The sequence below is a fragment of the Vulcanisaeta distributa JCM 11216 genome, from assembly GCF_001315985.1.
In the GTDB taxonomy this organism is placed as follows: Archaea; Thermoproteota; Thermoprotei; order Thermoproteales; family Thermocladiaceae; genus Vulcanisaeta; species Vulcanisaeta distributa_E.
On record NZ_BBBI01000001.1, the window covers coordinates 274,136 to 329,852 of the forward strand.

The following is a 55,717-nucleotide window of genomic DNA, read 5'->3' on the forward strand; positions in this document are numbered from 1 at the left end:
TAGGGATTTAATTATTAATAACTATTAAGGATTTTATTCGCTTTGCCGTGCTTTTTGGTTCGTTGGTTTATGGCGTGTTTGGCCCCCCCTTAGTGATGTGGATGTTGCCGTATTGTTTAGGGATGGTGTTGATATTATTGATGTGTTACCAACGTTCATTAGTGACCTTGCCCTGGCTTTGGGCTTTCCTGAGGGTAGGATTGACGTTGCCGTGCTTAATGACCCGTTACTGCCCTTTGAGGTTAGGTTTAGGGCTTTGACTCAGGGCGTGCCCGTTTACATTGGTGATCGTGGGGGGGTATTCATTAGGGAGGTTGTTAGGGCAATTAGTCTTTATGGTGATTACCAAGTGTTTTTACGGGTTAATGGATTTAATGAGTTGATTAGGAGGAGGTTGGTGAGTTGCGTGGGTCGATTAGGTGATTTATTAGCGGTTATTAAGAGGAATGTCGATGAGGTCGACACCCTGGTCTCGTACCGGAATAACGCATTTAGTAGGTACCATAACCGTGCAGTAATACTCAACGAATGTTAACGAGACCAACACGATGATCATAATGTTAATGCCAAGGCAATGAATTACGCATCGATGCTATTACCCACGGCGTAATCATAAAGCTAAGGGCAATCCTCAATAAGTCCCTGTAAAGGGCCTCAGCCAGTATTTCACGGAGGGCATCAATGGAGACCTGCGAATAGTTATGCACTAGGACGTTCCTGAAGCCAATCATCCTCCTAAAGACCTTTGAATCATCACCACTTATAACACCGGCCTGGCTCAGGTAAATGGGTACCTCTGAGTACGTAGATGGCGCCTTAAGGCCCTTCTCAACCATTATGTGCGAGCCCATGTCAATTAACGCCTGTATTGCAACCTGAAGCATGTGCAGTATAGCGTTCAGTAGCACATAATCACTGATTAACTCATTAACGCCGTACCTATCACGCTTACCGACTTTTGCGTTCATCGTTAATTCAATACCGCTTACGTAAGCAATTACGTAATTACTAACCTGGCTGTGTCGTGGGCTTTGTTAGGTATTGATATGCGTAGTGTGCTGAGGCTATGATTAATAATGCGTATGTGGGTTTCATTTCATGAAGTAGCTATTTCCGTATTTTTGCCCCCCCTTTAAACTGAATGGGCTTTTAAATCAGCAATATGTTGGGTAGGATTATTGATGAATTAACGTGGAAGTATGGGTAGGGAGATAACGTTATGCAGGGTTGTTTAAGTCTCCTCAGGTGTTTCGTACCACCTAACCCTCTCTCCAATGGCTGCTCTCATTCTCCACTTCATGCTCTTTGGCGCCCTATCCATGGCCTCCCTAATCCTATTTAGGTTGTTCACGACCTTGTCCTTGACCTTCCCCGGCAGTTCAATGGTGTTTAGGTAATTCAGCGTCCTCTCTATGTTTACTGTGGTCGTCTTGTAGAGTCCCCAGTCGTCTGATGTCAGTTCTACTATCCTGCCCAGGTCTATGGTGCTCATGTCATCCCTATCGCCAAGCTCGAACTTATGGAGCATGGCAACTATGTCCTTGAGGTCCTTCTCATTAATCTCCCAGACCTGGAACTTCGTCATTAATAGGTCACTTGGTGGTATTGTTGGGCTGAACTTCTCGAGCCTATCCTTAAGCTCTATTACGTGGCTCTCCCTAAAGATGTCGAGGAAAACATCAACCTCATGTTCATTTGGGTATCAAAGAACCTAAGTCTCTCCGCACCATGAAGCGCGTTAAACCTGACATCAGCCCTCAAGCCAAGTCCCTCAAGGGTCTTGGTTAACTTCCCCGAATCCCTCCTATGCGCTGCTATGTCTATGTCCTTAGGTTCGCGTATTAATGCCGGCACCTCAGGATATACGTCACGAACCAAATAGGCTATGGCAACGCCACCAAGTAGCCTACATGTTAACTTATTACCTTCGCATGCATCAACAATAGCCAAGCCCCCCCTCTTAATCTTCCTCTCAATGATATCCTGCGACATTACGATCATAGTAAGCCGTGGACTTATAAAACTTTTATTTTCATGGGTATGTGCCATGGTCGGCTCATTTTATGTTTGTGAAATAGCATCAAGGCTTGGTGCCATTAAATATATACTATATTTACGTGATAGAAGACTTTATTAAGTCAGAAGTACCTAGTTATGAATTGGGAGGTTGAGGTGGAGGGTGACGATCAATCGTCTAGTTACGAATCAGTTATAGGTACAGTTTATGATGAGTTAGCCCCCCCTGTTTATGAAAGAATTTTTCTAAGATTTTCCCAGTATTATAGGCATTTGTATAATGAATTATACGAAATATTTGGAAACTATTTTGATGGCATCAAGATACACAGTAAAGTCCTTGATCTAGGTAGCGGTACTGGCATTTGGACGATGCTACTTAGGAAGCGTGGATATCACGTTGTCAGTCTAGACATATCCCGTGTATCGCTAACTAAGTGCGTTAGATCCAAGAGATGCAGTGACCCGGTGCAGGGTGATGCCGTTAGGTTGCCGTTTAGGGCTGGGTTTTTCGACGCTGTTGTGGCGTATGGAAGTGTCTTCAACCATATCGTAAAGTCTGAGGAGGCCTTCAGGGAGGTTTCGAGGGTTTTAAGTAATGGTGGCTATTTACTGTTTGATGTTGATAACTTGGTATGCCCCCCCGACATGGCCTATGAGGCGTTACTCGGTGGTATATCAATTAAGGGTTTCCTTAAGGGCTTAATTAAAGGTAGGGGGGGTCACGTGGGTTATTGGTATGGTAATGGTAATGAGGCAATACCCTTTAGATTCTTCACAATTAGGGAATTGCTTGACATACTGAGTAGTTATGGATTTGAGGTCGTGAGTCTCAGGGGGGGTATTCACGTACTTTCGAATATAATTCCATCAAGGATGCATCAATGGAGTAGCGGTAGAATTACTAAGGCAGCATCACTATTGTACTCATTTGATAGGGTGCTGGGTAGGTATATGCCCTTTAAGTACGTGGCCACCACATTCCTCATTGTCAGTAGGAAATTAGGTTCTTAACCCTGGTATTGCTCGTCGAGCTTCTTAACCACTTGGTCTATCTTATCGATACCCTCATCAATCTGCTCCCTGGTTATTACTAGGGGGGGCGGCGCTATTATGAACCAGGACGGACCACTAAACACATAAACACCCATGCTAAGTAACTCGGCGGCGAGCTTATCAACCGGCGTAGCCACGCCCCCTGTACTTATCCTCATACGTGCCGAAGGGCGTCTTCCTGCTATCCTTAATGAATTCAATGGCCCAGAACAACCCGACGCCCCCTAACATCGCCAATGCTCTTGTGCCTCTCCTTCAACTCCTCAAGTCTCTTACTCAAGTACTCGCCCATGGCCCTGACATGACTAAGCAAGTCAAGTCTCCTATACTCCTCAATGACCGCGGGTATCGCCGCCAAGGAGACTGGGTGAGCCTCGAAGGTGTGTCCATGCGCGAAGAACTCATCCTCGAAGTAATCAGCGATTCTCTTACTCACGGCCGTTATTCCGATGGGTACATACGAGGCCGACGCACCCTTAGCCGTTGTTAACATGTCCGGCTTAACACCCCATAGGTTCACGGCCCACCAATCACCGACACGGCCCCCAACCAGTCATAACCTCATCAGCAATGAATAACACGTCATTATCCTCCGCAATCCTCTTAAGCGTTGGTAGGTACTCCTTGGGTGGAACGACGACGCCGTTAGTGCCGGTTATTGGCTCAACAAGTATCGCGGCCACATTCTTCTCATTCTTAATGACGTAATCCACGTAATTAACGCATGCCAAGCCGCACTCAGGGTATTTAAGGCCGAGTGGGCACCTGTAGCAGTATGGCTCAGGCACCCTGACAACACCATGCATTGTGTGTGGCTCAATGAACCAACGCCTATAATCGCCTGTCATGGATATTGAGGCAAGTGTGGAGCATGGTACGACCTATACCTAACGATGACCTTGTAGGCAGGCTTCTTATAGAGCCTGGCGATCTTAACCGCAGCCTCATTGGCCTCGGTACCCGACGTTGAGAAGAAGAACTTCGTTAAGCCTCAGGCATTATCTCGAGCAATGCCCTGGCAGCCTTGGCCTTGACCTCCGTGGCAAAGACGGGGGGGATATGTATTGTAGGGTTTCGAGTTGTTTTTTGATGGCGTTGATCACGTTTTCATTACCATAACCAAGATTGACGTTGACAAATTGGGAAGAGAAGTCCAGGTATTTCCTACCCTGGGAATCATAGAAGTAAACACCCTCAGCCCTAACAATGTTCAGTGGTTCCCAACCCCCCCTCTGTTTACGCCAAGTGCTAAATAAATGTTCGCGAACAGTTCGACTAACATAATCGTCCATACACAATAGGTAATTTTGACATTATTATAACTTTAACGGTATTAGAGGGCTTAGGCGGGTAGGAATGTTGGGTTTTTGTCTGTTGCGGGCTTTATGGTTTCGTCGTTTAAAATGGCCCTTACATGCCTTGGTAACGTGAATAATGCCCTATGTATATCACCTTCATAAAATCTGAGTTCACCAACTATCCTCTCCTTAATTCTATTATTAACCTCATCGGGCAATAATATTGCTGGGTCATACCTCTTAGATCCAATTACGAAGCCCCCCCACGTACTATCGAAGGAGTGCATGTACACCTGGTAAGCCCTGACTATTGGGAATACCGAAGCGACAGTCCTGTAAATCGTGGCGAAGGTCCTTATGGAGTACGTCGTTGACGTGGCTTGGGTCACCATTATACCATCATCACTTAGCTTATCCCTAACAATGTTGTAGAACTCAATCGTGTATAGTAGGTATGATGGACCACCCTCAAGTGGGTCTGTAAGGTCCAGTATTATCACGTCATACCTATCCCTTGATTCCTCAAGGAACTTCCTACCATCCTGAAGCACCAGCTTAAACCTTGGATCATTAAATACGCCCTGGCTCATCTCAGGTAGGTACTCCTTAACGAGCCTAATCACCTCATCATCAATATCGACCATGATCACCTCCTCAACACTCCTATGCCTAAGCACCTCCCTAGCCGTAGCACCCTCGCCGCCACCAAGAATGAGCACCCTCCTCGGGTTTGGATGCGTTATCATTGCTGGGTGAACGAGCGATTCGTGATAAACGAACTCGTCATACAACGAACTCTGTATCTTACCATCGAGCACCAATGCCTTACCCAAGTCCTCAAACTCGACAATTGCAATCCTCTGATACTTGGTAACACCACTATACAGAACCCTCCTAATACCCCTAACATGGTAACTAAATGGTGTGTTAAACTCAATAAACCACGTACCTCCTTACTCATCCTCTCGAGACTCATCATGTGAATTACCTAGCTCGACTTTTAAACATTATTTATGGTCAAGCACCACGCTGATTATGGAAGCATAAATAAGTAGGGGGGGAGACCATATTTTAACGGGGGGGATTTAATGAATGCTTGATTCACCACCATTCCAGTAGTTTCTTCACATCATCAATCTTAGCCAGGTCTGCGTTGTATAGCGCAGCCATCTTGCTTATGTCGTAGTTGTACGACCTGTAGAGCTCTATTACGCTTGCCTCTATTGAACCCTCCGCGTGTATCATACCAACCGAGAGCAGGGCGCCGAGGGCCGATAGGAATTCGCGAGCAACCTGGAAGAGCCTTATCCTGACCCTTGAGTCCGTGCCCCCCCTCTTACCAGCCAGGTACTTAACCATGTACTTCTCCTCGGTTGGGTTGCTTAACTCGCTTGTTGATGGTATGTCCGCCAGTAGGCCTCCGGCTACGTCTATCATGTCCTTAATGGCGTCTAGGTACTTGGCATTAGCCGTTAGCTTGCCCACGTTTGTGTATATTGGGTTTGGTATGCAAATGCCCGTGTTTGGATCCTTAATGCACTTCTCGGCTGAGGCTATGGCGCTGGATACTAGGTACTCCTTATACGTTATTATGTCAACGATATCCCTCCTAATGTGGGACGCAGTCTCAACATCGTTATACTCAGCAAAGAGCTTTGCATAGCCAAGTATTATATCAGCCAGGGCGGCCCTGTAGGATATCGCCGTGAACCTGTGATAGAGCGCGAAGGTTAGTCCGTACGGTGCAGCGAACTCATACTCGCCAGCCAGGAATACCCTGTCATTTGGTACCTTAACATTGTCGAATATGGTTAACGTCTCAACCTCCACATTGGTCTTACCCATTGGGAATTCATCACCGAGCATGTTAATCTCAACCTCCCTCAGCGGTCTCGGTATCAAGACAATACCCTTGGCATTGACCGGCGTTGCAAATGCAACTGCGTAGTCGGCGTCCTCCTTAACCATATTCCTGTATGGCAGGACAATGAGTTCGTTAGCCGCGATGGACTGCGTCGTGTGAACCTTGGCACCCCCCCTGACAATTATTCCGTCAGGTTCCCTACCAACAATGTGGACGTAAAGGTCAGGGTCCTCCTGCTGATAAGGCCTGAGCATCCTATCGCCCTTAACGTCGGTCTGGGCAACGGCAATTGTGATATCATCCTTAACCACATGTTCATAATACCTCATGACCCTATCATAGTAATTAGTGCCCCCCCTCGCCCTATCAAGTTGCTTGGATGCTATCATGAGGCCGAACAATGCGTCTGAACCAATGGTCTTCATTATATTGAACATGCCCCCCCTACCAAGCAGTGTTGTGTTGTAGATCAACCTGAACCTCTCAATTAAATCACTGGGGCTCCTGGGCACCTTATAGAACCTGCTTATGGTTCCATACTGAGTATCATCATATGTTAAGTATCTCCTTAACTCAGGATCCGCCTGCCACTTGTAGAGCTCAAGGGCGTGATTAATCGCGACCCTCAGAACCTCATGCCTAGTAACATCATCTACGGGCTTACCCCCCCTATAATAAACGACCCTACCATCACGCAAACTATTAACATAATCCTCAGGAGACCTAACCATACAAGCAATATAGTGAGTAGGGTTGTTAATTAAACTGCTTAGTATAGTAAATATATAGTTATTTATAATATAGTGTAATAAATTAGGTGAAATATATAATGCTAATCTTTAATAACAAAATGATAAAATGTAAAACATGGAACTAATCACAAAACAGGTAGGTGATACTGAGGTTCAGGTCATACCCGAGGGGGATTACATATGCGAGACTCATGATGACAGGCCCTGGTTTAGGTTCTGGCCTCCTAGGGTTACAAGAAGGATGGATTACCCGAGGGTTCCCTTATTCAATATCGTTGAAGTTTCAGCAATGAGGTATCCAGGTAAGGACGTTATCATTTACTACGGGTTTAGGATTAAGTACTCAGAGCTTTGGGACTCAATAATTAGGCTCTCGGCGTTTCTCTACAACCTTGGTATTGATAGGGGGGGTGATAGGGTTGCCATTTACATGCTAAATACACCCCCCCACTGGGTAATATCATTCTTCGGCATCCTAAGGGCCAATGCAATTGCTGTGCCAATAAACCCATTGGTCGCACCTGATGTGCTCGAGTACATATTGAAGGAAACTGGAGCTAAGGCTGTGATAACACTAACACAGTTACTACCTAGATTACTCAGTGTTAAGGATAAGGTCCCATCACTTAAGTACGTAATTGCCGGCAGATATAGGGATTACCTACCTGAAAAGCCTGAGCTCAAGCTTCCCCAATTAATGCTTACGGATCCCGAGGTTCCTCAGGGAGTTATTAATTGGAGGGATGCCATGGCATTCAACGGCAATCCACCCACCGTGAAGGTTACGTATGAGGACCTCGCCGCAATCCCTTACACATCAGGCACAACGGGTATTCCTAAGGGCGTTATGCATAGTCACGGTACCATGTGGGCGTCTACGCTAAATGCGGCGGTTTGGTATAATATTGCACCGAGTGGTATTGTATTAACGGTATTGCCCATATTCCACGTGACCGGCCTGGTGCATTCTGTGCTTGTGCCCCTCTATGCTGGTTCAACAATGGTACTAATGACTACTTGGGACAGGGAGACTGCGTCGACGCCATTGAGAAATATGGGATAACTCATTGGACGAGTATATCCACCATGGTTGTTGATTTATTGGCAATGCCAGGTATTGAGAAGAGGAACCTATCATCATTAATACTGGCCGGTGGAGGTGGCGCGCCAATGCCCGAGGCCGTCGCCAAGAGGTTTAAGGAGTTAACGGGGCTTGATTACCTGGCTGGTTATGGACTTACTGAGACCTTCTCGCAAACCCACGTTAACCCACCTCACAGGGTCAAGATTGGTAGTGACCTCGGTATTCCACAACCCTGCACAGACGCCCTTGTGATTGACCCGGACACAAAGGAGGTTCTGCCGGTGGGTAAGACGGGGGGGAACTCGTGGTTAGGGGACCGAATGTGTTTAAGGGTTATTGGAAGAAGCCTGAGGAGACTAGGGAGGCGTTTATTGAAATTAATGGTAAGCTTTACTTTAGGACTGGCGATGTTGTTTATATGGATGATGAGGGTTACTTCTTCTACGTTGATAGGATTAAGAGGATGATTAATAGGGCTGGTTATAAGGTCTGGCCGTACAGGGTTGAGAACATACTGTACATGCACCCAGCCGTTCTTGAGGTTGCCGTAGTGGCGATACCCGATGTAAGGGTTGGCGAGGAGGTCAAGGCATACGTGGTCCTTAAGCCGGAATACAGGGGGGGCAAGGTGAAGCCCGAGGACATAATACAGTGGGCTAGGGAGAGGATGTCGGCGTATGAGTATCCAAGGGTTGTGGAGTTCGTGGATTCATTGCCAAAGACAGCTACGGGTAAAATCGATTGGAGATTACTTCAGGAGCAAGAGAGGAAGAAGGTGGGTGGTAAGCAATGAGCCGTGGTATGAGCAAGGTACCAATCGTTGGTGGAGGTGAGATAAACCCAGGTGACATGGGTATAACGTTATTCCACGAACACCTTAAGGTAACCACTGAGGTTGTTCGTTGGAACTGGCCGCACTTGTACAATGAGGATGAGGAGCTTAGGAGGGCCATCGACGCCGTAAATGCGGCCAAGAGGTATGGCGTTAAGACGATCATAGACCTCACGGTAGCTGGGTTGGGTAGGGATGTTAAGTTTGATGAGAGGGTCGCGAAGGCAACCGGCATTAACATAATAATGGGCACAGGCTTCTACACATACACGGAATTACCGTTCTACTTCAGAAACAGAGGCATTGATTCGCTCGTTGATGCATTTATTCATGATATAACCATTGGTATTCAAGGAACTAATACAAGGGCTGCGTTTGTTAAGGCCGTTATTGACTCACCTGGACTAACCAGTGATGTGGAGATGGCCATTAGGGCCGCGGCGAGGGCTCACATCAAAACCGGCGTCCCGATAATCACCCACTCATTTGTTGGTAATAAGTCAAGCCTTGAATTAATCAGGATCTTTAGGGAGGAGGGTGTAGACTTTTCTAGAACAGTAATTGGGCATGTAGGTGATACGGACGATATTTCATACATAGAGCAGATACTGAGGACTGGGGGGGCATTCGTAGGTCTCGACAGGTTCGGCCTAGATACATACTTACCACTCGAGAAGAGGGTTAAGACCACGGTTGAGTTGATAAGGAGGGGTTGGGTCGACCAGTTACTCCTCTCTCATGATTACTGCCCAACCATTGACTGGTACCCACCAGAGGTTGTTAAGAGCACGGTGCCAGACTGGTCAATGACACTAATCTTCGAGAAGGTAATACCAAGGTTGAAGAACGAGGGCGTAACCCAAGAGCAAATAGACAAAATACTCATGGACAACCCAAGAAAAATATTCACTGGAACACCCTAATAACCATTAATTCCAAGAATTAAAACATGAAGGCACCCATATCGCACCTTCAGCGTCGAAAACAATGTAAATACCATAAGGACTAAGTAACAATAGCCATAGCTTAGGCAATCAATTCCTTAACTCCTCAACCCGCATGGAGCCCCTACTCAACTCATACTCAACATTAACAAGCAACTCCCATAGTCTATCCAAGGCCTCGTCCTTACTCATTAATCCAGCCCTACCATGTGCAATAATCCTCAAGGCCTCATCTATTAAATCAGTAACCGAGCACGAACCTGGTCGCCCAACTGACTTGTTCCGAAACATACGTTTTCATTTGATTTATTTGATTTTTAAATTTTTCTATATCTTAATACAGATATTGTTATTTATACACTTAGTCAGTTTTATGTGAAATTGCTAATAACATTAAATGCCATGGTCACGACACGAACAGAATCCTAGAATAATTAAGGTACAGATCGCCTTAATGCCATACCTAAACCCATTGAAGGAATAGGCTACAATTAGTTAAAATCATGAAAAACAGGGCAGGTGATAATCATACCCAATACCATAGCACTCGTTAGGAACCACATATAGATAGACCGAAAGCCTTAAAAGCATAGGGAAGGACCCATAAACCAGCGGGGGGGTAGGGTAGCCTGGTAGCCTGCGGGGGGGCTCATAACCCCGAGGTCCCCGGTTCAAATCCGCCCCCCCGCTACCATAACTTAAATCTAGATCAAAATAATTTAAATTAAAACAAAAGGCGATGTTGAATTATTTTAAAGTAAAAAGATATTAATTATTTTTGTTCATTTCTTTTTACAGCTCGTCAATGCGGATAATATGAATATTATGACACCTAATACTACGAATATCCAGCTATGCATGATAAATACGCCAGCTATTACCAATGCAATTGATAAACCAATACCAAACCAACAAACAGACATTGATAATAAAAGGGCAACTACAAATGCCAAAAGTAATATGACAGTGGAGGAGACCGACATAGTCCCACCCTATGCACTGCTTACCTTGCTTCCATACGTTTTTCTTCTCATTATTAGTATCAGCACTATAACGATGAGCGCAACGAGTATTACTGCAGTAAGTGGCGTGATGAATACGTTGATTGGTTTTGGCGGTTGAGGACTTGAGGGGGGGGTTGGCGATGTGGTGGGGGGGCTAGGTAATGACTTGAAGGTTACCTGTACTTGCAGATTATTACTTGTTATTGTTATTGTTCCTGATGATGGCATTACCGAGTATCCACTTATTGGCGTAATACTATAGTTGTATGTTCCGGCGGTTACATTAAAGGTTATGGTTGAATGGGAGGAATACTTGGTCTGTCCATCTAGGGTTACGGACACGTAGTACCTGGCGGAAGCAGATTCTATGAATGACACCACGTACTGAGCGTATGTGTTAATTATTGATAAGCTGACAGACCCGGAGTTTACCACGTATATACACCCATTCATTGGGTCATACGCAATGGAGACCGGGGTTTCAACAACATCTATATTCGCTATGACTGAAGTATTATCAATAACTGAAATGGATGCCGAGCCGACCGTTACGATATAAACATGCTCATTGGAAGGGTCATAGCCAAGGACTTGAATATGCGTCCACAGTAATATTAGCTATAACAGAGGTACCGTTAATAACGGAGACTGAGATAGTGTTTAATGAACCTAATGGGTATTATCAATTTACAATACCCAGCGTAAGTAATTATGCGCCAACGCCATCCAGTGGTAAGTTACTGTAAGTAATGGAAATGTAATCATCACCGTATACTTCGCACAGGCACCTAGCTATCAATCGCAATCCAAACAAGCCATAGGCATCTTCGCCCTCAATTCATTACTTATTGACTTAATAATTGCCGTAATAATACTACTCACTACTCATAGTGATAATAGTTATTGAGGCTTTAAAACTAAGGAGAAAATGAGCCCTTATTATCAAATAACATTTAATTTATTGAGAAAAACCATCACAGTAACCCAGGGTTTTTGTCACGGTTTTTCGTGACGATTCCTTAAATACGTATCAGAAATAAAGAGATATGGTGGTTGATTGATGAATATGGGTATGGCTGGGCTGTTGGTTGCCGTGGTTGTTCTGGCAATTGTTTCTGTTTTCTTTGCGTATCAATGGTACACGTCAGTACTAAGCTATAGGCCTGAATTTCAATCGCTTGAGACTGAGTATAGTGAATTACTTTCCAGGTACAACTCATTAATGACCAACTACACGAACCTGGAAAACAGCTACAATACCCTGCAATCACGATACACATCACTCCAAAGTCAATACAACACCGTGCAGTCCATGTACAACTCACTAATGATTAATTACACGAACCTGCAGACCGAGTACAACGAATGCGTATCAATGCAGGCTCCCTATACGACCTCAGGAACACAAACAACATTACCTCCAGGTACTTATTACGGTATCTCCATGGGAATGTATACGCCTTATACGAATTCATCGCTTGACCCAGGCACGTATGTCTTTACCACGCAAACTCCGACAATATTTTACTTACTCATTAGTCCACAACCTATAACAAGTATACAAGGTTCATCTTTACCACAGGGTACATTAGTCTTCATGGGAGAGAACTCAATCACATTAACTCTTAAGAAACCTGAGAATGTGGCCATATTAACACCAACGCAGACGCAGTTAACCATCACGTATAATGGAAAGCCGTTATATATAACCGCAATTCAGAGTGCTCCCAATAGTCAAAATAGTTGTGGTTATAATGGTTATCCGTATGGTTATCAGGGATGTGGCCCCCCCATTTATATAGTATTATGGTTGACTGATGGCACCCATTACTTCTATGTAAACGGAGCCCCATTTTGCACAGGGTTTACGGCAAACCCGGTAATGGGTGAGACTGCGATACCCATTGGCTCAGCCAATACGTGCTCGGGTGTAACAATTAATAGTTAATTGGTTCATTTGCATTTCCATGATTAAAAAGTCCTATGACTCTATTTGTATTGGTATTTTTAGTACTCCTGGTGGCGTTAATGATACTCCATGGACTATGTTATACTTCCTACTTATGCTGGTCCTCACTGAGCCATAGCCCGTTAGTTCCACATCGCCTAGGCTTATTCGCCCATTTATGCCGTAGCTCCTCGGTATCCTTATTGAGACATACTTAATGTTGTTGAGTATATCTAGGCTGAAGTAATCCCTTGGTGGGTAGTAGTATAGGTTGAATGAGTAGTTATAGTTGAAGGTGCTTCCTGGGGGGGCCATTGATTTACCTAGATTAAAAACTAGATTGCATATGTTTATTGGGCACTTATCTCTCTCCAGTTTCTCCACCGCCTTCGCATCCCCGCATCTGAATCTCAGTGGTTCGTTCCAGTCAATGTCGCCATAAACCCTAACAAAAACGTTGTTTATGTCTGTAAGGCCCGTGTTCTGCATCGTTATGGAAACGCTGTGCTTCATGGTTAGGTAATTACTCGCAAAACCATTAACATTAAGTGTTATCCTTCCTCTTCTAATAAGGCTCCTACGCGATATGGGTAATGCAAGGTCATACCCCCCCTCACCATCAACGCACCTAATGATGATCCCCCCCATGCCAATACCCCCCCTACCTAATGCCCTTGAGAGCCTCTGTTGATGCCATGATGTGAGCCTCATTAATTCGGTGAACCTGGCGCAGGGAGAATAAAGCAATAGCCTAGTCATGATCGCTAATAAAAATTGTAAATCATTATCAAGGTAGTACTTTTTAAGTTGCACAATATAGGTTATACTTATCATTTAAAAACTTACTTAAAGATACAAAAATAATTAATAATAATTTACTTTGAATATTATTCAAAATTAATATAAAAATTAATTTCTTCTTCCACTATAAATTTATACTAGGTAGTATAATATACTCTACGCCATATCACCTAAAATTTCTGCCTATATAATAATTATTTTATTAGATATATTTTGATTGAGGCATGTAAATACTCTTCTTTTATCTTTAGGGTGTGAGTATCGTTGGGGGGGTAAATCTTAAATAAATCTTTATCGTGTAATATATGATAATGTTGTTAAGCTTTATGAAGTTAATGGTTAATGGAAGTTCCATCTCGTTTTTTTCCATTATTAATGTTTTTAGGAATATCGAGGATGCAGTTAATAGTGATGTGGAGTACATGCACGTCGTGATCAGCAATAGCACGTATTATGTGAATCAAATCAACTCGTCAATAGGCGTCACCACAAATCAAGTCCCTAAATCATACATACCCAGTCTTAAAATAGTTTACGTTATCTACAGCATATTTTTGATCTTTATATTAATTCAATTACTATCAATTGTGCATTCGGCTTATGGCTTCACGAAAGGCAGGACCATAGGTCCGGCCGCTGTTGATCCGTTACCCAGGATATCGGTTATAATACCCATTAAGAATGAACCGATTGATGCAGTTGTTGAGGTTATTAAGGGGCTTCTAAATGTGGATTACCCCCCCTTAAACCTGCTTGAGGTTATCATAGTGTCTGATGATGATGAGGCTTACGTTAAGGAACTTAACAACGCCTTAGGGCTAACGCTAAAGGGAATTAACCTAGATTACAGGGTTATTAGAAGGGATAGGCCCGTTGGTTATAAGGGTGGTGCCGTTAACTACGCCGCGTCTCTAGCCACGGGAGACGTCATAACGATCCTGGACGTTGACACTAAGCTTCCTAGGGAGTACTTTAGGAGGGCCTTGGATTACTTAGCGGCTGGTTATGACGTGGTGGGAGCCCCCCCGTTCCTTGGGCTTCCTAAGGTCTCGACCAAGTTCAGTAGGGCCTTGACCATATTATTTAATGTATTGGCCATGGTTCAGGTAGTGGGTAGGGCAATGATTAGGACGAGAAGAGGCTTCTACATGCTCATAGGTAATAATTTAACTATGCTTAAGTCGACTTTCATGAAATACGGCGGTTTATGCCACTGCAAGGCTGATGATATTGACTTAGCCATTAGGGTCTTGCTAAGTAGAGGTAGGATTGGGTTAATGGATGTATACGCGGTGACCGAGGTGCCCAGCACATACTATGCATTTAGGTCGCAGACCATTAGATGGGCCACTAACGATATATGGGCCCTCAGGAAATACGCCAGAAGGGCATTATCAATGGGTTTCCTGAACTACATTGATTTAATGCTATGGTTAATTAAGTACCCAACTGCCTACATAGGCCTGGCCTTAATGGTACTATCCCTATTCATGCAGTTAATAGGTGTATTAATACCACCGCTTCCAGTATTAATATTAATGATTGCCTCAGACATTCTGGGCCTAGTCATGATAATTCAATTACTAGATATAGGCCGCAGGCTTGGTTACAATATTCTAGATACCTTCAAGGCATTAATAGTAGGTGGCTTAACAGTTTATGCACTCACATACCCACTGGTGTTTTACTTAACGAAATCAGCCATATCCGACATACCCTGGATGAGGACACCCAAGGCTTCCCGAGCTTGAGACCGGGAGAATCATTATTGAACAGTCAGTTATGTTAATAATGCTGGTGTTGGGCATAATCTTCCTATTAATGCATCGCCCATTAATATCGATCTATATGATAACCAACGCCGTATTAATACTCACAGGATATAGAATAGGCATTGTAAAGATACCCATGGCTAGGTCCGGTTGATAACGCACACACGTTAATGCACTTTTACGGCATTCTCACGGTTTTCATCACGCTAGATATTGGCATATAAAATCATAAACATGAGTTCACCAAGGCCATTTTAAATCGTGATGATTATTACGCCATCCCTTTTTTACTATGGCGTTTTTACCTTCACTGGGCTTCCCTCTTCTTGGTGATTCCCCCCCTCCAAGTCACGAGTACGCGGCCATTATTCACCAGTATTGACCTTGCAATGCCCATTAATTTCTCCATCTTCTCCTCAGGTACTAATTCAGCGTTTTTAAGGGGGGGCCAGTCTATGCCTAAACGCTCATATTTAATGCTGCAGTATTTATTGAATGCCAGTAACTCATACCTCTCGGCCGTTGGTAGGTTATCCCTTATGAACTCGGCTATGCGCCTTATGTTATCTTCGTAATCCGTATAGCCAGGTATTATTGGTGTGTGGACCCATATTGGCTTGCCTAGTTTGGCTATGTTTATTGCATTCGTCAATACCCTATCAAGCGACACACCAACATATTTGAGGTGCTTCTCTGGGTCCATTATCTTTATATCCAATATGACGAGATCCACTAATTCAATGATTGGTTTTGTATGTTCCCAGGGGAATGGTAATGCCGTTTCTATAGCCGTGTGTATGCCGAGACTCTTTAGTTTTCTCAACAGGGCTATCACGAACTTAGGCTGCATGGTTGGTTCGCCACCACTAATTGTAACACCACCACCCGATACGTCATAGAACACCTTATCCCTCATTACGACCTCCACGACCTCCTTAACCGTATAGCGCTTACCAACGACGTCTAGGGCACCCGTAGGGCAAACCTCAACGCATCTACCACATAAGTCGCACCTCGCCCTGTTTATGACTATCCTACCGCTAGGCATTGGTATGTAGGTCAATGCATTTCTCGGGCAGGCACCTATGCACTTTAATTCATAAATACATCGATTCTCGTACCAAATCAATTCCGGGTATGGCTTAATACCCTCAGGGTTTTGGCACCATGGGCAATGAAGCGGACAACCCTTTAGAAACACTACGGTCCTTATACCTGGACCATCGTGGATGGCCTCACGCTCGATATTGAATATGAGACCTGTAACTTCATCATCATTTTTAAGGAATTCATCACTTGACATAGCTCATGTCACTTCATACTCAAGCCTGGCTATTATCTCATCCTGAAGCTTCTTGGGAAGGTCAATGAAGCGCCAGGAATAACCAGTAACTTTAACCACTAGGTCCGGATACTTCTCGGGGGGGTGCTTCTGGGCATCTAGCAGTATCTCCTTACTTATTGGGTTGAACTGAACGTGCTACCCCCCCCAAGCATGAAGTACGCCAGGATTAACGATGCAAACTTTTCGAGACCCTCCTCATCCCTTATATTAGCTGGGTTAACGTTTAGTGTGAGCGATGTGCCGCTACTTACCGTGGGTATGCCTATGCGTGCAGCTGACCTTAAAACGGCCGTGAGCCCATTCATTTGCGTGCCTTCCACAGGCGCTATACCATTGGAGACAGGTTCACCAGCCTTCCTACCATCCGGCGTGGCGCCAGGTACTTACCCTCAAAGAGCTGTGACCCAGATACGGACACAAAGAGCACCCTCCATGTACCTCCCATCCAGAACTTCCTCCTCCTACCCTCCTGAACCATGACATCCGCAACCCACTGGGCTATTTCGTCAACATATGGGTCATCATTACCATACTTCGGAGCCTTCCTCCACAGCATCTGCCTAACCTCCTCAGCACCCTCAAAATTGCTCTTCAGAAGCTCCAGTAATTGCTCCATTGTTAGTAACTTATTATCAAAGACAGCCCACTTAATCGCAGCGAGTGAGTTGGCTACCGTGGCCAGTGCCTGAGCGCTTATGGTTGCGTGGTTATAACGTGCGCCTCCCCCCCAGGTCACATCCTTACCAGACTCCATACAACCCTCAATCGTTGCGCTAAACAACGGCAATGGGTAGTTCTCGGCAATCACCTTATCCTTCAACTCGGTTCTCCTCACCATGAGATCTACTGCATAGGACATCTGCTCAACAAAGGCCTTCTTTAAATCCTCGAATGACTTAAACTCCGTGGCCGGCGGCGTTGGTGCGCCCACAAGCCTCCAACCAGCGGCGCTTAGGTGTCCTCCAAATAACGTGGCCTCAAGCACCTGCGGTATCCTAACGGCCTGCCCTGAAGTATAACCATTGCTATTACCTGCGCCTGTGAGCTCAACGCATCCGACTACCGCATAGTCCCTGGCATCCTCCAGCGAGTAGCCGTCAGCCATTAAATCCTTGATTATCGTCTTATCGTTATAGAACGCTAAACCAGCCGTGGTCCTCAAAACCTCCACGGCCTTCAAGACAAAATCCTTCGGCGTTTTCTCCGGGTGTATCCTGACCGCAAGCCCATCACGCCCACAGCCCTTCAACCTCTTGAAGGCCTCAAGGAATAAGTAGCTGACGTCATTTACGGCATCCTCGCCATTCCTATCAACACCACCAATCGTAACTAGGTTCGGGCCTGCGTCAAGGAACGTCGCCAGTTACATAGGTACTCCATTATGAGCTCAAGGGCTTGATCAGGAGTGAGACGCCCAGCTTCAATGTCCTGCCTGTAGTATGGATATAGTAATTGATCAACCCTGCCAGGCCCCCCCATGATCAATTGATTACCGCCATGAGCTATTGAAATAGCGACCTGCGTAAACCATATTGCCTGTAAAGCCTCAATGAAATTACGTGGTGGATTGGCAGGGACGTGCCTCATCCTCTCCGCAATCTCAAGTAACTCCTTCCTCCTCTCCTCGTCGGTAGTCTTGCTCGCCACCTCCTCGGCAAGTTTAGCATAACGCTCAGCAAATTCAATAGCCGCCTGCGCAGAAACCTCAACAGCCCTTAGGAAGTCCTCAGCCTTCTCATATGTGTTTTTGTCAATCTTACCCTCCATGAACTCCCTCCTAAACCTCTCTAGCTGCTCTCTGGCTTGTTTTATGATACCATTAAAGCCCAACTGAAGCACCTTCCTGAGACCGATTATTGTATGTCCCTGCATTGGCACGACAGGAGCGAGTAAGTCATAAGTCGTCTGCACCGCCGCTAAAAAGGTCTCCCTCTTTTCCTTCAAAGGTTCTCCCAATAACCCGGCCTTCTCCCACTCCCTACGCATTAGAGCGCCTATTGTTCTATCCCTCCAGTAAGGCACAATCTCCTCCTTAAGCAATTTATACTCCTCCTCAGAAATCCTGGTATACCACTTCAGAGCCTCGGGCGATAAACTACCAATACCCTCAGGAAATACCTCCCTCAACTTCTCCTCACTCCTATAAAAGTAATATGGAATAAGTATTTCGTTTAAGTATATAGACATTTCAACATAAACAGGCTGGCCCAAGCCCTCCCTCTTCGATGATATGTGCCCAACAAGCACCTCCTCATCATCAATCCAAATCGGGTAATTACGGAAGGTCTCCTGAATAGCCAGGGCCGCTCGCATGGCTGGACCTATTGGCTTACCCTCAGTCTCCCTGTATACCTTCGTAACCCACTTAACCCTCTCAAGATCAACAACTATGGGACTCGATAAAATCCTCTCCTTCATTTCTGAATACGTAAAGGCACACCACCTCCCAATAACTTTGAAGTATCCATACTTATATTATAATCACAGACAACATTAAATAGCCTTCTTTTATACTTTATAAATATAGTATATATTATATTTCGTATCTATATATAAAATAATAATTAAGGCAACGATCACGAGATTTTCCATAAAGTATATTAATTTTATCTAGGATAATTGACAAATACACAATAATAGCCCTTAAGTAATGTTTTGCGTAATTTAATGTATTAGCATTAAAAATATAATTTATATATTTCATTAGAAGGGATATATTTATTTAGTTGAGGTTATTTTAATACGAAATTAATTACAATGATAATTTTAATGATGCCAGGATCAAGTGATGAGAAATTAGTTAATAAGGCTGTGAGAAAGGCATGGGCTAGGTTAATTCCCTTCTTACTTGTTGCGTTAATACTTTATAATTTTGATAAGGCTAGCTTTACATTCGCAATACCCGGTATGGAATCCGCCCAAGCCTGACTCCATTTATTGCGGGGCTGGCTGCAGGAATTTTCTTCTTTGGATATTTAACATTCTCAATACCGGGGACATACTTAACACAAAAATACGGCGTTAAAAATTACTTCCGATATGGATAGCTGGGTTTGGGATCTTCGCGACGTTAACAGGTTATGTTCAGAATGCGGTGGAGCTTTTAGTGATTAGGTACTTGGTTGGGTTCTTTGAGGGCCCATTTGCCCCAAGTATTACGTACTACATTTCTACGTGGTTCCCAAGAGAGCAAAGGGCATTGGCGATGTCCTTATACCTTCTTGGTATACCGATATCAGGCATTATTGGGTCCCCAATACAGGGCTGGCTCGTTGAGTTTTACGGTTGGAGGATCATGTTCATAGCCCTTGGCGTACCCACGATAATCCTTGGGTTATTGACGTTCTTCTACCTGACCGAGAGACCTGATAATGCAAAGTGGTTGAGCGAGAATGAGAAGAGAGCATTAATTAGTAGGTTGTTGGAGGAACGTAAGATCATCGAGGCATCTACAGGAAAGTACAGCATAGGTAAGGCTGTTAGCGACTGGAGAACTATAACCCTAACCGTATATTACTTCTTCGCAGCATTGAATTTCTCCGGTGTCTTTGTTTGGACGCCTACGATATTGGAACTAGCCAGTAAGCTTGGTCTTTACTACATTGGGTGGATCCTAGGCGGTGTATGGTTTATTGTTCTTGTTATAATGGTGCTTTGGGGGGGCAGACACTCAGATAGAACCAATGAGAGGTATAACCACGTAGGAGTTGGCGTGATACTATCCCTTATCGGCGCACTACTGGCCTACTTATTCCCCCCCGCAAATATGTTAGTGCTTACCGTAGGACTATCCCTCATAATAATGGGTACGATGATGGGTATAAGCCATTCTGGGCATTAATAACGCAACTCTTCACTGGGGGGGCGGCCTCGGCGACTGTTGTAGCGCTCGTAGATTGGGCTGGTAATGTTGGGTCCTTTGCGGGGCCAACAATATTCGGCTACCTTAATTACATGACTGGGAGTTTCGTATCGGATTATTTAATTACATTAATCTTCTACGTAATTGCCCTGGCTCTTCTATACGGCGTGAAGTACATGGCCGAGAGAGGAAAGTAGGTATTTATAACCGGCATACATTAATTGAATTGCTTTGTCTGTTGGCATTAGTTTTAAATATGACTTGTTTCTGATAACGGTTTTGGTCATTGATGGAGTATAAGTGGGTTGTGTTGACTAATACGACGCTTGGAGTGATTATGTCTTCAATTAACATGTACATTGTCCTAATATCGCTGCCCACGATTTTTAGGGGGATTGAATGTTAACCCATTCCTACCTGGGGGAGTTTGATTACCTGCTTTGGGTTCTCATGGGCTACAGCATAGTCCTCGCCAGTGTCCTAGTTACCTTCGGCAGGATCTCGGACTTATTTGGCAGGACTAGGCTCTACACACTCGGCTTTATAATATTCGCAGTAGCCTCGGTACTGCTCTCATTAATACCGAGTGATTCAGGTAATTTCGGTGCATTGTTACTGATAGGGTTTAGGGTTGTCCAGGCAATTGGTGGTGGTTTCATTATGGTTAATAGCACGGCATTACTGACCGATGCCTTCCCACCAGGCGAGAGGGGGGGTAGGGCCCTTGGCTTGAACCAGGCCTCCTTCATAATTGGCTCCTTCCTTGGAATAATACTGGGCGGCCTACTCTCAAACTATGACTGGCACCTCCTATTCCTCGTTAACGTGCCCTTCGCAATAGCCGGCGCTGTGGTCCATATTTAAGCTAAGGAGGGTTGATAGGGGAAGTGCGAGGGTGAGGATTGATTACTGGGGTAACTTGACGCTCGCCCTCGGCCTCGTGTTAGTAACCCTGGGCTTCACATACGCACTGATGCCCTATGGAAACTCGGAGATGGGTTGGACGAACCCACTGGTCATAGCCTCCTTCATAGCCGGTGCAGCATTAATAATCGCATTCATACCCATAGAGCTTAGGCAGGAGGAACCACTCTTCAAACTATCACTGTTTAGGGTTAGGCCCTTCACCTACGGTGTGATGGCCCTCTTCCTATCATCACTGGCCAGGGGGCGCCATAATGTTCCTAATAACAATATGGCTACAGGGCATATACCTACCGCTCCACGGCTTTAGTTATACGGAGACCCCGTTCTGGGCCGGCATATACATGTTGCCCATGCTCGTGGGCACCGTGGTAATGGCGCCAATCGGTGGTTCGCTCACGGATAAGTACGGCGCGAGGATCATAGCTACCGTGGGCATGGTAATAATAGCCATATCGCTCTACCTACTCACGCTACTCCCCCCCTACAACTTCAACCTAGTCGAGTTCGAGTCAATACTATTCCTTAACGGTGTTGGCAATGGCCTATTTGCCTCACCAAACACCGCATCGATCATGAACGCCCTGCCACCAAGGGATAGGGGGGGTGCGGGTAATGGTATGAGGCAGACCCTGAGTAATGTTGGTTCTACGATAAGCATGGCCATGTTCTTCACAATAGCCATGAGCGTTTTCTCCCAGTACGTGCCAATTAGGATCCACAATATTGCCCTAAGTTATGGGCTACCCACAGGCATAGCCGATGCACTGGCCAGCATACCAGCATCTAGCCTACTTTTTGCGACATTCCTCGGTATGGACCCCCCCGCATCGGTGCTGCCCAACTCAACAGTCAATAACCTACCAGCAAGTGTGGTGAGGCTCCTGGACAGCAATACATTCCTACCCAGCGTCCTTGGACCACCATTCATGATGGGCCTCAGGTTCTCGCTGTACATATCCATAGTCTTCGTGGCCATAGGCGCCGTGTTGTCATACATGAGGGGGGGTGGTAGGTACGTTTATGAGGAGAGCATAAGGGAGGGCGCATACGCATCGTAGTAATGCATCACCACTAACTTATCAAGCTCAATCCATGTCATAGACCTGACAGTTTTTGCCCTGAGCCTTAGTGCTCTACCTTATCTATGCCGTTATTTATTTGCCAGATAGAGAATATTTTACGATATAGATAAACCCGCCAGCAATGGGAAGTAAGGACTTAATCAATGAGGTGCTGGCCCTAAAGCGTGAGAGGAATGCCGTAATACTCGCCCACAACTACATGGACTACGACGTACAGGTCGTTGCTGACTTCATCGGTGACTCATACGACTTGGCGCTAAAGGCCATGGAGACGAATGCCGAGGTCATAGTCTTCGCAGGCGTCAGGTTCATGGCCGAGCAAGCCAAGGCGCTTAATTACGATAGGGTTGTCCTAGCACCAGACCCTGGCGCTGGTTGTACAATAGCCGATGCCCTTGACGTAGACACATTAAGGCGGGTTAAGGAGGAGTATCCCAGCGTCCCCCCCGTGGTTCTTTACGTTAATAGTAATGCGGATGTTAAGGCGTTGGCCGATTATATCGTTACGTCATCGACAGCCATTAAGGTCATTAGGAGATTGAGTAGTGACGTGGTTATCTTCGGCCCCGACTCTAACCTGGCTGACTACGTTGCTTACATGACTGGTAAGCGTATAATTAAGGTGCCTCCCAACGGTAAGTGCGTAGTTCATGCAAACTACACGGTCGATGTGGTGAGGGAGGTTAGGACTAAGTATCCAGGGGGCTAGGGTGATGATACATCCAGAGGCGCCCCCCCTTAATGTGTTGAGGCTGGCCGATTTCGTGGGGGGGTCCACGAACCAGATGATTGAGTATGCCAGGAATAGTGGTTATGATGAATTCGTGGTTGGTACGGAAATAGGCATGCTAAATGCCCTGAGGATTAAGGTGCCTAATAAGACGTTTTACCCATTAACGACGGGCCCAAATGCTAGGTGCCCATTCATGGCGATGATAACCCTCGATAAGGTCTATAGGTCGCTCCTGGACATAGTTCATAAAGTTGAAATACCGAAATCCACCGCCGACGCCATAAGGGAGGCCTTCGAAAGGACTCGAAAACTCCTTGAGGGGTGAGGTTGTTGATATACATAATCGGTAGCGGCATCGCTGGGTTGTCGGCCGCAATTGCCCTTAGGAGGGCTGGCTATGACGTTACCGTAATAACTAAGGAATTACATGGGGGTTCGAGCTACGTATCTAAGGGCGGCATAGCTGCTGCCACGGCAATTGATGACTCACCGCAAATGCATGCGGAGGATACGCTTAGGGTTGGTGATGGGCTTTGCGATGTGGAAGCCGTTAGATACTTTACAAGTGAGGCGCCCGTCATTATTGAGGAATTGATAAGGATGGACTTTGAATTTGACAATGACTTAAGGCTTGAGGGCGGTCATTCCAGGAGGAGGGTTCATCATAAGACCGACGAGACTGGGAGGGTATTGACCGAGTTCCTGCTTAAGGAAGCCATTAAACTCAGCGTGAATATTGTTGAAGACGAGTTGGTGGCACTGCAGGTAAGAGATGGGGGTGATTAAGGGTTTCGTGACGAGGGAGCGGGGTCTTATCAGTAATGTGGATTACCTAGTGTTGGCGATGGGTGGTTATGCGTATTTATGGCAATACACATCAAATCCATCAACGAATACTGGTGATGGGGTAGCCATAGCCCTTAGGGCTGGGGCTGTGGCTTCGGATATGGAGTTCGTTCAATTTCACCCAACCATAACCACCCTGGGCGGTGAGACTATGCTCTTAACCGAGACCTTGAGGGGGGGTGAGGGCGCCAGGATTGTTAATGAGCTTGGCGAGAGGTTTGCGTTTAAGTATCATGAACGTGGTGAGTTGGCTCCGAGGGACGTACTATCCAGGGCAATATACATGGAATTGATGAGGGGGGTCATAGGGTGTACATGGATTTAAGTGGTATTGAGGATTTTGAGGGGGGGAAATTCCCTGGCGTCAGTGATTTCCTGGGGGGGAGGCACGGATTAAGTAATAAGGATAGGGTGCCTATTTACCAGGTGCGCATTTCACAATTGGTGGGCTTAGGGTTAATGTTAGGGGGGGTGAGACGAACATCAAGGGCCTTTACGCAATTGGTGAGGTAGCCGATACAGGCCTGCATGGAGCCAATAGACTAGCCAGTAATTCACTGCTTGAGGCCCTGGTAATGGGGGGGTTTAACCTACCCAGGTACCTGGGTGAGCCTTGGGTTGGACCGAGGCTTGACGATGGCTTGCTAGTGACTTTAAAGCTTAGGGATAATGGGCCTTTAATGAGTATTGATGAGGTTAGGAGGGTTAATTGGGAGTACGTGGGCATACTTAGGAGCGGTGAGGGTTTGAGGAAGGCCGTGGACCTTTACGAACGAGTAAACATGGCCGTCAGTACTAGGGAGTCCAACGCCGCCTTGGTCTCTTACCTAACGGCATATGCCGCCCTACTCAGGACAGAGTCCAGGGGGGGAACTCACTATAGGGTTGATTACCCAGTTAAGGACATTAATTGGCAGAGGAGGATTTACTTCAGGGTGTCCCCCCCATGATTGAGGAGCTCTACATAAACAAGCTTCTTAACTACCTTGAGGAGGACGCGTATCCAGAGGATATAACCAGTAAGTTCCTTGAGGGCATTAGGGCCAGGGGGGGCATTGTTAAGTCTAGGGATGAGGGGGTAATCGCCGGGCTTAGGTTCATAACCCCCCCATTCCTCAAATACCTCGGTTTCGAGGTAATTACGCACAAGCGCGATGGTGAGGCACTACGTAAGGGTGACATTATAATGGAGATAATTGGTGACGCGGGCAGGTTATTAACGGTTGAACGATTAACCCTGAATTTCCTCTCAAGGCTTTCAGGTATTGCCACTGCCACGAGCACCATGGTTAGGTTGGCTAGGTCCGTTAACCCAACGGTTAGGGTTGCCGGTACGAGAAAGACAACGCCCGGGTTCAGGGCATTTGAGAAGTATGCGATAGAGGTTGGTGGTGGCGACCCACATAGGTTTAACCTGGCTGATGCAGTGTTGATTAAGGATAATCACGTATTAATTTACGGAGACCTTGAGAAGCTCATCAGGCTGATTAAGGAGAGGACAAGCTTTACCAAGAAGATTGAGGTTGAGGTGTCTACGTATGAGGACGCAATCAAGGCCTATAGGGCCGGTGCCGATGCCATACTGCTCGATAATATGAGACCCAGCGATATAATGCCAATAGTCAATGAGTTGAGGGGGGGAAGGTAATACTCGAGGCAAGCGGCGGAATAACACCTGACAACGTGATTGAATACGCAAGGACGGGCGTTGACGTGATATCCAGCGGTTACATAACGCATAGTGCCCGATCTCTTGATCTAACAATGGATGCGGAGAGAGCTTAAACTAGACGACCATGCCTACCCCCCCAGACTGAACATAGTGACCTTAACCGGGACGCCAACCCCTCCTGGAATCACCTAATCACCTCAGGATTGAGTGATTCACCCGCTGAGCTAAACTTCCTAATCCTTAGGTTATACCTACCTATGTCCTTTACGGTGCCCATGATTAGTCCGTAAGCCGTTGGTGCAAAGGTAAAGTTAGTAGCCCTCAACTCCTCCAGTAACCTAAGCGTGTCCTCAGGGGGGAGAATGACCTGTCTAGGAATACGACGGGTTTACCAAACATCAATGGGTCTATGATACCGTAATAAGGCCACCCCAGGGGGGGTCTGCACTGTTTCAAATCACGTCACTCTCCTCAAGACCAATGCCGCACTTCATATAATGGTATTCAGAAGCCATGTTGGTCGAACTTTCTGTTTCTTTTTGGTTATTCTCGTGTAGTATGTTTTAAATGGGCCTTAAAATAATGCCTGCCATGATATGGGCATCACCAATAAGCGGAGCACTGGGTGGGTATTGACCCTACTGCCGTATAGCGTCGCCATCGGCCCGCTGAGCACCTTGATAACCCTTGAAATCGCCTCATTAATGGGTGGCCCGGTGGATGTTGGTTACGCCATGGCCGCGGCTCTGCCACCGGAATAATCGCCCCCCCACTGCTGTGGGGCTTCCTACTGGATAGGTACGGCAGTAAGGAGGTGCTTGCCCTGGGCTTCCTCGGTACGGCCATATTCATCCTGGCATTGTCATACGCGCCCAACGTTCCGCAGATAGCCCTTTACTACGCCGCTTCATCACTGTTCTCCTCCGCTGTTGGTGTCTCCACAAGCTTCATACTTGTCAAGTCCTCGAGTAAGCTTAGGCTTAATGAGTCGTACTCCATGCTCAACTTCATTAATTCACTGGGTTACCTGGTGGGTGATGTCTCGGCGGCCGTATTATCGGGCTTCATGGATGTTAAGTCCATACTCCTCATCATGGGTTTACTGCCCATGGTATCCTCGGTTTGGTCCTTGGTCTCAGTACCGAGGATTACCAACGGCAGTGGGAAGGCTATGGAGAGACTGTTACCCGGTGGGCGGGGGGGGCTTAAGGTCAGCCTTGGCGAGTTAGTGACGCTATACCTTGCGCTCATTATTTTCTACGTCTCATCGGGCATCTTCAACACGCTTTATCCCTACGGCCTCAGGGTCGGCGGCTTATCGAGGACTTGGGTAATGACCATAATCTCCGTAGGCATGGGGGGGATCCAGATCGTGGGTTTCATGATTACGCCACGCATGATTAAGGTACTTGGTGGTAATGCCAGGGCTTCATCACGTGCATTACTCTTGAGGGGGCTTGTCGTACTTTCTAATTGGTTTAACTTCATCAACCCCCCCGAGACCATGATCATTACGGGGCTAACGCTATACCCACTGGCCGCGGGTATCGCCTTCTCAACGTTCTACACGGCATCGAGCGTGATAGTCTTTGAGAGACTCAGCAGCGGTGAGGAGGGTAGGGGTCTTGGAGCCTATAACTTCATCACCGGCTCGGCATACCTGGCGGGTTCCTTGGCATCCGGCTACTTAGCAGACTCCATCGGCATTGGTAGGAGTTACATGGTCGCCGGCGCAATGCTTTGGGCGTCATCATACCTCTTTGAGCAGATACGTAGGTACGAGGCGGCGAGAAATAGCGTGATCAATGCGAATTAAGCCGCGTAAACTCATACCAATGCCTGCATATCATAACTTAATTAGTCTTCAGGCATAACTTTAATAGAGAGAGTAATTATTAACAGGTCGTGACAATTAAGGGTGTTAATGGGGGGGTTATAGGCTTCGTCAACCTCTCGACGGGTGAGGTCAAGAAGGTACAGGTGCCTGATGAGGTTTATAGGAATTTCCTGGGTGGTTATGGGCTAGGTGCCTGGTTCCTATACACCCACATGAAGCCTAAGGTTGACCCGCTTGGCCCCCGACAACATACTGGGCATAATATCGGGCCTACTAAACGCCAGTGGTATTCCAATGACTGGTAGGTCCATGGCCGTTGGTAAGTCACCACTGACTGGCGGTTGGGGGGGTGATTCAAACGCCGGCGGTAGGTTTGGACCTAAGCTACTGGAGCTGGGTTGGACGCCATATTCGTCACTGGCGCCTCTGAGAAGCCCGTCTACATATTAATTGATAATGGCGAGATACACATAGAGAGCGCGGCCGACCTCTGGGGGGGTAAGACCGCCAGGGAAACCGAGGATGAATTAAGGCGCAGGTATAAGGGAGCCCAGGTGGTTAGTATTGGTCCTCCTGGCGAGAGACTTCAATTGATCGCCGCCATTATTAATGAGTATGGCAGGGCCTACGGCAGGTCCGGGCTCGCCGCTGTGATGGGTAGTAAGAAGTTGAAGGCCATAGTCGCAGTCGGCGACAAGAAGCCGGAGATCCATGATAGAGACCTACTTAGGCAGAGGATTAAGGAGATGCTCGATGCCCTAAGGACGACTAGGGCGAGGGCATATGAGATTTGGCATAAGTATGGAACAATATCAACACTGGACACAAGCGTTCTCTCCGGAGACACGCCAATCAAGAACTGGGCCGGCATTGGCGTTAGGGACTACGGGACCAAGAACCTGGAGAAGTTCGGAACTAACACGGTTATTAAGGACAATGTCAAGCCCTACGGATGCGCCAGCTGTCCCGTGTCCTGCGGTGCGTGGATCAAGAGGAACACTAGGTACGGCCTCGTCGAGGGCCATAGGCTTGAGTATGAGACGGCTCCCTATTCGGGCCGGCATTATTAAATGCTGACCAGGACTCGGTGGTTTACGTGGGCGAGCTCTGCAACATGTATGGGCTCGATACCATATCAACCGCGAACGTGGTGGGCTTCGCCTTTGAGTTATACGAGAAGGGGATACTGACGGAGAAGGATGTTGGCTTCCCACTGAGGTGGGGTGACCCTGAGGCCGTGGTTAAGCTCGTTGAGTTGATAGCCAAGGCTGAGGGTATTGGCAAGGTACTTGGACAGGGCGTTAAGAGGGCAGCGAGATAATTGGTAGGGGTGCCGAGCAGTATGCAATGCATGTTGGGGGTCAGGAATTACCATCACACCACCCGCAGTTCCTGCCGGGACTAGCCATTACTTATACGGCTGATCCAACACCGGCTAGGCACACGGCTGGTGGTGTCCATTGGTGGGGTGAGGGTGGTAAGAGGCTTTGGACACCCTTCGACATAGGCATGGACCTGGGCGCATCGCCTAAGTATGACTATAGCGATAAGGGCCGTAAGGCAGCCATAATAGCCATGACTACGCAGGTGGAGAACTCCCTGGGCTTCTGCCAATTCGCTTCCCAGGTAATTTATAGGACCCTACCATACATAGACCTGATATACGCGGTAACGGGCATGAAGTACACACCGCAGGAACTGCTTAAGGTCGGCCACAGGATACACACGCTCAGGCAATTATTCAATGTCAGGGAGGGTGTCAACCCGAAGAGAGACTTCAAGCTACCTAAGAGGGTTCTCGAGCCATTCCCAGAAGGCCCACTTGCCGGAGTCAAGTTGACTGAGGAGGATGTGGAGAGGATGAGGGAGCAGTACTGGGAGACGCTTGGTTGGGACCCAAGCACTGGCTACCCGAGGAGGAGGACTGTTGAGGAGCTTGGGCTTGCCGAGATAGCCAGCGACATCATCAGCATCCTGCCTCCATGATCATTTTACCTAATTAATACGATAGGTTTAAAAACGGTAATTCCCTAGCCATAACCCGTGCTTCGAGGAAGCATCATAACCGTATTATCAACAAATGAGCAGGAGGCCTTCAGGGTAGCGTCAATGCTTGGAAAGAGGGATAGGGGGGGTGAGGAGAGGGTTTACTATAGGAAGGTTGGTGATCTCGTACGTAGCATATTAATACCAAGCCCAGGCAGCGTGCTTGATGAGGCCATAGCCCTCTCAATATCAAGCTCCTTCTACTTCAGGGTTAATAATGAGGTCACCTGGCTCGACGGCGAGAAGGCATTACTGCTTGAGGCCTCTGGAATACCCGGCGTGGTTCTTGCGGATGATACTAACCTATTCATGAAGTACTTCGGCGAGTTGGGCATCTCTAAATTCGTCTCCGAGTTTAGGGAGTTTGATGCTGAAGTTCCTGATAGGGGGGGTATTGTCTATGTTGATAGGGCGTTTAACGTCAAGGGTGTTGGTGTCGTGGTGCTCGGCTACGCATTGACTCAGGTGTCTGTTCATGACAGGTTCATTGCCTACCCAATGAAGTTGGAGGTTGAGGTTAGGAGTATACAGGTTCTTGATGAGGATCAGGACTCGGTAATGCCGGGCACGCGTGTTGGCTTGGCGCTTAGGAATGTGAGGCTTGAGGATATTGAGGGTATACAGGCGTTGGTTAAGCCGGGTACTAGGTTCATTGGTTCTATTAATGATTTCAATAGGTTTAAGTGGGGTGATGATGCCAGGGAGGTTCACGTGATCCTCAACGGCATTAAGGTCATGGGTAAGATCGAAGGTAATAGTATTGCCTTGGCCAGGGAGTTACCCATGGTTAGTGGCAGGGCATTAATAATAAACGTTAATGCGAGACCCAGGAGACCAAGGATAGTTGGCTATGCCGTCATCAACGCCTAACGGCCTTCTCAACGACTTCAAGCAGGCCCATGGACCCATCCCTAAGCACTATGTCGTCCATTGGCTGTAGGTGCCTTGAAATCATGGGCTTAAACTCCATCTTATCCAATATATCCCTCTCGATGTCAACACCCGGTGCGTACTCCTCAAGGACCAAGCCCTCACTCGTCAGCCTGAATACGGCCCTCTCGGTTATGTAAAGGACCTCCTTACCCATCTTAAGGCCGAGTTCGGCGTTGAAGCCAACCTTGTATGGCCTCCTCACGAACTTTATTATTGGCCCATCCCTAACTATGGCAAGCCTACCATTCATGACCGCTATATCCCTCTTACCCGCCGTGAACGCCCCCCCCGCGAAGTAAAGCCTCGGCGAACCATGGGCAATGACCGGGAACCCACCAGGCCCTGTAACCCTCTCCGGCAGGAGGCTTGGGTTTACATCCCCATTGGGCCCAACCTGCATGAATCCCAGTGATGCTGCGTCTATGATGCCGCCCTCGTACATTATGAATTGATCGGGCATCGGCAGTACTGCTTGGGGGATAACGCAACTCCGAAATCATCATCACCAAGCGCTATCCCACCCCCCCAGGGGCCGGACTCTACCGTGGTGACCACGTAATCCTCAATACCCTCGCTCCTTATTATCCTGGCCGCCAGTGCGGGTATCCCAATGCCTAGGTTAACGGCTATTGGCCTACCCAATTTCTCCACGAGCCTGGCAAACTCGAGCACCACCCTCCTGGCTATTACGTACTCGAAGTCAGGCTTATCATCGCTGGGTAGACAGACGTTACTCAGGACAACGCGACCGCACATGCTTGGGTCATACCTAACACTGGCCGATTGCGTGTGGTACTCAGGCGGTGAAGTAACGATGTAGTCAATTAATGGGCCTGGTACATGAACATCCCTGGGATTAACAAACCTACTTACATACAGTACCTGGGCAATCACAACACCTGGTTTGGGTTGGGCCTTAACGGCCTGTGCTATTGCTAAAACGGTTCCGTATATCGCCTCCTCACTCATTGTTAGGTTGCCAAACTCATCAGCCGTACTACCCCCCCTGATTAAGCCAACCCTTGGCTTTGGGCAGTCATAGAGCAGGTACTCATCACCATTAATGCTAACTAACTCAACCCTACAGGTCCTCCTCTCCCTCGCCAGGTCATTTAAGTATATACCGTCCTGCCTAGGGTCGAGGAATGTCCCAAGGCCAACCTTAGTAATTGCTGGTAAGCCAGAGGCCACACTCCTAAACCACCTAGTCGCAACACCAATGGGGAATGAGTAGGCCTCAACCCTATCCTCAATAACTAACCTCTGCAGTGATGGTGCAACACCAAGGAACGGCATCATGAATCCCCCCCTAATGAAGCCGAAGTCGTTATCCTTAATCATGCGCTCGGCAATTAAATCAAACGCGCGCCCCCCCTGGCTGCAGGTAATGAGTCGGCAATTACGAATAAATCACGTGGATGCCCCCCCGTCTCCCTATACCTATCATAAAGCCTAATGAGCAGGTACTCAGGGGGGGTTGTCGCCATGTTAAAGCCAGAGACCGCAATAACATCGCCATCCCTAATGATGCCCAATGCTTCACCAACATCAACAACCTTGCCCATAACCAAGTAGTTATGAAACCTCGAAATTTATACCTTTATAAAAATGCATTTTGCCTAATCCCTTGTCGAACTATCATTGATCAAGAATATATGAAAATAAACAAATGAATAGAAACATGAAAACGAAGTAGGGCACAGTACGTGGGGACGCATCAATAACTTATATGTCCACCACGAACGTGAGCTCCAGTAATTATCAGCCTTCCTAATCTCCATCATGTTGTAGGTCATTGCCTTAACTATTAGGCCCCCCCTATAACCATGCTTATTAATGTCGAAACGCTCACCACCAACGGTGGCCCTAATCCTGTACGGCCCATTACCCTCAATACTGACCTCCCTAAAGTAATCGCCATAGGCAAACTTCCTGCCATCAAATAGGTAAATGAACTCATCAATCCAATTAAACAATAACTGCTCTAGGTCCTCGCCCTCCACGTTAACCTCCACGAACTCCCTCGGTTCAACCCTATCAACGTAGTAGGTGAGGCCCGCAACCCCAAGCGCAGCATTCCTAAAGGCCTCCTCAAGCGTGCATCCGTAGCTATCACGCGACGTCGGCCGTGTGCTCCCCATACTCATACCTGGCGGGTAATTGACACTGCATCAGGATACCGCTATTAAACCCCTTTAACAACCTTACGTGTTGTTAACCCGTGAGATTAACTTTTAAGGGTGTCAGTGATTCATTAATGTGCATCGTTGGGTTTACGTGATTGATGCATCGGTTAGGTTCTTCATTAGGGATATCAATTCATTTAGGTTATTAATCATTAATGCGGCGATACCAATAATCATACTCACGACATATGAATTATTAATGAATATACTTAATACATACATAGGTTCGTTGATTACTGCCGTAGCCCCCATACTCAGAGGCCATCATTAATAATGTGGTTTACTTCATAAACTCCATAACATACCTAGTAATCGCTGCCCTCGTTATAATCTTTCTCATAACGTCAGCATTCATGGTTAATGGCATAGTGAGGGATTTGAAGGAGGACTTCAGGGCTATGATTAACATCTTTAGGTCGGGTATGGGGGGGGTCATCACGTATATTGCATTAATAATGCTCCTAATCTCCCTATACTCACTCGCGTTGGGGGTCTCAATATCGGTAGCCCTAGTATTGGTGCTAATGAAAATCCTGACAACATTAGGCGTAATACCAATTGTTAACTATGGCGTTGACGTAACAGGCGTATTACCAGCGGTGCTACCCCCCCTGGCCTGCGTCATATGCGTTACATACGTCATTGAGGGCATCATAGGGGGGGTGCGGAGGTATGCCTATCTACTAGGGTTTAATCGTAATTGCACTGTCCGTTTACCTGGTGGCTATTGCGCTCGGCTTGGTCACATCCACCATATTAGCCATGTATTACCTACCACAATTATTCCTCCTCAATATTGGTAATGCCACGATTAAGAAGGGTGGGTCGATATCGATATTCACTAGTTGGGTACCAATAAGCCTGGCCTACTCCCTTAGGGATATAGGTATAACGGCTATTCCCGAGGTTATAGTGCCGTCAATAGTCAATGGGACGCCAGTTATTGTGAGAGGTATTGAGCCAGGTTACATTAGTTACTACGGTATAAATGCCACGCAAACCGAACTAAGTAGGGGCGCGCTGGTTGGTCGTGAATTGGCTAAGGAACTTCATATTGAGGTTGGTGATGAAATAGTAATAACGTCCTTTAAGGGCATTACCAATAACGTGACAGTCATCGGAATAATAAATTCAATTAAGTACCCACAGCTTAATTATGAAGTGGTGATGAACATAACCATGGCTCAACACCTGAATTCCCTACCAACACCCATAGTTAATGTAATATACGTCAATGCGAGTAATGAATTAATAAGCAGGGTAAACCAGGTCTATGGGCTTAGAATAATCACCAACATGACCAGTGACTACTTGGCCGTACTAGACTCGATGAATCACACAGTGTTTAATGGACCCCCCCTTACTAATATGACGATCGCATTACCCTTCGGTGCTTACTACGCGATCGCATACAATAAGTCGGCAATTACCTGGTCCTCCCAAGTAATACTGACTGAGAACGTGACCATTCAGGTTATGAGCGTTTCTGTGCCTAGGTTCATAAACGTGGCCCACGCATTACCAGGTGAGTGGATCATCGTAGAGTGGCCCAATGGCTCACTAGTGAGTGATTACTACCTGTTGATTTACTATGGGAATGGTTCATTAGCGTATTCAACGGTGGGGGGGGTGGCGTTACGCCAGTGTCGCTGCCAGGAGGTATGTATAGAATTGTCGTAATTGCAGGTTCCACGTATTACTCCGTGAGTAGGTACTTAGGGCCTGGGTTGAATGTTACGATAGTGTTGACGCCGTATTCAATCATAATGAGTGAGTTGATGACCCACGCCTATAATTACTTCACAAGTGTGGTCTCGCTAGGTCCCTATTCAGGGCCTGAGGTATTAATTAGTGTGTTGAGGGTTGGTGTTGGTACATTCATTGGGATCATCATTAGCTTATTAACGGTTATCTCCATTGGTCTAGTGGGCATTAGTGAGTACTCGATTAATGTTAATAGGGAGTTGATCATGTACCTAAGGCTGAATAGGGCGGGTAATTTAAGCATGGCATTAATACTTGATTTCCCAGTAATAACCACGTACATAGTATCCACGGCGCTGGGCTTTGTCACCGCTAATTACCTATGGCCATTCATGGTTAGGTTAATGGATTTAAGAATATTAAGCCAACCAATTTACCTAATCACCGTGAGTAATTACTACCCATACATTACCGCGTTGATCACGGTTTCATCATTACTAATAATAATGTACTTAGTACCTAGGTTTAGGGTGGTGCATCTTGATTAGTGTCGGCATTAGTGCGGTTAATGTCTCTAAGTCCTTCAGCAACTATGCTGTGCTGAGGAATGTTAGTATTGACGCACCGCCAAACTTAATAACCTGCGTGGCTGGGCCAAGCGGCAGTGGCAAGTCGACATTGCTGAGGATAATGGCTGGCTACCTAAGGCCTGATTCGGGTAGGGTCTTAATAAACGGTGTTGATGCTTACGTGGATTCAAGAGCCCGTAGCATTATTAACCTGGTCTCCTACGTGCCTCAGGACGACTTATTAATCAGTGGGTTAACGATTAGGGAGAATCTCAGGCTAGCCCTTAGGGTTCAGGGACTTAGTAATAGGGTTATTGAGGAGAGGATCAAATGGGTTAGTGGGTTATTGGGTATTGAACATGTTCTTGATAAGAGACCTGGACAGGTGAGTGGTGGCGAGAGAAGGAGGGCCTCGATAGCCATTGCCCTTGCCAGGGATCATGAGTTCCTCATTATGGATGAGCCCACGAATAGTCTGGATAGGGCTAACGTGGACTTATTAATAAGGATTTTAAGGGAGGAGGCTGGGTCCGGCAGGGTTGTGCTTGTGGCGACGCATGATCAGTACTTGATTAGGAATTCGGATAGGCTTTACATGATTAGGCTGGTGAGTTAACAACGGAGTTTTAGGGCTTGAGTATATCCAAAGGGTCCTGCTTGAGTATGCCAGGTCATCACCAGACAGTGTGTTGAGTAGGTAGTTCCTTGGTATGCTAACCATGCTATAGCCCGAACCGTACAGAAAGCCAATCCTTATGTTCCTCTCAGTAATCATGAGCAGTCCGGATGGTGTCTCACCATGGAGAAGGTAAGTGGTTGGGTCTGAGGAGTTAATCCCCGTCATGAACATGATCATTGATCCATAACTAACCGATGAGTATAGCGTGGAATTCCTTGGTATCAGACCATATATGGCGTTGAACTCCTCATAATCAATCATCCTATAGACGGTGAGGGTTGACGAGGTTGGTAACGAGTATGTGTATAGGGTTAGTACGGCGAACATGGGTAACGAAATTATCAGGACTGCCGTGATTGTGTACGCAGCCGCCTTAAGAAGAAACCTACGTCTCATGGCTGAGGCAATCACCAATGCCGTTGGTATTAGGAGGAAGGGCATCACGAAGTCCAGGGACTTGGAGAGGAATAGCAGCTCCATTGGGTTGCTGCCCATGAGCAGTACGTAGAGCATTATGGCGAGTGATATCACCGTGGTGGCGGCGATTACGGGCTTCTCAAGTCCGTAGAGGGCTAGGTAGAGTACGGCTATGAGGATTGGTAATACGTAGGGTACTGATGATAGAACCACAGCCCCCCCATTAAACCCCCCCTCCAATACGTAGGGTAGGAACTTACCCATGGAGAACATGGCTATTAACGCGAGGGCAAGGACCGTTAATACGGTGTAAATCAGTATTCGTGACCCCCCCTACGCATTGTTACGTAGTCAATTAGGAGGAGGGCTATGAGGATTGGTGTCGAGACTAGGCCTGGCGTTACGAAGGCAGTAACCGTAAACGCCCTCAGGTAGTCCATGTACCAGAAATAGGTGAGTAGGCCAAGGGCTATTACTGTAATTACAACATAAAGCCCGTGACTGACGTCATTATCACTCAAGTAATTATTCACCAACATCGTTATTGCTATTATGAAGGAGTATGCCAGGGCCATTAATAGCGTGAAGTGGTGGGCGAAGAGTATTGCTATGAAGGTCAAGACCATGACAACCAGGTTCTGCCTGAGGTGCCTCCTATCCATTAGTGCCATGTACGTGGCCAGCATGTAGGTGTAGAACGGGTACTGAGCCGCGGTCTCCTTCATTACTGATGAGTCAACAAGGAGCTTAACACTTAGTACTGCGAATAATAAGCCCGTGATCAGGGTCACCGTGTTACTTCCCGTAAGCCTCCTCACAAATAATGCAAGGGGGGGTATTATTGATAGCGACGCGAGAATGCTCACGACATAGAACGACTGTAGAGGCCCTAGCCAAGCACTGACTGTGACAGGGCGAGCAATAGGTTCACCGTGGGCCACTGGTAATTGTAACTGACCATTGATGGATTTTGTGATGGACCGAAGAGATAGCCAGTCCTTAACAGGGTTTCTGAGTGGGCTATGTGGATCCAGGAGTCTGGTATGTACGGTAGGCCATTAATCACGTAATTGAGCAGTACCAATGATGTGAGTATTGTGAGTGGTGCGATTATGGACGCGGCCCTAATCACTTCTCTATCTTTCTCCATACCAACTCCTTATTCCACAGGTTCCTGATGGCGGCCACCACGAGTATTACCTGGGTAATGACCCAAGTCCTGAAGAATCTATTGATAAGTAGGGCGGCGCCTATCAGTAGTAATGCGATGGGTATTAAGGCGTCGTGCATTGCCGATATTATTATAAATACGATGCCTATCATGAAAAGCCAGGGATTAACTAGGTGCAGATATGACTCATACATCATTATTTGCTTATAATCCTGGGTGGGTCCTTACCATCAATAATCACATACTTCAGGAATCTTGAGAAGTGCTGAATGAGGTGCTGAGCCCTCCTGACCCTCCACATCCAATAACCCTGCTCGGCACATACTCAATGCACCTGACGTCCTCGGGAATAATGGCCCTATAACCCATCAATGATATTAAACTAGCCGTATGACTATCATCAGCGCCCATATCCATTGGGAAACCACCAACCTTCTCAAGCAACTCCCTCCTAAATGCCGCTAGTTCGCCGTGGAATATCGCCGAGGAGAACCTCCTACTCTCGGCAAGCCTAAGCAAACCATAGTAACTCCTATACTCGGTCTCAACATCCTTATCAGTCCTCGGTATCTTATTGCAGGAAACGGCCCCAATGCCATCTCTCATTAACCAAGCAACCGCATTCTTAAGCGAGTCCCCCCCTTGCCACATCGAGTCGGCATCAGTAATTACGACCGCATCACCCCCCCTTGAGTATTTCAATGCCGTGTTTAACGCGTGTGCCTTACCCCCCCTTCGAACGCCCTCCTCAATAACCCTCACATTAATATCCCCCCCATGATCCTTAACCCACTGATTAATCAACTCAATAGTTCCATCATTACTCCCCCCCGAATCGACGATGATAACTTCATACCTATCCCTTGGGTAGTCCTGTGAGTAGACATTATCTAGCTTCTTCGTTATTACCCCCCCTGCCTCGTTATATGTCGGTATTATTATTGATACAAATGGTGGGTCATTAATCAATTCAGCCTTGCCGTATGTTGCATCGCCGTACCTTAACCACCTTGTCGCAATTACATAATAAATACTTGGTACAAGGAAGTGAATTGCCGTGAGTGTAATGCCCAATCCCTCAATGAGCATTAATAGACTTATCATGATTATTCACCGTCATTGAACAATTCTCTCTTTTAAGGTATTGAGCAATATTAAAGTATTACTTTGAGATGTTTTCTCAAGAGTTACGAATTATACAGGGATGCAAACCACGCGCTCCTTAAAGGCGTTGCATATTGGTTCTACGAACAACCTCTGTCCAATCAGTATAGTACCCTCCCTGACCAGGCCCTTAATTCTTAAAGGCATTGAGTACTTAATGACGCTTAATACATCAGCATAATCACCACCGCCAACAAGTCTCACGTTTAAATTCTCAATACTGCCTAGAGTCCTCTCAATCATATCGAAGTAATTATCCCTATTAAGTACGTAATTAATTATTTCGCCATCCCTATTTACAGAAATGATATCCACCCTTGGGATCCTCGTTAATAACTCAGCGGTTAGGTAAATGAAGATCTCCCCCCCAACCCTATCAATCAATGCAGAACTTGTTGCGTAGGATAGTAATACTATGGGGGGGCCCGTTAATCCCGGGCCCTGTAACAACTTAATAATTAGTCTATTCAATTTTGCGCTCTTTTTCCAATGTAACCTCCTAATTGGGTCGCCTGGCACGTACTCCCTGACCTCGCGTATATCCTCGGCGCCCAGCGTTAGTGCTGATTGAGCCAGTAGGCCCCCCCTTGCGAATTGAATTGCCGTCCTTGCCCTAGGTATTACGGTAATGCTCGGATGCCTAACAACCCTCCTCACCCTTACAAGACCGTACGTATCAGTGAATGTGAGGGTCAATCTCGGTCTCTTCACACCGCCAAGGCTATACCTAGCGCTCACGTTGATGGAGGCCTCACCATTAAGGTAAAGCCTAGTTGGGCTTATCCTGAGGTTTCTCGGGGCCCTAACCTCCATTACTGCCTTGATATGGGGTTTCGTGATAATCGTTAATGAATACGTCAATTCAGAACCTGCATTAATACGCAGGCTCTTACTTGGTTTTAGCTCGATGGTTATCGTGTAGAATCTAATGGTGTTTATTAGCGATATTAGTAATATATAAAGTAGCGGTGCGGCGAGCGAGGCGGCGATGTAAAACTGCCTAAGAATCGCAGCAAGTAATGTCGATGTTGCCAGGGGGGGCGTTGCGTAGAACCACCAGGGCTTTTCATTACCCATCCTAAGGGCATTGTCGATTAATATGATTGATATCAATGTTAACGCAATGTCTATGGGTGGTGTGACCAACGATACCAACGCCGTCACACCCAGTGATAGTGGTAATGGGTACTTACTCCAGTAAAGCCATGCGATAATCGTGATTGCTACATACACTGCGAATAACGCCACATTACCCAGTGAAAGCGCTGCCGCAGTTATAAGTAATGATGTGGCGAGTATCCTTACCCACCGACTACCGAGTTCCCTTATCATGGCCTTATTGGGGGGGTTTGTACGTAATGAGGAACGGGGGGGACCTTATTCAACGCTTCATTGATGACGTCCATCGGCGTTACAGAACCTCTAAACTCAGGCCTAAGGATTATCCTATGCATGAGGCTGGGTACACCGCTGCCTTAACATCATCAGGAAGTACGTAGTCCCTACCGTCAAGGTAGGCCAGCGCCCTAGAGAGCTTGAAAAGGCTTATGGGCGCCCTGGTACTGAGCGTTACCTGGACCCTTGGATTGCTCCTAACCTCCCTAATCAAGCTCATGATGTAGCCCAACACAGAGTCATCAACATATACATTCCGCACATCATCCATCAATTTCGTAACCTCCCCCCAGACTAATAATGCTACCCAATGTGGATAGTTCACGTTCTATCCTATCAATATCCTTAACAATCATTACCTCCTCAGCATCGCTTACGTAATTCACGTATATACTCGACATAAACCTATCAAGTATTGCCATCGGCAGTGCCTGGGTGTAGCCGAGTTCAACCTCGATTATATTCATCGTTGCAAGGACTATGTGGGGGGGTCTAGGTAGCTCAAGGGGGGGTATACCGTCAATGGTTACCTGCCTTTCCTGCATCGCCTCAATCAGTGCTGATAGGGTCCTTGGTGGCGCCCTGTTAATTTCATCGAGGAGAACCACGTTTGCGAAGATCGGCCCTTTAATGAGCCTAGGTTCTGTACCTGGTGCGTAGATTATGAAGCCCAGTATGTCCGATGGAAGCGTCTCATTAGTCACCTGAACCCTCTTGAATGAACCCCCCCCTATTATTGATGCCAACGCCTTAGCCAGCGTCGTCTTGCCAGAGCCTATTGGGCCTAGTAGTAATGCGTGACCTCACTGAGGAGGGTTGCCAGGAGTATTTGTATTGCTGGTTCGTTACCAATGAATACCCTTGAAATGCCATCCTTAATCCGCTTAATTGCGTTAAGCCACTTATCGCTCATACCTCATTGCCGCGTCTTACCTCATTTATTAATAGTACCGCTATGGTTATTACTATTGGCATAACTATTATGAAATAATTAATTGGGTAAGTAGATGCGTAGGCATAGGCTGTTAATAACCAAGCCTTAATAGTACCTTGAGGGTTGCTTGCCAACGTACTCTCCAGGAATAGTGCCGTGCCATTACCACACAAGTCCCTGAGGAACTCGGCATTATTGGCCTCATTAATCATGGAATTCATGAACACGCCAGGGCTTGATACTAGTATTACGTAACCCCTGCCAACGGGTACGGCAACGATGGCTGGGAATGGACCCGTGGAATTACCCGCAATACTAAACCTACTTGTCTCGGCAATAACCACAGCGCTGGATCATTGATTTCTATAGCTGAGGCGTCAACGAGTGCTATTGTGGCTGCATTGGTTTTAACCACGGGATTACTCACTATGAAGCCAGTGGGAATTTCTCATTAATTACATTTAGTACTGGATCCTTAATAACACTGTCCGTGAACTCACTTTTAATGCCTAGCTTGCTGAGTAATTGATTGCTATATGTCTCATTCCCATTAAGCACTATCAACCTGCCGCCATTAGTTACGTAATTAAGTAACTTCATGGTTAAAGGCCCACTAATATTGTTCTCTGGAATTATGAATATTGAGGACACACCCGTTAAGTTGTTAGGCAGGTCATAAACGGGCTTTAGACATATTGATGCAGCCCCTGAATAGCCATCCCAATAGGTGTTGTAGGCATCAAATGGGGGGGTGAGTGATGGGCCGAGCGCAATTAATACGAGTATTAGCAGTAGGAGTAGCAGGGAAAGCAATGTCCACCTTACTGAGTAAATCTTCTCGCCAGTTCCCATGCCCTCCTCACGTCCTCATCACTCGGTATGTGGGGGGGTGAATACAACGCGTATTCACCAATCCTAACCAACTCCGCGAATATTGCAAACTCCTCGTTACTTAACTTACCCTGTACAGCCCTTAGGTACTCCCTGAGCGTATCCGTACTCTTAAGCCTGATCCCTGTTCTATTGCCGATCACGTAAATAACGCTGGCCAATGCATCGACTATGTCCCTAACGCCTTTAATGCCAATCTTACTTCTCAGCACGGACTTCATAATTTCCTTCCTCAAAGCCCTAACCTCCGCGCTCGGCCTAACCACGATCTGCATGGGGGGGCTTACCGAATACTGTAAACCACTAATTGAGGTCTCCTCCCTGCTCGGTAATGTTATTATTCCAAACTTGAGTGACAGAGTTAATGCGGTAATCATTATTATTGGTATGACTATCTCGAGTATGTTTATTACGAATATGCCATAGGTATAGACGGCGCCCATTACTGGTGGGCTCGAATTTACTGAGATAACGATACTATGCCTACCCATACTTAGGAGTGGTGATGTTGGTATTGATGCCGTGAAGTTAGGATCACTTAAATTGAGGTATATGGTCTCGCCGCCCACCGATAGGGATATGGATAAATTACCAACCCAGGGACTTACGAAACCCCTCAAGGTAATGGGCAAACCCGCTATTGCCAGGTAATCAGTACTTATCGTTATGTTTGTAACTATGGAATTCACGAAAACTGAACCAACCAGCTGCGCAGGTGAGTACGGGCCAACTGGCGGTGCGTAAATCATTATTGAGTAATTACCTGACGTTATGTTGAACGTGTTTATTAATATCGAGAACGCGTTATTGATCGTGTACGTACTTACGTTAAGCCCATCAACACTAATAATTACCCGCCTAACGGGAGGGCCACTCACGTAACCACTCACGTTTATCGGCTCACCCCACATAACCTCCCTCGTGTAATTAACCATGAGTAATGTCGTGTTGAATAGGACGCTTATTGGTTCCGTGGCTCTAGAGGGTAGGTAATTACTACCGGGTGGTGGGTTATAGATTGCAGTCACATTAACCTTATCCACGTATATTTGAGGCATGGAGAATGTTAGTGAGTATTGACCATAGGCGTTAGTTGATGCCTTACCGACGTAGTCACCATCTACATAAATACTTATTGAGGCGTTGGGTATTGGTGTGCCATTAACCGTGGTTAATGAGCCATATGCGGTAATTAAATCGCCTATGGTGACATTGCCTGGGACAACCGTTATTGTTAATTCAGTCCTTGTGTAGTTGCTGGTTAGTATGTTTAGGAACGTCTCATTGAGGCTAAGTAGGTACTGCCTAATTGATTGGGTGGCGCTAATTACCTGCCCAACACTGCCCGGCGCAGCGTTACTGAGCATGTTTAGTATGGCGTTCAATTCATTATTAGCCTCACCATCAATTAGCAACCCCTCTAACGCCAAAGACCTAGCGCCGCTGTAATTCCCTAACGTTAATAGGTTGATTACTTCATTGTAAGTGTTATTTAACATAACCAAGTAATTTGTGAGCTGGGCCTCATCCGTATTTAATTGGCTTATTAATGGTGAGGCCTTAACCGCGGCTGTGACGCCAAGAACCTTCATAATGCTTGACGCACCCGTGTAATTACCAAGCGTTTAATTCGAGCGCAGTTATGTAGAGTTGAAGGACTCCCCCCCGGGTATTGACTGAGAGCTTCTCACTAAGTGGGTTTGGGATTGATAGTGATGGCCAGGTAATGACGCGGCCTAGGTAGATCACGGCTATTAGAAGCCCTAGGGCAATGAGGGCGAGGTACACGACCCTCATATAAATGCCACACCGAGTATTTGGAGTATCCTAGTTATTGCGAAGTATAGGAATACGGCAACGAGTACTGCCGTGACCACGTTAGCGACCCTACGCGTGCCAGGTGGTAGTGGGTGCGCTGTTATTATCGTGACTAGGTAAATAAGCGTGACCAGCGATATGTAGATCGCGAAATCATCAACGCCTAGGTAGGCTAGGAAGGCTATGACCACCGTGTACAGCACCAACTGCGTTATTAATAACCGCTTAAGGACCATGACCAATCACCCTAAGCCTAATGACCACGTCCCTACCCCCCCTGACCTCCTCGGACTCAATCACGACCGGCGAGTTAAGGGATTCCGCAGCCACCGAGGCGACTAGGGAGGCCGTTGGTGAGCCAAGGATGGCCCTGGTAAGCTCATTGCCGTACAACTCCCCCCCAACCCTTGAATCCCTAATCACGACTGTGATTCCATCCTCGCTTGGCGTTGCCGTTACTCCACGGGCCACGGTTAAGTGATTAACTAGGCAGTTGGTTAGGCTCGTAGCCACGTCGCCGCCGATGGCGCCAACGCTCAAGCACTTACTAACCGCTATTGAACCCGGCGTGTAAAGCAGTATACCCGTCTCGCCCTCACTACCATACCTAATCGCGAAGCCCCCCCTTGGTAACCTAATACTTGGTGGTTCAGGCCTCACAAGCGGCACTAGGGCCATGGACGTTCCAGCCTCGGTGGCTGAACTGGGTAGGTAAATGGCCCTACTAGCCGTGCCTATACTCTCCAATAACGCACTAATGTTTGACCACCCAGACCTGGCGAGCTCCAACTGAGTCCTATCCAGTGACCCCTCACCCCACGCCGCCAGGAGGCCCATTATGAGTACGGCTATCCCAAGCACGAGAACGGGAGTCGAGTTTAGGATTAGGTAACCAATGGCCGATAGGCCGGCCCCAAGCACTATCAATGAAATACCCAGGTCGCTATTCATCCTTGGCATCTATCCTCACCTGCCTCGAAGATCCTCGCTTTCCTAACCAGGGCAACCGTGAGTAGGGCTACCGTGACCGCATTCGTGGACGCCACAATGGGTACAAACCTGATGCCCCCCCACGGCGTGTAATTAAGGATTAAGCCTATCAGCGGTACAACGGCTAGGCTAAGCCCAATTGATAGGGCGAGCCTCTCCAGGGGGGGACTTAACTCATCACCCCCCCTTGGGTACAGCGACTCAACAAGTGCGTAGCCTGGCATGAATAGGAGCATCAACGCGCCTAGGCCATACCTAAGGTAGATGAGGGGGGGCCCGCTATTTATTAGGGTCACTGCGAGTATCGACGCGGCAACGAGGGCTAGGGAGACCCAGTACCAAAGACCCTCTACACTGAAGGTGTAGGCCACGGGATTGCGTGGGACGCCCTCAAGCTCGAGTTCGCCATTCTTCCACATCATCATAACCTCATAGGCGACTAGGCCCCCCCTGGAGATGCCCAATGCCCTGGACACCTCGGTTACGAGCTCATCAACGCTTGCGCATTGGTTCGCATTAAGGGTTTTTTTGATGGCATTTCTAATGTCGCGGCTATCCACTGGGCATCACCTGGGTCACGTTGACCCACAGCTGTACGTAATTACCCGTGTAGACAAGGGTTAGGTTGTTTGGGTCGTACATCCACAACTCACCGATTATCCTGTAGGTACCCGTTGAGTTAATGCTCAGTGTTAGTGGTTCGACCCAGGACTCATTATTCATGAGGACCCTCTGGAAGACCATGATGGGTGTCTGATTGAGTGGTGGTTGGGCCACCGTGTTATTAGTCACGAATACCCTCACCACGAACCAGGTTGGTACGCCCATGTGGTTATACACGTATATGTATAGGCTTATTGGTTGGCCTATAACCACCGTGCTTGGGTAATTACCGAGTTTGCCCGTGGACCCAAGAAGCCCAATCGCGGAGAAGGATTGGGTATAGCTACTGACTATGGATTGGGCGGTTAGGAACACAGTTAGTATTATCACGAGGGATAGGGCCACCGCGGCCACCTCCTCATTGAAGATGAACGTCCTCGACCTACCGGGGGGGCCACCACTCCTAACCCTATTACTGCCCCCTGACCCTTAGCCAAATCGAGCCTATCAGCTCGCGTCTCTTGATGTAGAGCATGGCAATCAGGGTTATGACCACAGCCACAACGACGGCCTTAACGACAATGCCCACCATGTACCAAAGCCTTGCGTTGGGCATTAATGATTGGGCCCTAGTGATTAAACTGCTCAACACGATTGACGCATTACTTACCTGGCCTGAGACCTCAAGACTTATTACATTGTTTAGTTCATTAACGAGGGACGTGGTGTTAACGCCCAACTTGCTTAACTCAACGATGTATTGATACGCAGTTAATGCACTTAATTGCTGTGAATACGCCGTGATCCCCAACACCATGAGTAGTAGGGCCAGCAGCAGTAGGTGTCGAGGACTCACCCAACAAACCACCTATACTGCATAGGCCTATTGAGCCATTGCAACCCAGCAATTACTGGGTTACTGGGCTCGCCGAGCCTGGTCCCTACGACATAAGCAATGAATGATAACTTCCTAATCACGGTGTTTATAAGCACGTCAATAACGGCATCCCTGAGCATGCCTATTAATGCCGTAGACCTAATGATGAAGCCAGCCCTCATGTAGGTAATTGCGGCGTTGATCAACGCCCTCTTAAACGGGTTAATCCTCCACCAGGAACCGCGCCTAATGGCAAGGGCCCTTACATGAATTAAGATGGGTGGGCTAATACGGTCAACACGCCTCATGAGGAACTCCCTGACCAGGTTAATCACGTTATGATCAATCATTCGACGTTATAGACTTAAGGAACAAAATAAAGTTTTACTCACCCGTCCTGGTGAACGGCATTAACAATGGCTTCACAAAATTGGGTAGTTGATTAATGACGGACCTGGGTATTGGCCTCATGATGTATGTTACGAGGATCGTCACGAGGAGAATAATTAACTGATACAGTGGCCAGGAATTGGCCATTAATAGGTATGATAACGCACTGGCGATGGTGAGGAGTAAGTAAACAACGAGGTTCACCGCAATATCGATGGCGTGGGGGGGGTTCTCATCCATGAATAGGTAAATGACTAACGAGACAAACGAGCCTAAGTACGCCGCGATTATTACGGAGTAAAGGCCCAAGTCTCTATCAATGATTATCAATGCCAGTACCGAAGCAACATTCACCGCAATGCCCACGGAGGAGACCTCCAGGGCAACCCAACCCCCCCTGCCGGACACCCAGTAATACGTCGAGTATATAGAGTTCACGGACCCCCCCAGCACCGCTGTTCCGAATAAGGCAATGCCGTAGGGTATCGTCTCGACGTAATCACCATGGACAATACCCAACAGCGGAAGCAGTGGCGATGCCAATACGGCTCCCACAGCCAGGATGCCGCTTACAGAGATTGCCGCGACCGTGTAATCACGGATTAGGTAGTGCCCATTAATGGCGCCGGACCCCATCGCGTGGGCCACCCTACTCCCGAACACGTTCGTTACGGCACCACCCAACGCGGTAATGGCCCCCTAGGATATAACCCGCCAGGCTGTATAGGGCTACGTATGTCGTGCCTATGAAGGAGTATATGATGTACGTAATAACGTAACCACTAACCGAACCCAGGTAACTAAGCAACCAATTCTGAATCCCAAGGCTTAGGTAGCCCCTGAAACCCCCTCCTAATCAGCGAGATACCCTGCCGGGATTAACAAAGTGCCTAACTATGGCTAGGTAGTAAAACAGGGTCGCTACCTGGCCCATAGCCATGCCAATGAGTATGGCATAGACATTCCTGAGCAGCACCAGTAGGGCTATCTCAACGCTCCTAAACACAGTATTACCCACTATACCGCCTATTCCCTGGGACGCTAACCTACCCGTCATCCATAGGTACGCCGATAGCGCGCCGTTAACCCCCCCAGCCGTAATTACATAGATGGCGTATATGAAGACTAGGCCCATGTACTCACTGGGTATCTTGCTGACTAGGTATAGTGGTATTGCGATTATAAGCGACACGGCGTAGAGTGTCGACACAGCCAGGGAAATCGCCAGCAACGCGGCGTAGTGCTCATCAATGTTCAAACCCCCCCTTGAGTGGAGCATGGCGCCCTCCCTGGCTATGGCAGCGTCGACGCCGAGGGTTGGGAAGAATAGCCCAATCATGCCCATCATTGCCATCAACGTGTTGTAATAACCGTACTGAGCCAGTGGTATGAGCCTTGTCAGTAGGATTACGTAGGCCAGGGCGAATGCGTAGGTAATGACCGTGTATAGGTATCCAAAGACCACGCCACTAACTGGGGGGGACTCCTTCATACAGTGGCATTACTAGGCTTGAGCCAGGGTATAATATTTAATGATTACCAATAATACGCCTGATCCTAACTGAAGACCTATAAGGGATGCGCCTGATCTAGACACTGAATGAGGTATGTAGCTGCGGCAGCGCTAGCCCTAATTATGGCTATGTCAATGCCCAGCGCGGTTTATGCGCAGTTGATAACCGTTAATCCACCGACCAACGGTGCCTGTTGGGGGGGATTGTGGAATGTAACAGTACTTCCAGGCCAGTACCTGTTGATTCACGTGCTCAGTAATAACTACAGCCTATACATATTCACCCCAGGTCAATACAGCAGGTGGGTCTCGGGTGAACAGGCCTACGCTGTGTATGCCCAGAACATGACGGGCGGCGCGGCTTACGTAATCCCAATGCCGCAGGGCCAATACCCAGTGGTTCTCTACCAACACCATGCGGTGTGGGGGGGATTAACGCAGTCGCCAGGGTCATTAACCAGCCCGGGGTTGGCATAACATCCCTAGGTCCAATAATCACTAATGAGTTGCTGGCTTACGTGAACATTACGGAGTACCAACCTGGTAATCCCATCAACATCGCCCTTGGATCCCTGGTGGTGGATTACCATTATTCCGAGACAGCCGAGTACTGGTTGAGGAAATCCTCAATGTTTCCAACGGTAATTCCCTATTAACGATTTACGTAATCAACGCCACAAACAGTGAACCCCCCCAGGCCCTGGGCACGGCAATGATATGGCTGGGGCGCGTTGAGATTCCATATGCCCTGTACCTATCGGTTATGGTTAATATAACCAATGAGAATGCCACGATTTGGCTTGGCTATGCAGTGATAGGGAATGGCACTCACTATGGCGAACCAGGGATTAACTGGGCATACGAGGCGTCGTTGGGCCCCCCCGCCACCAAGGTTGTCATAATGATGAACCCATACCTAGCCACACCCAGTGGTTATTCCTACGACTCAGAACTGGTAATCAGCAATGGACTGGGTAACGCGCAGCCGTTTAATGCCCAGGTAGCACTTCTTTATTGGAATGGCGAGTCCTTCACGCCAGTCACGAATACGTACAACTTCGCCATTAACACGAACCTAACATCAACATACCTAGCACAACCACGTGCGGCGGATTAACCTGCGTCACAAATGGCGAACCGAATTACGGACAAGTCAGCGCCTTCAATGCGTTAAGTGTCCCAATGACTTATGTGGAGTGGGTGGGGGGGTTGGATGGAGCCGTGCATAGCACGTACATAGTGAGCCCCATAAACATAACCTACCCACAAGCCACGGAGCCTACACCCGGAGTATTGGTGAGGCTCTCCGGCATATGGGTCATGACCGATGGAGCTTTGGAGTTCCTAAACACCACGGGTGTTGAGGTTAAGCCGTCAAGTATTCCCAGGGTGGTTATCGTTAGGCCTAGTTACTCCATGTACTACCTAGTTTCAATAATGAGCACGGGCCAGGTAAGTGTCAATGGGTCACTGGCGAGTAATTACGCTGGGTGGGTCAGGGCTGGCTCGGTTATTAATATAACCGCCGCGCCGAATTACCTGGGTAATGGAACCAGGTTACTACCCGTTAACGGCTCCTCACTATTAATTACAGTGGATAAGCCAATGAACATAACCATTGACTGGGTTAGGCAGTACCTAATTACCGTGAGTAGTGAGTACCCAGTTAACGTGAATGGTTCCTTAACCACGAACTACACCGATTGGGCAAACGCATGTAGTCACCTCATTGTGAACGCGGATGCCTACTACCTGGGTAATGACACTAGGTATGTGGCGATTAATGGGACGGGCACATACGGGGGGGTCTGCAGCCCCATGAGCATCACCGTGGATTGGGCAGTTCAGTACCTAGTGGTGGTTACGAGCCAGTGCCCATCTTGATAAATGGTGCTGAGACTGTGAATTACACAGGATGGCTCGCCAACGGAACAAGCCTAGTCATTATCGTACCTAGGTATTACTACCTCGGTAATTCAACGAGGCTTGTAATTGAATCCCCCCCGGTTAATGGCACGGTAATAATCACAGAACCGATCCACATAAACATAACTGGGTCTCCGCAGTACCTGGTGATTATTAGGAGTTCACTGCCGATAGTGGTCAATGGAACCAGGACCACGAATTACACGGGGGGGTGGGTGTGGCCAGGCTCGGTGATCAGACTGTCAATACCCAAGTATTGGGTTCTGCCTAACCTAACCCTCGCCGTCGCCTCATTAATCAGCGTCAATGGGCATGAGTACCCACTACGAGGCAACGCAATACTAGCCATTGATTCGCCAATGTACGTTGTCGTGAATTACCGCGACTACTACACGATATACCTGGCAATGTCACTCACGGCACTAACGGCGCTATTGATAATGAGGTTTAGAAGTGATAGGCAGGAAAATGACGTGACCACGATATGAGCATTGCACAGCCACTTTGGCGCCAGTAATGAACCAACCTTTTAATAAGTTTAAGTAGCCACCAGCAAGCAATTTATGAATACTGAGACCCTTGAGAGAGGACTTTGCCTAAGCCGGGTACTATGGTGATAGGAAGTTGGGCGTAATCATTGAGTACGCAATGAGCAACTCCACACAATGCATCTAACCAGGGCTGTGATTCTCACGTCTATATTGTCAAGGATGAGCAAGGAACCGAATTCCCATGTCTATAATTGTAATCATAGATAACATGCCAATAAATTAATGCCTATTCTTATTGTTTCTTAAAACACGAATGCTATGGTTTAATAAGAAGTTAGAGGTATATGATTGAGTATGGACGTGGTTAAGCTCATGGCGGTTCTAGTGGCTTTAGCCATTGTTGTGGTGTACGTAGTGGTCAATAACGTCCCAGCCAATGTGCATGACTACGTGACACAACCAATCAGCATAATCAACAAGTCACTAAGTGAGGTGGGCAGTAGCGTCATTATGCCGAACATAGAACTGAATGCCCAGGGCCTCTCAAGTGTATTGAGCGGCATTGGTAATGGCGCTGGGCTACTGCGTATATACATGCCGAGCACGCCGATGAACGCCACTGGAGGCTCATCTTCGAGGTGCCCAGGATACCAACCAGCATGAATGGGACACTGGGCATGAGTGTGCAATCATACAACAGACAAACCATGACATTACTGATCACGAACAACCTCAACTGCACGGTAATCATAAACAACATGACGGGGGGGAATTACATAACCATGAATAGGCAATACATAATCCCACCACGGGCACAGCCCCTGTAACGCTAATAATAACTAACGCCCAAGCCCTCTACCAATCATACACGGCTGGCAAGGAGGCAGTAACCATGAACATAACGGCATGCGGGGGGGTGGGAATAACCACAGAGGGCGTACTTGGTAAAACAACCAGTATATCATTATCGATACCAAACCTGGGTGGTGGGTACGTAAGCATTGGCGTCAGGAATAATTACCCATTCACGGTAACCATATACAACATCACGGGCAGGTACATAACCCTAGTCAGCCCTGTGGAGGTACCACCAAACAGCACGGTAAGTGCGGAGTTCCACATATGGAATTACACGGGCTTCTACACCCTATACCAGGAGGGTGAGGAGGTGGTTAACGCAACAATGAACCTAGGCGGCACTGTGGTCAGTGGCGAATTCGTACTGAGCAGGGGGGGAATTAACGCCACACCAATCAGCATAGGCGGTGTGTTGAGGATCAACGTGGAAAACCAGCTGAGCACTGAGGTGATTATCTATGAATTACGGGGGGGCAATACATAGAGCTGGCGAGCTCACCACAGGTAGTCCCGCCTGGCCCCCCCTCTTACATAGCCATAAACGTGAGCAACTACCTCGGCTATATAGGAGTATTGCCATGGGTAATGAGGACGTATTGATAAAACTGGGCATTAACGGTATTAACCTAACAATGGTAATGCCACTAAGCGCCACAGCAAGTCTCGGTAGCCTAAGGGGGGGCGCAATACTGAGTATACCTGTCGAAAACCCAACGAACTATGCAATAACCATATACAACATAACAAGCCCAATCCTACACCTAATGAACACCACGGCAGTACCGCCCATGGGGAAGGCCGTGCTGAGATTGGTCATAACAAACATAACAAACCCAGTGGGGAAAAACTTGACAATCCTCCTGGGCATCATGGGCGTGAACCTAACGGAGGAGTTCACGATAGGTAATACGGGGCTTGAACCAACAATCATAGAGATCCCCCCCATCAGGAACCCGCTCGGTGTGCCCATGGAGATAATGAATATAACTAACCAATACGAACACCTTATGGCACCAGTCGAAGTACCGCCGAACGGCATTGGAATACTCAGGCTCAGGGTGACCAACGCCAGCGCCCTTAATGAGTACGTCAACGTGACTGTCATGGTAGGCTCAACAATAATAAGGCTGAGGGTGAGGCCATGATGGTTAGATACCCAATTACCCTGGTGTACTTGGCCCTTGGGTTAGCCGTGGTGGCAACACCACTGTACTGGTGGACCTACGACTTCGGCGGGCTACTCATTATCAATACATCACCATTCCAATTCACAATAACACTCCTGGGAGTGACCCTGGAGATCTCGGGGTTAATCACGGCAATACTCGAGGCATACAGGGCGTACTTAATAATAATCCTGGCGAGAAACATATACCTAGTGGCTATGAAGGGGGGTGCCGGTAAGGACCTACGTAATTGCCTCACTATCAATTCCATACCTCATATACCCACTCATTATTTACTACATAGCGAACTACGTATTTGGCATGTACCACGTACCAGCGAAATACCCACTGGTGCTCATGGGCAGTGGCATCATGGGCATGAATTACGGGAGCGCCAGCATAATAATGACAATAACAATAACCCCCCCACACTTAGTATACTGGGTGGCCCTAACCATAGGTATAATGGCGATACCAGCGGCCATAGAGACAGGGAGGCGCGGTAAATCAAGGTAAGTAGGCACAGAGCGAATGGTTCATTCTCAGGGCAATGCTTAAATAATGGTCCTAACCCAACCTAAATTAATAATGTTTATACCGCCCGAGGAGGCCCTGGGACACGTTAGGAATTTCCTGAACAACACCATCAACGTAATCAGTCTACAACTAATACAATCAATTAGGAGGGTAGCCATTAGGCTCGGCGTCTGGTGGAGGGTTAACCCACTTCGCAGGGGGGGCCTCCTCGAGGCGGCCATTCCATACCTAAGGCGTGGTCTCAGGTTCAAGTCACCGAAGGCCCTGGAAATGCTCAGGGAGGCAGTAATAGAGGCGTTAAGTCTCGTATTAATAAGGAAGGTGAGGTTCATGGCGTACCTAATCGGCAAGAAACTGGTTGAGAGACTTAAGTGGGTTGGGCCCATCGTTAGGAGGGTCCAGGACATAATTAACATGGGCCTAATGTGGCTAAACACGCCAATAATGTATAGGCCAGGGCTAACGTGAATGCACCAAACCCGTAGTGGATTCCCAACCGCTGAAGGTGACGGACCATAACCACTCATCAACATGGGCAGAAAATCAGACCCACGCCTACTCATCACCGCGTTGATGCCTAACTCATTGTATTCGAAGAGGATTAGGCTGAATCTGGCCCCGGACCTGCAAGTCGAGTTCGTTGATAGGGACTTGGCGCTTAAGAGGATTGTGGATTGGGCTGAGAGGGGGGGTACATACCCCGTACAAGTCATTTACGGCCCCCGAGGGCTGCGGCAAAACCGCATGGCTCCTACAGGCAGTGGAACTCCTTAAGGATTACGGATTCAACGTGATCTACGTTAATCCAATTGAGCAAGAATTCATGGCCGAGATCGACGTCGAAGACATAAAGAGAAGGCTCATTGACATTCTCCGTGAAGCCACAGGCGATGCCTGGGCTAGAACCGTGTGGGCAATCATCGACCTAGCCAGGGAATTAATCAGGGTAAGGAGGGGGGTAAACTGGCGGTTATCGTTGATGATGCGTTTCAAGTGATTGGTTTGGATAAGGCCGCGATATACGTCAAGGGGGGTTGCTTGGGTTGATTGAGCACCCGCCGGAGACCTACGAGAGGGTGGTAGCCATAGCGGCTACGAGTGAGGGCGTCTCGAGGCGCGAAATAGGCAGGCACACATGGGCTAACCAAAGGGCGATGTGGAATATGCCAAGGGAAGGATTAAAACAACTTTATGACCAGTTACCTGGAGAGAAGCCGGGCTTCGAGGAGGTCTGGCGATTAACCGGCGGCAACCCAAGGATGCTGGGCAGGCTTTATGAGACTGGGTGGAATGCGGAAGCCGTAATTGGGGATTTACGTGACGAGAAGGGCCTCAACACATTCACAGCCTCACTCACGGGTGAGGAAAGGCTGTGGCTTGAGGAGGCAATAAACGACCCAGACACACTCATGAGTAGGGAAAGAATACCACTAATGAACAGGTTAGTCGAACTAAACCTAATCATCGACAACCTACCAGACAGAGACCCAAGACCATGGATCGACACCCCCCCACCACCCAAGAAGGACCCTGAACTGGGTATTGGCAAGTACGTCGCCTGGCAATCACCGCTCCATAGGGAGGCGGTTAGGAGAGCACTGGAGGGTGTTAAGCCATGAGGAGGATTAAACTCAAATTTGCAGGGAGGGAAGTCGAGTTCGTTGATAGGGACCTCGCCCTCAGGCTTGTTGAGGAATGGGCTGAGAGGGGGGGTACATACCCCCCCGTACAAGTCATTTACGGCCCCCCCGAGGGCTGCGGCAAAACCGCATGGCTCCTACAGGCAGTGGAACTCCTTAAGGATTACGGATTCAACGTGATCTACATAAACCCAATTAATAGGCTCGCCCTCGCTGAAGTAAGTACTGACAACATAAGGGAGGAGTTTCTCAACCTAATAAAGGAGGCCATTAACCAAAACGCACTAGCTAAGGTGGCGTGGATAGCCTACAACGTGGCCTACGACCTAATCAAGGCAACCAGAGGCAAGATCGCGGTTATAGTCGACGACGCCTTCCAAGCCATTGGCATTAAGGAATCCGCGTTGTACGTGAAGGCTTTACTGAATCTCATTGAGTATCCACCGGAGCACTATGAGAAGATAGTCACTGTGGCGGCTACGAGTGAGGGTGTTAGTTTGAGGGAGATTGGGCGCCATAGGTGGGCCTGGTCAACACCCATGTGGAACATGCCGAAGGACAGCTTCGAACAATTATATGACCAAATACCCAGTAACAAGCCGCCATTCGAAGAAGCCTGGAGAATAACAGGAGGGAATCCGGCAATGCTAGAGAGCCTGCACAGGGTTAACTGGAATGTAGATAAGATAGTGAGCATGCTCATTAAGGAGAAGGACTTATCATACGGATTCGTTAAGAAATGGTTAATCCACCTAAGGGAGGCGATCAACGACCCGGATTACCTATGGTTCAATGCGCCTGAGGAGCTGGTCAATGAGTTGATTGAGAGAAACCTCATCCTATACTTCCTACCCAAGAGGGACCCAGAGCAGTGGGTGGACCAGCCACCACCGGAGAAGGACCTGGAACTGGGCATTGGGAAGTACGTAGCCTGGCAGACGCCACTACACAGGGAGGCAGTGAAAAGGGCACTGGAGAGCGTCGGTGAGTGAGTCACGTTAAGTACGGCATTAATAAGCCATGAAGAGGATTAAACTAGCCTTTGCAAATTCACAGGTCGACTTCATAGACAGAGACTAGCGTTAAGGCGCATCGAGGAGTGGGCCGAGAAAAGTACTTTCCCTGTCCAAGTCGTATATGGACC

Annotated in this window: 71 protein-coding genes, 1 tRNA gene and 9 pseudogenes; 41 read left to right on the plus strand and 40 right to left on the minus strand. The window is 47.5% G+C overall.

Translation table 11 applies throughout. The features are described 5' to 3' along the window. Nucleotides 1–97 precede the first annotated feature (97 nt). On the plus strand, nt 98–535 hold the full coding sequence (locus tag JCM11216_RS01595) for a hypothetical protein (RefSeq protein ID WP_054853090.1): 438 nt from the start codon (nt 98–100) through the stop codon (nt 533–535). Nucleotides 536–560: 25 nt separating this feature from the next. Here JCM11216_RS01595 and JCM11216_RS01600 read toward each other — a convergent pair whose 3' ends face one another. The 3 genes from JCM11216_RS01600 to JCM11216_RS15005 all read right to left on the minus strand — a co-directional run bounded on the left by JCM11216_RS01600 (nt 561) and on the right by JCM11216_RS15005 (nt 1,992). Next, nucleotides 561–968, minus strand: a complete 408-nt coding sequence (locus tag JCM11216_RS01600; protein WP_243674778.1) for a DUF86 domain-containing protein — start codon at nt 966–968, stop codon at nt 561–563. Between the two features lie 263 nt (nt 969–1,231). Beyond that, nucleotides 1,232–1,585 carry a hypothetical protein gene (locus tag JCM11216_RS15000; RefSeq protein WP_243674779.1) on the minus strand — a complete coding sequence of 118 codons (354 nt, stop codon included), beginning with the start codon at nt 1,583–1,585 and terminating at the stop codon, nt 1,232–1,234. A gap of 59 nt (nt 1,586–1,644) precedes the next feature. Further along, nucleotides 1,645–1,992 carry a hypothetical protein gene (locus tag JCM11216_RS15005; protein ID WP_243674780.1) on the minus strand — a complete coding sequence of 116 codons (348 nt, stop codon included), beginning with the start codon at nt 1,990–1,992 and terminating at the stop codon, nt 1,645–1,647. Nucleotides 1,993–2,154: 162 nt separating this feature from the next. On the opposite strand from JCM11216_RS15005, the gene JCM11216_RS01610 reads away from it, so the two are divergent. Beyond that, the gene (locus JCM11216_RS01610) at nt 2,155–3,030 is read left to right on the plus strand and encodes a class I SAM-dependent methyltransferase (RefSeq protein ID WP_054853091.1); all 876 of its coding nucleotides are present in this window, start codon (nt 2,155–2,157) and stop codon (nt 3,028–3,030) included. Here the strand turns inward: JCM11216_RS01610 and JCM11216_RS15010 are convergent. From JCM11216_RS15010 to JCM11216_RS01625, 6 genes are all read right to left on the minus strand, one after another. Continuing rightward, the gene (locus tag JCM11216_RS15010) at nt 3,027–3,209 is read right to left on the minus strand and encodes a hypothetical protein (protein WP_243674781.1); all 183 of its coding nucleotides are present in this window, start codon (nt 3,207–3,209) and stop codon (nt 3,027–3,029) included. The two genes, JCM11216_RS01610 and JCM11216_RS15010, sit on opposite strands and share 4 nt — an antisense overlap. A gap of 59 nt (nt 3,210–3,268) precedes the next feature. After that, a complete protein-coding gene (locus tag JCM11216_RS15015) occupies nt 3,269–3,592 on the minus strand; it encodes an aminotransferase class III-fold pyridoxal phosphate-dependent enzyme (protein ID WP_243674782.1) in 324 nt (107 codons plus the stop codon). Between the two features lie 10 nt (nt 3,593–3,602). Continuing rightward, nucleotides 3,603–3,920, minus strand: a complete 318-nt coding sequence (locus JCM11216_RS15020; RefSeq protein ID WP_243674783.1) for an aminotransferase class III-fold pyridoxal phosphate-dependent enzyme — start codon at nt 3,918–3,920, stop codon at nt 3,603–3,605. 150 nt (nt 3,921–4,070) lie between these two features. Next, on the minus strand, nt 4,071–4,364 hold the full coding sequence (locus tag JCM11216_RS15025; RefSeq protein ID WP_243674784.1) for an aminotransferase class III-fold pyridoxal phosphate-dependent enzyme: 294 nt from the start codon (nt 4,362–4,364) through the stop codon (nt 4,071–4,073). 50 nt (nt 4,365–4,414) lie between these two features. After that, nucleotides 4,415–5,308 carry a polyamine aminopropyltransferase gene (gene speE / locus JCM11216_RS01620; RefSeq protein WP_054853092.1) on the minus strand — a complete coding sequence of 298 codons (894 nt, stop codon included), beginning with the start codon at nt 5,306–5,308 and terminating at the stop codon, nt 4,415–4,417. Between the two features lie 163 nt (nt 5,309–5,471). Next, the gene (locus JCM11216_RS01625) at nt 5,472–6,965 is read right to left on the minus strand and encodes a 4-hydroxyphenylacetate 3-hydroxylase N-terminal domain-containing protein (protein WP_054853093.1); all 1,494 of its coding nucleotides are present in this window, start codon (nt 6,963–6,965) and stop codon (nt 5,472–5,474) included. A 310-nt stretch (nt 6,966–7,275) separates the two neighbouring features. Between JCM11216_RS01625 and JCM11216_RS01630 the strand changes: the two are divergent. The 3 genes and pseudogenes from JCM11216_RS01630 to JCM11216_RS01635 all read left to right on the plus strand — a co-directional run. Then, a pseudogene (locus tag JCM11216_RS01630) lies at nt 7,276–8,485 on the plus strand (AMP-binding protein); the annotation flags it as partial. Between the two features lie 3 nt (nt 8,486–8,488). Continuing rightward, entirely contained in the window at nt 8,489–8,863 is a 375-nt protein-coding gene (locus JCM11216_RS15030; protein WP_243674837.1) for a hypothetical protein, read from the plus strand. A gap of 8 nt (nt 8,864–8,871) precedes the next feature. Beyond that, nucleotides 8,872–9,825 carry an aryldialkylphosphatase gene (locus JCM11216_RS01635; protein ID WP_054853143.1) on the plus strand — a complete coding sequence of 318 codons (954 nt, stop codon included), beginning with the start codon at nt 8,872–8,874 and terminating at the stop codon, nt 9,823–9,825. 111 nt (nt 9,826–9,936) lie between these two features. Here the strand turns inward: JCM11216_RS01635 and JCM11216_RS01640 are convergent, their stop codons facing one another. Next, nucleotides 9,937–10,137: a hypothetical protein gene (locus tag JCM11216_RS01640; RefSeq protein WP_054853094.1), complete on the minus strand. Its 201-nt coding sequence runs from the start codon at nt 10,135–10,137 to the stop codon at nt 9,937–9,939. Nucleotides 10,138–10,459: 322 nt separating this feature from the next. On the opposite strand from JCM11216_RS01640, the gene JCM11216_RS01645 reads away from it, so the two are divergent. Continuing rightward, nucleotides 10,460–10,534: transfer RNA gene (locus tag JCM11216_RS01645), tRNA-Met, on the plus strand. 304 nt (nt 10,535–10,838) lie between these two features. Here JCM11216_RS01645 and JCM11216_RS01650 read toward each other — a convergent pair. Next, on the minus strand, nt 10,839–11,231 hold the full coding sequence (locus JCM11216_RS01650; protein WP_243674785.1) for a hypothetical protein: 393 nt from the start codon (nt 11,229–11,231) through the stop codon (nt 10,839–10,841). 13 nt (nt 11,232–11,244) lie between these two features. Between JCM11216_RS01650 and JCM11216_RS15035 the strand changes: the two genes are divergently transcribed. Then, nucleotides 11,245–11,409 carry a hypothetical protein gene (locus JCM11216_RS15035; protein ID WP_243674786.1) on the plus strand — a complete coding sequence of 55 codons (165 nt, stop codon included), beginning with the start codon at nt 11,245–11,247 and terminating at the stop codon, nt 11,407–11,409. Between the two features lie 498 nt (nt 11,410–11,907). After that, the gene (locus tag JCM11216_RS01655) at nt 11,908–12,798 is read left to right on the plus strand and encodes a hypothetical protein (RefSeq protein ID WP_054853096.1); all 891 of its coding nucleotides are present in this window, start codon (nt 11,908–11,910) and stop codon (nt 12,796–12,798) included. A gap of 33 nt (nt 12,799–12,831) precedes the next feature. On the opposite strand, the gene JCM11216_RS01660 is transcribed toward JCM11216_RS01655, so the two are convergent. Next, on the minus strand, nt 12,832–13,557 hold the full coding sequence (locus tag JCM11216_RS01660) for a hypothetical protein (RefSeq protein ID WP_243674787.1): 726 nt from the start codon (nt 13,555–13,557) through the stop codon (nt 12,832–12,834). Between the two features lie 353 nt (nt 13,558–13,910). On the opposite strand from JCM11216_RS01660, the gene JCM11216_RS01665 reads away from it, so the two are divergent. Next, nucleotides 13,911–15,350, plus strand: a complete 1,440-nt coding sequence (locus tag JCM11216_RS01665; RefSeq protein ID WP_243674788.1) for a glycosyltransferase family 2 protein — start codon at nt 13,911–13,913, stop codon at nt 15,348–15,350. Nucleotides 15,351–15,678: 328 nt separating this feature from the next. On the opposite strand, the gene JCM11216_RS01670 is transcribed toward JCM11216_RS01665, so the two are convergent. The 3 genes and pseudogenes from JCM11216_RS01670 to JCM11216_RS15040 all read right to left on the minus strand — a co-directional run bounded on the left by JCM11216_RS01670 (nt 15,679) and on the right by JCM11216_RS15040 (nt 19,134). After that, nucleotides 15,679–16,674, minus strand: coding sequence for a glycyl-radical enzyme activating protein (locus JCM11216_RS01670; protein ID WP_054853099.1), 996 nt, complete (start codon nt 16,672–16,674; stop codon nt 15,679–15,681). A 155-nt stretch (nt 16,675–16,829) separates the two neighbouring features. After that, entirely contained in the window at nt 16,830–17,036 is a 207-nt protein-coding gene (locus JCM11216_RS01675) for a glycine radical domain-containing protein (protein ID WP_243674789.1), read from the minus strand. A gap of 5 nt (nt 17,037–17,041) precedes the next feature. Then, nucleotides 17,042–19,134 (minus strand): annotated as a pseudogene (locus JCM11216_RS15040) (hypothetical protein). Nucleotides 19,135–19,485: 351 nt separating this feature from the next. Between JCM11216_RS15040 and JCM11216_RS15045 the strand changes: the two are divergent. The 10 genes and pseudogenes from JCM11216_RS15045 to nadC all read left to right on the plus strand — a co-directional run bounded on the left by JCM11216_RS15045 (nt 19,486) and on the right by nadC (nt 25,951). Continuing rightward, the gene (locus JCM11216_RS15045) at nt 19,486–19,644 is read left to right on the plus strand and encodes a hypothetical protein (RefSeq protein WP_243674790.1); all 159 of its coding nucleotides are present in this window, start codon (nt 19,486–19,488) and stop codon (nt 19,642–19,644) included. A 166-nt stretch (nt 19,645–19,810) separates the two neighbouring features. Next, nucleotides 19,811–20,557, plus strand: coding sequence for an MFS transporter (locus tag JCM11216_RS01690; protein WP_243674791.1), 747 nt, complete (start codon nt 19,811–19,813; stop codon nt 20,555–20,557). 420 nt (nt 20,558–20,977) lie between these two features. Beyond that, a complete protein-coding gene (locus JCM11216_RS15050; protein ID WP_243674792.1) occupies nt 20,978–21,442 on the plus strand; it encodes an MFS transporter in 465 nt (154 codons plus the stop codon). A 31-nt stretch (nt 21,443–21,473) separates the two neighbouring features. Further along, the gene (locus tag JCM11216_RS15055; protein ID WP_243674793.1) at nt 21,474–21,812 is read left to right on the plus strand and encodes a hypothetical protein; all 339 of its coding nucleotides are present in this window, start codon (nt 21,474–21,476) and stop codon (nt 21,810–21,812) included. Beyond that, nucleotides 21,757–22,563 carry an MFS transporter gene (locus JCM11216_RS15060; RefSeq protein WP_243674794.1) on the plus strand — a complete coding sequence of 269 codons (807 nt, stop codon included), beginning with the start codon at nt 21,757–21,759 and terminating at the stop codon, nt 22,561–22,563. Before JCM11216_RS15055 ends, JCM11216_RS15060 begins: the two co-directional genes overlap by 56 nt. Nucleotides 22,564–22,786: 223 nt before the next feature. Continuing rightward, nucleotides 22,787–23,645: pseudogene (nadA, locus tag JCM11216_RS01700) on the plus strand (quinolinate synthase NadA). Then, nucleotides 23,642–24,491, plus strand: a pseudogene (locus JCM11216_RS15065) (FAD-dependent oxidoreductase). The pseudogenes nadA and JCM11216_RS15065 overlap by 4 nt, the downstream one beginning before the upstream one ends. Beyond that, nucleotides 24,476–24,679: a hypothetical protein gene (locus JCM11216_RS15070; protein ID WP_243674795.1), complete on the plus strand. Its 204-nt coding sequence runs from the start codon at nt 24,476–24,478 to the stop codon at nt 24,677–24,679. The pseudogene JCM11216_RS15065 and the gene JCM11216_RS15070 overlap by 16 nt, the downstream one beginning before the upstream one ends. Further along, nucleotides 24,607–25,116 (plus strand): FAD-binding protein, encoded by a 510-nt coding sequence (locus JCM11216_RS15075; RefSeq protein WP_243674838.1) that lies wholly within the window; start codon nt 24,607–24,609, stop codon nt 25,114–25,116. The genes JCM11216_RS15070 and JCM11216_RS15075 overlap by 73 nt, the downstream gene beginning before the upstream one ends. Beyond that, a pseudogene (gene nadC / locus JCM11216_RS01710) lies at nt 25,113–25,951 on the plus strand (carboxylating nicotinate-nucleotide diphosphorylase). The gene JCM11216_RS15075 and the pseudogene nadC overlap by 4 nt, the downstream one beginning before the upstream one ends. Nucleotides 25,952–26,022: 71 nt before the next feature. Here nadC and JCM11216_RS15080 read toward each other — a convergent pair. After that, nucleotides 26,023–26,163 carry a hypothetical protein gene (locus JCM11216_RS15080; protein ID WP_243674796.1) on the minus strand — a complete coding sequence of 47 codons (141 nt, stop codon included), beginning with the start codon at nt 26,161–26,163 and terminating at the stop codon, nt 26,023–26,025. Nucleotides 26,164–26,434: 271 nt separating this feature from the next. Between JCM11216_RS15080 and JCM11216_RS15085 the strand changes: the two genes are divergently transcribed. From JCM11216_RS15085 to JCM11216_RS01725, 4 genes and pseudogenes are all read left to right on the plus strand, one after another. Continuing rightward, nucleotides 26,435–26,599 (plus strand): hypothetical protein, encoded by a 165-nt coding sequence (locus tag JCM11216_RS15085; RefSeq protein ID WP_243674797.1) that lies wholly within the window; start codon nt 26,435–26,437, stop codon nt 26,597–26,599. Nucleotides 26,600–26,652: 53 nt separating this feature from the next. Next, nucleotides 26,653–27,654 carry an MFS transporter gene (locus JCM11216_RS01715; RefSeq protein WP_243674798.1) on the plus strand — a complete coding sequence of 334 codons (1,002 nt, stop codon included), beginning with the start codon at nt 26,653–26,655 and terminating at the stop codon, nt 27,652–27,654. A 164-nt stretch (nt 27,655–27,818) separates the two neighbouring features. Beyond that, nucleotides 27,819–29,661 (plus strand): annotated as a pseudogene (locus tag JCM11216_RS01720) (aldehyde ferredoxin oxidoreductase family protein). A 57-nt stretch (nt 29,662–29,718) separates the two neighbouring features. Next, nucleotides 29,719–30,591, plus strand: a complete 873-nt coding sequence (locus tag JCM11216_RS01725) for a hypothetical protein (protein WP_054853104.1) — start codon at nt 29,719–29,721, stop codon at nt 30,589–30,591. Here JCM11216_RS01725 and JCM11216_RS01730 read toward each other — a convergent pair. Then, nucleotides 30,581–32,219, minus strand: a pseudogene (locus JCM11216_RS01730) (acyl CoA:acetate/3-ketoacid CoA transferase). The gene JCM11216_RS01725 and the pseudogene JCM11216_RS01730 sit on opposite strands and share 11 nt — an antisense overlap. 160 nt (nt 32,220–32,379) lie before the next feature. After that, a pseudogene (locus JCM11216_RS01735) lies at nt 32,380–32,826 on the minus strand (archease). 105 nt (nt 32,827–32,931) lie between these two features. On the opposite strand from JCM11216_RS01735, the gene JCM11216_RS15090 reads away from it, so the two are divergent. Genes JCM11216_RS15090 through JCM11216_RS01750 form a run of 5 tightly spaced genes read left to right on the plus strand, consistent with a single transcriptional unit; the run spans nt 32,932 to nt 35,729 of the window. Further along, on the plus strand, nt 32,932–33,111 hold the full coding sequence (locus tag JCM11216_RS15090) for a hypothetical protein (protein ID WP_243674799.1): 180 nt from the start codon (nt 32,932–32,934) through the stop codon (nt 33,109–33,111). A 4-nt stretch (nt 33,112–33,115) separates the two neighbouring features. Then, nucleotides 33,116–33,643, plus strand: a complete 528-nt coding sequence (locus tag JCM11216_RS01740; protein WP_243674800.1) for a hypothetical protein — start codon at nt 33,116–33,118, stop codon at nt 33,641–33,643. Continuing rightward, nucleotides 33,561–34,520: an ABC transporter permease gene (locus tag JCM11216_RS15095; RefSeq protein WP_243674801.1), complete on the plus strand. Its 960-nt coding sequence runs from the start codon at nt 33,561–33,563 to the stop codon at nt 34,518–34,520. Before JCM11216_RS01740 ends, JCM11216_RS15095 begins: the two co-directional genes overlap by 83 nt. Then, a complete protein-coding gene (locus tag JCM11216_RS15100) occupies nt 34,484–35,092 on the plus strand; it encodes a hypothetical protein (protein ID WP_243674802.1) in 609 nt (202 codons plus the stop codon). The genes JCM11216_RS15095 and JCM11216_RS15100 overlap by 37 nt, the downstream gene beginning before the upstream one ends. Continuing rightward, nucleotides 35,085–35,729: an ABC transporter ATP-binding protein gene (locus JCM11216_RS01750; protein WP_243674803.1), complete on the plus strand. Its 645-nt coding sequence runs from the start codon at nt 35,085–35,087 to the stop codon at nt 35,727–35,729. Before JCM11216_RS15100 ends, JCM11216_RS01750 begins: the two co-directional genes overlap by 8 nt. Here JCM11216_RS01750 and JCM11216_RS15105 read toward each other — a convergent pair. The 21 genes from JCM11216_RS15105 to JCM11216_RS15145 form a co-directional block, all read right to left on the minus strand. Further along, nucleotides 35,625–36,482 (minus strand): hypothetical protein, encoded by an 858-nt coding sequence (locus JCM11216_RS15105; protein WP_243674804.1) that lies wholly within the window; start codon nt 36,480–36,482, stop codon nt 35,625–35,627. The genes JCM11216_RS01750 and JCM11216_RS15105 overlap by 105 nt on opposite strands. A 41-nt stretch (nt 36,483–36,523) precedes the next feature. Further along, complete coding sequence (locus JCM11216_RS01755; RefSeq protein WP_054853105.1) at nt 36,524–37,075, minus strand: hypothetical protein; 552 nt, start codon at nt 37,073–37,075, stop codon at nt 36,524–36,526. A 23-nt stretch (nt 37,076–37,098) separates the two neighbouring features. Beyond that, complete coding sequence (locus tag JCM11216_RS01760) at nt 37,099–37,359, minus strand: hypothetical protein (RefSeq protein ID WP_243674805.1); 261 nt, start codon at nt 37,357–37,359, stop codon at nt 37,099–37,101. After that, nucleotides 37,338–37,577 carry a hypothetical protein gene (locus tag JCM11216_RS15110; RefSeq protein WP_243674806.1) on the minus strand — a complete coding sequence of 80 codons (240 nt, stop codon included), beginning with the start codon at nt 37,575–37,577 and terminating at the stop codon, nt 37,338–37,340. The genes JCM11216_RS01760 and JCM11216_RS15110 overlap by 22 nt, the downstream gene beginning before the upstream one ends. Nucleotides 37,578–37,626: 49 nt before the next feature. Beyond that, nucleotides 37,627–38,484, minus strand: coding sequence for a glycosyltransferase (locus JCM11216_RS01765; protein WP_243674807.1), 858 nt, complete (start codon nt 38,482–38,484; stop codon nt 37,627–37,629). A 90-nt stretch (nt 38,485–38,574) separates the two neighbouring features. After that, nucleotides 38,575–39,876, minus strand: a complete 1,302-nt coding sequence (locus tag JCM11216_RS01770) for a DUF58 domain-containing protein (protein ID WP_054853107.1) — start codon at nt 39,874–39,876, stop codon at nt 38,575–38,577. Between the two features lie 109 nt (nt 39,877–39,985). Next, complete coding sequence (locus JCM11216_RS15115) at nt 39,986–40,210, minus strand: hypothetical protein (protein ID WP_243674808.1); 225 nt, start codon at nt 40,208–40,210, stop codon at nt 39,986–39,988. Then, the gene (locus JCM11216_RS15120) at nt 40,203–40,685 is read right to left on the minus strand and encodes an AAA family ATPase (RefSeq protein ID WP_243674809.1); all 483 of its coding nucleotides are present in this window, start codon (nt 40,683–40,685) and stop codon (nt 40,203–40,205) included. The genes JCM11216_RS15115 and JCM11216_RS15120 overlap by 8 nt, the downstream gene beginning before the upstream one ends. Nucleotides 40,686–40,848: 163 nt before the next feature. Beyond that, complete coding sequence (locus JCM11216_RS01780; protein ID WP_054853108.1) at nt 40,849–41,217, minus strand: hypothetical protein; 369 nt, start codon at nt 41,215–41,217, stop codon at nt 40,849–40,851. Nucleotides 41,218–41,299: 82 nt separating this feature from the next. After that, on the minus strand, nt 41,300–41,725 hold the full coding sequence (locus tag JCM11216_RS01785) for a DUF4350 domain-containing protein (RefSeq protein WP_054853109.1): 426 nt from the start codon (nt 41,723–41,725) through the stop codon (nt 41,300–41,302). Then, entirely contained in the window at nt 41,695–43,356 is a 1,662-nt protein-coding gene (locus tag JCM11216_RS01790) for a hypothetical protein (RefSeq protein WP_054853110.1), read from the minus strand. The genes JCM11216_RS01785 and JCM11216_RS01790 overlap by 31 nt, the downstream gene beginning before the upstream one ends. Nucleotides 43,357–43,378: 22 nt before the next feature. Then, nucleotides 43,379–43,561, minus strand: coding sequence for a hypothetical protein (locus JCM11216_RS01795; RefSeq protein ID WP_054853111.1), 183 nt, complete (start codon nt 43,559–43,561; stop codon nt 43,379–43,381). After that, on the minus strand, nt 43,558–43,818 hold the full coding sequence (locus tag JCM11216_RS01800; protein WP_054853112.1) for a hypothetical protein: 261 nt from the start codon (nt 43,816–43,818) through the stop codon (nt 43,558–43,560). Before JCM11216_RS01800 ends, JCM11216_RS01795 begins: the two co-directional genes overlap by 4 nt. After that, nucleotides 43,808–44,542 (minus strand): hypothetical protein, encoded by a 735-nt coding sequence (locus tag JCM11216_RS01805; RefSeq protein WP_054853113.1) that lies wholly within the window; start codon nt 44,540–44,542, stop codon nt 43,808–43,810. The genes JCM11216_RS01800 and JCM11216_RS01805 overlap by 11 nt, the downstream gene beginning before the upstream one ends. Beyond that, entirely contained in the window at nt 44,530–45,132 is a 603-nt protein-coding gene (locus JCM11216_RS01810) for a DUF1616 domain-containing protein (protein WP_054853114.1), read from the minus strand. The genes JCM11216_RS01805 and JCM11216_RS01810 overlap by 13 nt, the downstream gene beginning before the upstream one ends. Continuing rightward, nucleotides 45,125–45,589 (minus strand): DUF1616 domain-containing protein, encoded by a 465-nt coding sequence (locus JCM11216_RS15125; protein ID WP_243674810.1) that lies wholly within the window; start codon nt 45,587–45,589, stop codon nt 45,125–45,127. Before JCM11216_RS15125 ends, JCM11216_RS01810 begins: the two co-directional genes overlap by 8 nt. Before the next feature lie 58 nt (nt 45,590–45,647). Then, nucleotides 45,648–46,031, minus strand: a complete 384-nt coding sequence (locus JCM11216_RS15130; RefSeq protein WP_243674811.1) for a hypothetical protein — start codon at nt 46,029–46,031, stop codon at nt 45,648–45,650. Next, a complete protein-coding gene (locus JCM11216_RS01820) occupies nt 46,028–46,402 on the minus strand; it encodes a hypothetical protein (protein WP_054853115.1) in 375 nt (124 codons plus the stop codon). The genes JCM11216_RS15130 and JCM11216_RS01820 overlap by 4 nt, the downstream gene beginning before the upstream one ends. A 34-nt stretch (nt 46,403–46,436) precedes the next feature. Further along, nucleotides 46,437–47,105, minus strand: a complete 669-nt coding sequence (locus JCM11216_RS15135) for a hypothetical protein (protein ID WP_243674812.1) — start codon at nt 47,103–47,105, stop codon at nt 46,437–46,439. Further along, nucleotides 47,092–47,250, minus strand: coding sequence for a hypothetical protein (locus JCM11216_RS15140; protein ID WP_243674813.1), 159 nt, complete (start codon nt 47,248–47,250; stop codon nt 47,092–47,094). Before JCM11216_RS15140 ends, JCM11216_RS15135 begins: the two co-directional genes overlap by 14 nt. A gap of 48 nt (nt 47,251–47,298) precedes the next feature. Further along, on the minus strand, nt 47,299–47,934 hold the full coding sequence (locus tag JCM11216_RS15145; protein ID WP_243674814.1) for an oligosaccharide flippase family protein: 636 nt from the start codon (nt 47,932–47,934) through the stop codon (nt 47,299–47,301). A 108-nt stretch (nt 47,935–48,042) separates the two neighbouring features. Here JCM11216_RS15145 and JCM11216_RS01830 point away from each other — a divergent pair, with 108 nt between their 5' ends. From JCM11216_RS01830 to JCM11216_RS01860, 9 genes are all read left to right on the plus strand, one after another. After that, on the plus strand, nt 48,043–48,432 hold the full coding sequence (locus tag JCM11216_RS01830; RefSeq protein ID WP_054853116.1) for a hypothetical protein: 390 nt from the start codon (nt 48,043–48,045) through the stop codon (nt 48,430–48,432). Between the two features lie 41 nt (nt 48,433–48,473). Next, nucleotides 48,474–48,611: a hypothetical protein gene (locus JCM11216_RS15150; RefSeq protein ID WP_243674815.1), complete on the plus strand. Its 138-nt coding sequence runs from the start codon at nt 48,474–48,476 to the stop codon at nt 48,609–48,611. An 11-nt stretch (nt 48,612–48,622) separates the two neighbouring features. Beyond that, on the plus strand, nt 48,623–49,072 hold the full coding sequence (locus tag JCM11216_RS01835) for a thermopsin family protease (RefSeq protein WP_243674839.1): 450 nt from the start codon (nt 48,623–48,625) through the stop codon (nt 49,070–49,072). Nucleotides 49,073–49,155: 83 nt separating this feature from the next. Then, a complete protein-coding gene (locus JCM11216_RS01840) occupies nt 49,156–49,839 on the plus strand; it encodes a hypothetical protein (protein ID WP_243674816.1) in 684 nt (227 codons plus the stop codon). Then, nucleotides 49,827–50,369, plus strand: a complete 543-nt coding sequence (locus tag JCM11216_RS01845; RefSeq protein ID WP_054853119.1) for a hypothetical protein — start codon at nt 49,827–49,829, stop codon at nt 50,367–50,369. Before JCM11216_RS01840 ends, JCM11216_RS01845 begins: the two co-directional genes overlap by 13 nt. A 357-nt stretch (nt 50,370–50,726) precedes the next feature. Further along, on the plus strand, nt 50,727–51,035 hold the full coding sequence (locus tag JCM11216_RS01850) for a hypothetical protein (RefSeq protein WP_054853120.1): 309 nt from the start codon (nt 50,727–50,729) through the stop codon (nt 51,033–51,035). Further along, nucleotides 51,011–51,199, plus strand: coding sequence for a hypothetical protein (locus tag JCM11216_RS15155; protein ID WP_243674817.1), 189 nt, complete (start codon nt 51,011–51,013; stop codon nt 51,197–51,199). Before JCM11216_RS01850 ends, JCM11216_RS15155 begins: the two co-directional genes overlap by 25 nt. A gap of 89 nt (nt 51,200–51,288) precedes the next feature. Next, nucleotides 51,289–51,714: a hypothetical protein gene (locus JCM11216_RS01855; protein WP_243674818.1), complete on the plus strand. Its 426-nt coding sequence runs from the start codon at nt 51,289–51,291 to the stop codon at nt 51,712–51,714. After that, on the plus strand, nt 51,689–52,375 hold the full coding sequence (locus tag JCM11216_RS01860) for a hypothetical protein (RefSeq protein WP_054853122.1): 687 nt from the start codon (nt 51,689–51,691) through the stop codon (nt 52,373–52,375). The genes JCM11216_RS01855 and JCM11216_RS01860 overlap by 26 nt, the downstream gene beginning before the upstream one ends. 76 nt (nt 52,376–52,451) lie before the next feature. Here the strand turns inward: JCM11216_RS01860 and JCM11216_RS01865 are convergent, their stop codons facing one another. Continuing rightward, on the minus strand, nt 52,452–52,601 hold the full coding sequence (locus tag JCM11216_RS01865) for a hypothetical protein (protein ID WP_243674819.1): 150 nt from the start codon (nt 52,599–52,601) through the stop codon (nt 52,452–52,454). A gap of 23 nt (nt 52,602–52,624) precedes the next feature. Here JCM11216_RS01865 and JCM11216_RS01870 point away from each other — a divergent pair, with 23 nt between their 5' ends. The 4 genes and pseudogenes from JCM11216_RS01870 to JCM11216_RS01885 all read left to right on the plus strand — a co-directional run bounded on the left by JCM11216_RS01870 (nt 52,625) and on the right by JCM11216_RS01885 (nt 55,565). Then, nucleotides 52,625–52,912: a hypothetical protein gene (locus tag JCM11216_RS01870; RefSeq protein WP_243674820.1), complete on the plus strand. Its 288-nt coding sequence runs from the start codon at nt 52,625–52,627 to the stop codon at nt 52,910–52,912. Nucleotides 52,913–52,984: 72 nt separating this feature from the next. Then, nucleotides 52,985–53,401 carry a hypothetical protein gene (locus tag JCM11216_RS01875; RefSeq protein ID WP_054853144.1) on the plus strand — a complete coding sequence of 139 codons (417 nt, stop codon included), beginning with the start codon at nt 52,985–52,987 and terminating at the stop codon, nt 53,399–53,401. 105 nt (nt 53,402–53,506) lie between these two features. Then, a pseudogene (locus JCM11216_RS01880) lies at nt 53,507–54,552 on the plus strand (ATP-binding protein). Further along, a complete protein-coding gene (locus JCM11216_RS01885) occupies nt 54,549–55,565 on the plus strand; it encodes an ATP-binding protein (RefSeq protein ID WP_054853125.1) in 1,017 nt (338 codons plus the stop codon). Before JCM11216_RS01880 ends, JCM11216_RS01885 begins: the two are co-directional and overlap by 4 nt. Nucleotides 55,566–55,717: the final 152 nt, after the last annotated feature.

Bases quoted from the DNA above. Each gene is read 5' to 3' on its own strand.
- JCM11216_RS01635 (WP_054853143.1), top strand. From the start codon at position 8,872: ATGAGCAAGGTACCAATCGTTGGTGGAGGTGAGATAAACCCAGGTGAC.
- JCM11216_RS01610 (WP_054853091.1), top strand. From the start codon at position 2,155: ATGAATTGGGAGGTTGAGGTGGAGGGTGACGATCAATCGTCTAGTTAC.
- JCM11216_RS01785 (WP_054853109.1), bottom strand. From the start codon at position 41,725: ATGGGAACTGGCGAGAAGATTTACTCAGTAAGGTGGACATTGCTTTCC.
- JCM11216_RS01600 (WP_243674778.1), bottom strand. From the start codon at position 968: ATGAACGCAAAAGTCGGTAAGCGTGATAGGTACGGCGTTAATGAGTTA.
- JCM11216_RS15085 (WP_243674797.1), top strand. From the start codon at position 26,435: ATGGGCATCACCAATAAGCGGAGCACTGGGTGGGTATTGACCCTACTG.
- JCM11216_RS15115 (WP_243674808.1), bottom strand. From the start codon at position 40,210: ATGGATGATGTGCGGAATGTATATGTTGATGACTCTGTGTTGGGCTAC.
- JCM11216_RS01660 (WP_243674787.1), bottom strand. From the start codon at position 13,557: ATGACTAGGCTATTGCTTTATTCTCCCTGCGCCAGGTTCACCGAATTA.
- JCM11216_RS01800 (WP_054853112.1), bottom strand. From the start codon at position 43,818: ATGGTCCTTAAGCGGTTATTAATAACGCAGTTGGTGCTGTACACGGTG.
- JCM11216_RS15050 (WP_243674792.1), top strand. From the start codon at position 20,978: ATGTTAACCCATTCCTACCTGGGGGAGTTTGATTACCTGCTTTGGGTT.
- JCM11216_RS15000 (WP_243674779.1), bottom strand. From the start codon at position 1,585: ATGACGAAGTTCCAGGTCTGGGAGATTAATGAGAAGGACCTCAAGGAC.
- JCM11216_RS01805 (WP_054853113.1), bottom strand. From the start codon at position 44,542: ATGCCAAGGATGAATAGCGACCTGGGTATTTCATTGATAGTGCTTGGG.
- JCM11216_RS01670 (WP_054853099.1), bottom strand. From the start codon at position 16,674: ATGTCAAGTGATGAATTCCTTAAAAATGATGATGAAGTTACAGGTCTC.
- JCM11216_RS15020 (WP_243674783.1), bottom strand. From the start codon at position 3,920: ATGACAGGCGATTATAGGCGTTGGTTCATTGAGCCACACACAATGCAT.
- JCM11216_RS15110 (WP_243674806.1), bottom strand. From the start codon at position 37,577: ATGATGTATGAGTCATATCTGCACCTAGTTAATCCCTGGCTTTTCATG.
- JCM11216_RS01640 (WP_054853094.1), bottom strand. From the start codon at position 10,137: ATGTTTCGGAACAAGTCAGTTGGGCGACCAGGTTCGTGCTCGGTTACT.
- JCM11216_RS15145 (WP_243674814.1), bottom strand. From the start codon at position 47,934: ATGAAGGAGTCCCCCCCAGTTAGTGGCGTGGTCTTTGGATACCTATAC.
- JCM11216_RS01625 (WP_054853093.1), bottom strand. From the start codon at position 6,965: ATGGTTAGGTCTCCTGAGGATTATGTTAATAGTTTGCGTGATGGTAGG.
- JCM11216_RS01830 (WP_054853116.1), top strand. From the start codon at position 48,043: ATGAGGTATGTAGCTGCGGCAGCGCTAGCCCTAATTATGGCTATGTCA.
- JCM11216_RS01665 (WP_243674788.1), top strand. From the start codon at position 13,911: ATGTTGTTAAGCTTTATGAAGTTAATGGTTAATGGAAGTTCCATCTCG.
- JCM11216_RS15005 (WP_243674780.1), bottom strand. From the start codon at position 1,992: ATGTCGCAGGATATCATTGAGAGGAAGATTAAGAGGGGGGGCTTGGCT.
- JCM11216_RS01820 (WP_054853115.1), bottom strand. From the start codon at position 46,402: ATGATTGATCATAACGTGATTAACCTGGTCAGGGAGTTCCTCATGAGG.
- JCM11216_RS01875 (WP_054853144.1), top strand. From the start codon at position 52,985: ATGTTTATACCGCCCGAGGAGGCCCTGGGACACGTTAGGAATTTCCTG.
- JCM11216_RS15025 (WP_243674784.1), bottom strand. From the start codon at position 4,364: ATGGACGATTATGTTAGTCGAACTGTTCGCGAACATTTATTTAGCACT.
- JCM11216_RS01770 (WP_054853107.1), bottom strand. From the start codon at position 39,876: ATGATAAGGGAACTCGGTAGTCGGTGGGTAAGGATACTCGCCACATCA.
- JCM11216_RS15030 (WP_243674837.1), top strand. From the start codon at position 8,489: ATGGATGATGAGGGTTACTTCTTCTACGTTGATAGGATTAAGAGGATG.
- JCM11216_RS01865 (WP_243674819.1), bottom strand. From the start codon at position 52,601: ATGTTTCTCGCCAGGATTATTATTAAGTACGCCCTGTATGCCTCGAGT.
- JCM11216_RS01850 (WP_054853120.1), top strand. From the start codon at position 50,727: ATGGACGTGGTTAAGCTCATGGCGGTTCTAGTGGCTTTAGCCATTGTT.
- JCM11216_RS01790 (WP_054853110.1), bottom strand. From the start codon at position 43,356: ATGAAGGTTCTTGGCGTCACAGCCGCGGTTAAGGCCTCACCATTAATA.
- JCM11216_RS01760 (WP_243674805.1), bottom strand. From the start codon at position 37,359: ATGGAGAAAGATAGAGAAGTGATTAGGGCCGCGTCCATAATCGCACCA.
- JCM11216_RS01765 (WP_243674807.1), bottom strand. From the start codon at position 38,484: ATGATAAGTCTATTAATGCTCATTGAGGGATTGGGCATTACACTCACG.
- JCM11216_RS15045 (WP_243674790.1), top strand. From the start codon at position 19,486: ATGATGCCAGGATCAAGTGATGAGAAATTAGTTAATAAGGCTGTGAGA.
- JCM11216_RS01795 (WP_054853111.1), bottom strand. From the start codon at position 43,561: ATGAGGGTCGTGTACCTCGCCCTCATTGCCCTAGGGCTTCTAATAGCC.
- JCM11216_RS15060 (WP_243674794.1), top strand. From the start codon at position 21,757: ATGTTCCTAATAACAATATGGCTACAGGGCATATACCTACCGCTCCAC.
- JCM11216_RS15105 (WP_243674804.1), bottom strand. From the start codon at position 36,482: ATGTTCTCCATGGGTAAGTTCCTACCCTACGTATTGGAGGGGGGGTTT.
- JCM11216_RS01885 (WP_054853125.1), top strand. From the start codon at position 54,549: ATGAGGAGGATTAAACTCAAATTTGCAGGGAGGGAAGTCGAGTTCGTT.
- JCM11216_RS01860 (WP_054853122.1), top strand. From the start codon at position 51,689: ATGAATTACGGGGGGGCAATACATAGAGCTGGCGAGCTCACCACAGGT.